Annotated in this window: 52 protein-coding genes and 1 tRNA gene; 37 read left to right on the top strand and 16 right to left on the bottom strand. The window is 61.9% G+C overall.

Annotated features, from left to right (window positions below; all coding sequences use genetic code 11):
• The coding region (locus NKJ26_RS27210) for an alcohol dehydrogenase catalytic domain-containing protein (protein ID WP_352698367.1) at positions 1–607 on the bottom strand (607 nt) is incomplete at its 3' end.
• Positions 608–935: 328 nt separating this feature from the next.
• Here NKJ26_RS27210 and NKJ26_RS27215 point away from each other — a divergent pair.
• From NKJ26_RS27215 to NKJ26_RS27240, 6 genes are read left to right on the top strand one after another with little or no spacing between them, the layout of a single operon-like run.
• Positions 936–2111 carry an ABC transporter substrate-binding protein gene (locus NKJ26_RS27215; protein WP_502903209.1) on the top strand — a complete coding sequence of 392 codons (1176 nt, stop codon included), beginning with the start codon at positions 936–938 and terminating at the stop codon, positions 2109–2111.
• Positions 2112–2128: 17 nt separating this feature from the next.
• Positions 2129–3106 (top strand): YVTN family beta-propeller repeat protein, encoded by a 978-nt coding sequence (locus tag NKJ26_RS27220; RefSeq protein WP_502903210.1) that lies wholly within the window; start codon positions 2129–2131, stop codon positions 3104–3106.
• A gap of 29 nt (positions 3107–3135) precedes the next feature.
• Entirely contained in the window at positions 3136–3354 is a 219-nt protein-coding gene (locus tag NKJ26_RS27225) for a hypothetical protein (RefSeq protein ID WP_352698373.1), read from the top strand.
• A gap of 28 nt (positions 3355–3382) precedes the next feature.
• On the top strand, positions 3383–4171 hold the full coding sequence (locus tag NKJ26_RS27230) for a lanthanide ABC transporter ATP-binding protein PedB/LutE (protein WP_352598268.1): 789 nt from the start codon (positions 3383–3385) through the stop codon (positions 4169–4171).
• On the top strand, positions 4168–5040 hold the full coding sequence (locus NKJ26_RS27235) for a lanthanide ABC transporter permease protein PedC (RefSeq protein ID WP_352598269.1): 873 nt from the start codon (positions 4168–4170) through the stop codon (positions 5038–5040). The genes NKJ26_RS27230 and NKJ26_RS27235 overlap by 4 nt, the downstream gene beginning before the upstream one ends.
• Entirely contained in the window at positions 5040–5669 is a 630-nt protein-coding gene (locus NKJ26_RS27240; RefSeq protein ID WP_352698375.1) for a hypothetical protein, read from the top strand. The genes NKJ26_RS27235 and NKJ26_RS27240 overlap by 1 nt, the downstream gene beginning before the upstream one ends.
• A gap of 27 nt (positions 5670–5696) precedes the next feature.
• Here NKJ26_RS27240 and NKJ26_RS27245 read toward each other — a convergent pair whose 3' ends face one another.
• Both NKJ26_RS27245 and NKJ26_RS27250 read right to left on the bottom strand, forming a co-directional pair.
• Positions 5697–5897: a hypothetical protein gene (locus NKJ26_RS27245; RefSeq protein WP_352598271.1), complete on the bottom strand. Its 201-nt coding sequence runs from the start codon at positions 5895–5897 to the stop codon at positions 5697–5699.
• Positions 5898–6152: 255 nt separating this feature from the next.
• Positions 6153–7094 (bottom strand): LysR family transcriptional regulator, encoded by a 942-nt coding sequence (locus NKJ26_RS27250; RefSeq protein WP_352698377.1) that lies wholly within the window; start codon positions 7092–7094, stop codon positions 6153–6155.
• A gap of 124 nt (positions 7095–7218) precedes the next feature.
• Here NKJ26_RS27250 and NKJ26_RS27255 point away from each other — a divergent pair, with 124 nt between their 5' ends.
• The 10 genes from NKJ26_RS27255 to gph all read left to right on the top strand — a co-directional run bounded on the left by NKJ26_RS27255 (position 7219) and on the right by gph (position 17234).
• Entirely contained in the window at positions 7219–8265 is a 1047-nt protein-coding gene (locus NKJ26_RS27255) for a class 1 fructose-bisphosphatase (protein WP_352698379.1), read from the top strand.
• Between the two features lie 5 nt (positions 8266–8270).
• A complete protein-coding gene (locus tag NKJ26_RS27260; protein WP_352698381.1) occupies positions 8271–9143 on the top strand; it encodes a phosphoribulokinase in 873 nt (290 codons plus the stop codon).
• Positions 9144–9153: 10 nt separating this feature from the next.
• Positions 9154–11187 carry a transketolase gene (gene tkt / locus NKJ26_RS27265; protein ID WP_352698383.1) on the top strand — a complete coding sequence of 678 codons (2034 nt, stop codon included), beginning with the start codon at positions 9154–9156 and terminating at the stop codon, positions 11185–11187.
• Between the two features lie 13 nt (positions 11188–11200).
• Positions 11201–12280: a class II fructose-bisphosphate aldolase gene (fba, locus tag NKJ26_RS27270; RefSeq protein WP_352698385.1), complete on the top strand. Its 1080-nt coding sequence runs from the start codon at positions 11201–11203 to the stop codon at positions 12278–12280.
• Between the two features lie 21 nt (positions 12281–12301).
• A complete protein-coding gene (locus tag NKJ26_RS27275; RefSeq protein WP_352598277.1) occupies positions 12302–13795 on the top strand; it encodes a ribulose-bisphosphate carboxylase large subunit in 1494 nt (497 codons plus the stop codon).
• Between the two features lie 17 nt (positions 13796–13812).
• Positions 13813–14247 carry a ribulose bisphosphate carboxylase small subunit gene (locus NKJ26_RS27280; RefSeq protein ID WP_352598278.1) on the top strand — a complete coding sequence of 145 codons (435 nt, stop codon included), beginning with the start codon at positions 13813–13815 and terminating at the stop codon, positions 14245–14247.
• 6 nt (positions 14248–14253) lie between these two features.
• Positions 14254–15192, top strand: coding sequence for a CbbX protein (gene cbbX, locus NKJ26_RS27285; protein WP_352698388.1), 939 nt, complete (start codon positions 14254–14256; stop codon positions 15190–15192).
• A gap of 62 nt (positions 15193–15254) precedes the next feature.
• Positions 15255–15941 (top strand): ribulose-phosphate 3-epimerase, encoded by a 687-nt coding sequence (gene rpe / locus NKJ26_RS27290; protein ID WP_352698390.1) that lies wholly within the window; start codon positions 15255–15257, stop codon positions 15939–15941.
• Between the two features lie 37 nt (positions 15942–15978).
• A complete protein-coding gene (locus NKJ26_RS27295) occupies positions 15979–16536 on the top strand; it encodes a thioredoxin family protein (protein WP_352698392.1) in 558 nt (185 codons plus the stop codon).
• The gene (gene gph / locus NKJ26_RS27300; protein ID WP_352698394.1) at positions 16533–17234 is read left to right on the top strand and encodes a phosphoglycolate phosphatase; all 702 of its coding nucleotides are present in this window, start codon (positions 16533–16535) and stop codon (positions 17232–17234) included. The genes NKJ26_RS27295 and gph overlap by 4 nt, the downstream gene beginning before the upstream one ends.
• Positions 17235–17359: 125 nt before the next feature.
• Here the strand turns inward: gph and NKJ26_RS27305 are convergent, their stop codons facing one another.
• On the bottom strand, positions 17360–17737 hold the full coding sequence (locus tag NKJ26_RS27305; protein WP_352698435.1) for a c-type cytochrome: 378 nt from the start codon (positions 17735–17737) through the stop codon (positions 17360–17362).
• A gap of 259 nt (positions 17738–17996) precedes the next feature.
• On the bottom strand, positions 17997–18194 hold the full coding sequence (locus NKJ26_RS27310; RefSeq protein WP_352698396.1) for a hypothetical protein: 198 nt from the start codon (positions 18192–18194) through the stop codon (positions 17997–17999).
• 154 nt (positions 18195–18348) lie between these two features.
• Here NKJ26_RS27310 and NKJ26_RS27315 point away from each other — a divergent pair, with 154 nt between their 5' ends.
• The 5 genes from NKJ26_RS27315 to NKJ26_RS27335 all read left to right on the top strand — a co-directional run bounded on the left by NKJ26_RS27315 (position 18349) and on the right by NKJ26_RS27335 (position 22856).
• Positions 18349–19338 carry an ABC transporter substrate-binding protein gene (locus tag NKJ26_RS27315; protein WP_352698398.1) on the top strand — a complete coding sequence of 330 codons (990 nt, stop codon included), beginning with the start codon at positions 18349–18351 and terminating at the stop codon, positions 19336–19338.
• 77 nt (positions 19339–19415) lie between these two features.
• Positions 19416–20162 carry an ABC transporter permease gene (locus NKJ26_RS27320; protein WP_502903212.1) on the top strand — a complete coding sequence of 249 codons (747 nt, stop codon included), beginning with the start codon at positions 19416–19418 and terminating at the stop codon, positions 20160–20162.
• Positions 20131–20871, top strand: coding sequence for an ABC transporter ATP-binding protein (locus NKJ26_RS27325; protein ID WP_352698437.1), 741 nt, complete (start codon positions 20131–20133; stop codon positions 20869–20871). Before NKJ26_RS27320 ends, NKJ26_RS27325 begins: the two co-directional genes overlap by 32 nt.
• 34 nt (positions 20872–20905) lie before the next feature.
• Positions 20906–21877: a quinoprotein relay system zinc metallohydrolase 2 gene (locus NKJ26_RS27330; RefSeq protein WP_352698402.1), complete on the top strand. Its 972-nt coding sequence runs from the start codon at positions 20906–20908 to the stop codon at positions 21875–21877.
• A 115-nt stretch (positions 21878–21992) separates the two neighbouring features.
• Positions 21993–22856, top strand: coding sequence for a quinoprotein dehydrogenase-associated SoxYZ-like carrier (locus NKJ26_RS27335; RefSeq protein ID WP_352698404.1), 864 nt, complete (start codon positions 21993–21995; stop codon positions 22854–22856).
• A 144-nt stretch (positions 22857–23000) separates the two neighbouring features.
• Here the strand turns inward: NKJ26_RS27335 and NKJ26_RS27340 are convergent, their stop codons facing one another.
• Positions 23001–23354 (bottom strand): hypothetical protein, encoded by a 354-nt coding sequence (locus NKJ26_RS27340; protein WP_352598288.1) that lies wholly within the window; start codon positions 23352–23354, stop codon positions 23001–23003.
• Positions 23355–24159: 805 nt separating this feature from the next.
• Here NKJ26_RS27340 and NKJ26_RS27345 point away from each other — a divergent pair.
• From NKJ26_RS27345 to pqqE, 9 genes are all read left to right on the top strand, one after another.
• Positions 24160–25935: a methanol/ethanol family PQQ-dependent dehydrogenase gene (locus NKJ26_RS27345; RefSeq protein WP_502903213.1), complete on the top strand. Its 1776-nt coding sequence runs from the start codon at positions 24160–24162 to the stop codon at positions 25933–25935.
• Positions 25936–26114: 179 nt separating this feature from the next.
• Positions 26115–26639, top strand: a complete 525-nt coding sequence (locus tag NKJ26_RS27350; protein ID WP_352598290.1) for a c-type cytochrome, methanol metabolism-related — start codon at positions 26115–26117, stop codon at positions 26637–26639.
• 1 nt (position 26640) lies between these two features.
• Entirely contained in the window at positions 26641–27504 is an 864-nt protein-coding gene (locus NKJ26_RS27355; RefSeq protein WP_352698408.1) for a substrate-binding domain-containing protein, read from the top strand.
• A 70-nt stretch (positions 27505–27574) separates the two neighbouring features.
• Positions 27575–28132 carry a PQQ-dependent catabolism-associated CXXCW motif protein gene (locus NKJ26_RS27360; RefSeq protein ID WP_352698410.1) on the top strand — a complete coding sequence of 186 codons (558 nt, stop codon included), beginning with the start codon at positions 27575–27577 and terminating at the stop codon, positions 28130–28132.
• Between the two features lie 159 nt (positions 28133–28291).
• A complete protein-coding gene (locus NKJ26_RS33645; protein ID WP_155915029.1) occupies positions 28292–28387 on the top strand; it encodes a hypothetical protein in 96 nt (31 codons plus the stop codon).
• Positions 28388–28540: 153 nt separating this feature from the next.
• On the top strand, positions 28541–29479 hold the full coding sequence (pqqB, locus tag NKJ26_RS27365) for a pyrroloquinoline quinone biosynthesis protein PqqB (RefSeq protein ID WP_352698439.1): 939 nt from the start codon (positions 28541–28543) through the stop codon (positions 29477–29479).
• Positions 29476–30234, top strand: coding sequence for a pyrroloquinoline-quinone synthase PqqC (gene pqqC, locus NKJ26_RS27370; protein ID WP_352698412.1), 759 nt, complete (start codon positions 29476–29478; stop codon positions 30232–30234). The genes pqqB and pqqC overlap by 4 nt, the downstream gene beginning before the upstream one ends.
• Positions 30231–30527, top strand: coding sequence for a pyrroloquinoline quinone biosynthesis peptide chaperone PqqD (pqqD, locus tag NKJ26_RS27375; protein WP_352598293.1), 297 nt, complete (start codon positions 30231–30233; stop codon positions 30525–30527). Before pqqC ends, pqqD begins: the two co-directional genes overlap by 4 nt.
• On the top strand, positions 30524–31645 hold the full coding sequence (pqqE, locus tag NKJ26_RS27380) for a pyrroloquinoline quinone biosynthesis protein PqqE (protein WP_352698414.1): 1122 nt from the start codon (positions 30524–30526) through the stop codon (positions 31643–31645). The genes pqqD and pqqE overlap by 4 nt, the downstream gene beginning before the upstream one ends.
• Before the next feature lie 20 nt (positions 31646–31665).
• Here pqqE and NKJ26_RS27385 read toward each other — a convergent pair.
• Together NKJ26_RS27385 and NKJ26_RS27390 are read right to left on the bottom strand one after the other, a co-directional pair.
• Positions 31666–31742 (bottom strand) — tRNA-His (locus NKJ26_RS27385).
• Between the two features lie 356 nt (positions 31743–32098).
• Positions 32099–32560: a phasin gene (locus NKJ26_RS27390; RefSeq protein WP_352598295.1), complete on the bottom strand. Its 462-nt coding sequence runs from the start codon at positions 32558–32560 to the stop codon at positions 32099–32101.
• Positions 32561–32798: 238 nt separating this feature from the next.
• Here NKJ26_RS27390 and NKJ26_RS27395 point away from each other — a divergent pair, with 238 nt between their 5' ends.
• Positions 32799–36704: a PAS domain S-box protein gene (locus tag NKJ26_RS27395; protein WP_352698416.1), complete on the top strand. Its 3906-nt coding sequence runs from the start codon at positions 32799–32801 to the stop codon at positions 36702–36704.
• 311 nt (positions 36705–37015) lie between these two features.
• On the opposite strand, the gene NKJ26_RS27400 is transcribed toward NKJ26_RS27395, so the two are convergent.
• Entirely contained in the window at positions 37016–38974 is a 1959-nt protein-coding gene (locus NKJ26_RS27400; protein ID WP_352698418.1) for an acetoacetate--CoA ligase, read from the bottom strand.
• A 199-nt stretch (positions 38975–39173) separates the two neighbouring features.
• On the opposite strand from NKJ26_RS27400, the gene NKJ26_RS27405 reads away from it, so the two are divergent.
• Positions 39174–41027: an AsmA family protein gene (locus NKJ26_RS27405; RefSeq protein WP_352598298.1), complete on the top strand. Its 1854-nt coding sequence runs from the start codon at positions 39174–39176 to the stop codon at positions 41025–41027.
• Between the two features lie 19 nt (positions 41028–41046).
• On the opposite strand, the gene NKJ26_RS27410 is transcribed toward NKJ26_RS27405, so the two are convergent.
• The 6 genes from NKJ26_RS27410 to NKJ26_RS27435 form a co-directional block, all read right to left on the bottom strand.
• The gene (locus tag NKJ26_RS27410; protein WP_352698420.1) at positions 41047–41865 is read right to left on the bottom strand and encodes an ABC transporter permease; all 819 of its coding nucleotides are present in this window, start codon (positions 41863–41865) and stop codon (positions 41047–41049) included.
• Positions 41862–42830, bottom strand: a complete 969-nt coding sequence (locus NKJ26_RS27415; protein WP_352698422.1) for an ABC transporter permease subunit — start codon at positions 42828–42830, stop codon at positions 41862–41864. The genes NKJ26_RS27410 and NKJ26_RS27415 overlap by 4 nt, the downstream gene beginning before the upstream one ends.
• Before the next feature lie 9 nt (positions 42831–42839).
• Positions 42840–43979, bottom strand: a complete 1140-nt coding sequence (locus NKJ26_RS27420; RefSeq protein ID WP_352698424.1) for an ABC transporter ATP-binding protein — start codon at positions 43977–43979, stop codon at positions 42840–42842.
• A gap of 81 nt (positions 43980–44060) precedes the next feature.
• Positions 44061–45158 carry a polyamine ABC transporter substrate-binding protein gene (locus NKJ26_RS27425; RefSeq protein ID WP_352598303.1) on the bottom strand — a complete coding sequence of 366 codons (1098 nt, stop codon included), beginning with the start codon at positions 45156–45158 and terminating at the stop codon, positions 44061–44063.
• A gap of 344 nt (positions 45159–45502) precedes the next feature.
• Complete coding sequence (locus NKJ26_RS27430) at positions 45503–46438, bottom strand: DMT family transporter (protein WP_352698426.1); 936 nt, start codon at positions 46436–46438, stop codon at positions 45503–45505.
• 172 nt (positions 46439–46610) lie between these two features.
• Positions 46611–48053 (bottom strand): helix-turn-helix domain-containing protein, encoded by a 1443-nt coding sequence (locus NKJ26_RS27435; protein WP_352698428.1) that lies wholly within the window; start codon positions 48051–48053, stop codon positions 46611–46613.
• A gap of 250 nt (positions 48054–48303) precedes the next feature.
• Between NKJ26_RS27435 and aceA the strand changes: the two genes are divergently transcribed.
• The 3 genes from aceA to NKJ26_RS27450 all read left to right on the top strand — a co-directional run bounded on the left by aceA (position 48304) and on the right by NKJ26_RS27450 (position 50572).
• On the top strand, positions 48304–49593 hold the full coding sequence (aceA, locus tag NKJ26_RS27440; protein WP_352598305.1) for an isocitrate lyase: 1290 nt from the start codon (positions 48304–48306) through the stop codon (positions 49591–49593).
• Between the two features lie 57 nt (positions 49594–49650).
• The gene (locus tag NKJ26_RS27445) at positions 49651–49893 is read left to right on the top strand and encodes an SMc00767 family acetate metabolism repressor (protein WP_006202762.1); all 243 of its coding nucleotides are present in this window, start codon (positions 49651–49653) and stop codon (positions 49891–49893) included.
• Between the two features lie 235 nt (positions 49894–50128).
• Positions 50129–50572: a response regulator gene (locus tag NKJ26_RS27450; protein ID WP_352698430.1), complete on the top strand. Its 444-nt coding sequence runs from the start codon at positions 50129–50131 to the stop codon at positions 50570–50572.
• Positions 50573–50614: 42 nt separating this feature from the next.
• Here NKJ26_RS27450 and NKJ26_RS27455 read toward each other — a convergent pair whose 3' ends face one another.
• On the bottom strand, positions 50615–51331 hold the full coding sequence (locus NKJ26_RS27455) for an HAD family hydrolase (protein ID WP_352698432.1): 717 nt from the start codon (positions 51329–51331) through the stop codon (positions 50615–50617).
• A gap of 158 nt (positions 51332–51489) precedes the next feature.
• Between NKJ26_RS27455 and NKJ26_RS27460 the strand changes: the two genes are divergently transcribed.
• Both NKJ26_RS27460 and NKJ26_RS27465 read left to right on the top strand, forming a co-directional pair.
• Positions 51490–52926 carry a glutamine synthetase family protein gene (locus NKJ26_RS27460; RefSeq protein WP_352698433.1) on the top strand — a complete coding sequence of 479 codons (1437 nt, stop codon included), beginning with the start codon at positions 51490–51492 and terminating at the stop codon, positions 52924–52926.
• 56 nt (positions 52927–52982) lie between these two features.
• Positions 52983–53345 carry a four helix bundle protein gene (locus tag NKJ26_RS27465; RefSeq protein ID WP_352698440.1) on the top strand — a complete coding sequence of 121 codons (363 nt, stop codon included), beginning with the start codon at positions 52983–52985 and terminating at the stop codon, positions 53343–53345.
• Positions 53346–53420: the final 75 nt, after the last annotated feature.

Consider the following 53420-nt stretch of genomic DNA (forward strand, 5'->3'; position numbering starts at 1 on the left):
TGACGTTGAGGCCGATGCCGCCGAGGCCGAAGACGACAGCCGTGGCGCCTTGCTCGACCTTGGCGGTGTTGATCACCGCGCCGATGCCGGTGGTCACCCCGCAGCCGATGTAGCAGATCTTGTCGAAGGGGGCGTCCGGATTGACCTTGGCCACCGCGATCTCCGGCAGCACGGTGAAGTTCGAAAAGGTCGAGCAGCCCATATAGTGAAACAACTTGTCCTTGCCGATCGAGAAGCGCGAGGTGCCGTCCGGCATCAACCCTTGGCCCTGCGTGGCGCGGATCGCCGTGCACAGATTGGTCTTTCTCGACAGGCAGGACGGGCATTGCCGGCATTCGGGCGTATAGAGCGGGATGACGTGGTCGCCCTTCTTGACGCTAGTGACGCCCTTGCCGACATCGACCACGACGCCGGCGCCTTCATGGCCGAGGATGGCCGGAAACAGGCCTTCGGGATCGGCGCCCGACAGCGTGAACTCGTCGGTGTGGCAGATGCCGGTCGCCTTGATCTCGACCAGCACCTCGCCCTCGCGCGGGCCGTCGAGGTCGACCTCCACGATCTCCAGCGGCTTTCCGGCGGCGAAGGCGACTGCGGCGCGGGTTTTCATCAGGATGTTCCTCCCAGGGCGATCGATAGAGTTTCACGTTCCGACATTGTTGCCGATGACCTCGAAGTCGACGATCGCGATCCGCTCAGTCGCCGCCGTATCCCAGAAATGGCATAGGACTAAAGCAGGCATGTAAGTCCACTTGCAGGGGTTTGATAAATTTTGTCGGTCCGCTAAGCTCATTGTGGGCACCTTGAATTCGCGCAGGTCCGGCAACAATCGGACTTTAGTGCAAGAACGGATAGTTTTATCGATGATGAGAGCGGTGCCAGGCACTCTCGCAGCTTTTTTGCCTATTTTTTTCCTGACTCTCAACGTTCCGGGCGCGATGGCCCAGGACGTGAAGGGCAAGCAACCGGCTGCAACGGACAGACCGGGAAAAAAGATAGCCGAAATCAAGATAGGCTATTTGCGAGCCTACGCGCCACAATTGACGCTTTCCATGCTCGACCTGTCGCCACGTGATGAAGGTGTCGCCGGCGCTGACGTAGCAATCGGCGATAACAATACGACCGGAAAGTTCACCGACCAGAAATTCAGCCTCGACGTGTCCGAGATAAAGCCCGAAGCCGACGCGGTTCAGGCATTCGAGGACCTGATCGCCAAAGGTGACCGCTATGTGGTCGCAGACCTTTCGGCCAGACAATTGCTGTCGATCGCCGACATCGCCCGTGACAAAGGCGTGCTGATCTTCAACATCGGCGCCCCCGACGATAGCCTGCGGGAAGAAGACTGCCGCATCAACGTTTTCCATATCGCGCCGACGCGCAGCATGCTTGCCGACGCGCTGGCGCAGTATCTCATGGTGAAGAAGTGGCCGAATTGGGTGCTGCTCTATGGCTCGCACGAGCAGGACCATCTCTACGCCGACGCGTTGCGCCGCGCGGCAGCCCGTTTCGGCGCCCAGATCGTCGCCGAGAAGGAATTCAAGGACACCGGCACAGCCAGGCGTACGGATACCGGCGCCACGCAGATACAGCAGCAGATTTCCGTATTCACGCAGGACTTGCCGGAGCACGACATTGTGCTTGTCGCCGACGAAAGCGAGGTGTTCGGGACCTACGTGTCCTACCGCACCTGGGCGCCGCGGCCGGTCGCCGGCACCGCCGGGCTTGTTGCATCGTCGTGGCATCCCGCCAGCGAACAATGGGGCGGCATCCAAATGCAGAGCCGCTTCCTGAAAACGACGGGCCGGCGGATGCTTTCCAAGGACATGTCAGCCTGGACGGCGGTGCGGGCCGTCGGCGAAGCCACCACGCGCATCAATGGCGACGATGAGAAAAAGATCAGCGACTACATCCGCTCGGATGATTTCTCGGTCGCTGCTTTCAAGGGGCAGAAGCTGACCTTCCGCAAATGGAACCTTCAGCTGCGCCAGCCGATCCTGCTTGGCGACGCCAAGTCGGTCGTCTCTACATCGCCGCAGGAAGGTTATCTTCATCAGGTCTCCGAGCTCGATACGCTCGGTGTCGACCAGCCGGAGACGAGATGCGTCCTTAAGTAGAAAGCAATCGGGGAGGAATTTCCGTGCAGAGACGAGCTTGCGCATTCGCCATTCTCGCGACCGGCGTCATGGCCGGTCCGGCGTCGGCCTACACGGCCTATGTTTCCAACGAGAAGGACAATACGATGACCGTCGTCGACACCGCCACCATGCAGGTGGTGAAGACCGTCGAAGTGGGCCAGAGACCACGCGGCATCACCCTCTCGCATGACGGGAAATTCGTCTATCTGTGCGCCAGTGACGACGATACGATCGAAATCATCGACACCGCGACACTTGAGATCGTCGGCACGCTGCCGTCCGGCCCCGATCCCGAATTGTTCGTGCTCTCGCCCGACGGCAAGACGCTCTATGTCGCCAACGAGGACGACAATCTCGTCACCGCTATCGACGTCGAAAGCAGGCAGATCCTTGCCGAGATTCCAGTCGGCGTGGAACCGGAAGGCATGAGTATCAGCCCCGACGGCAAGACCATGGTCAACACCTCCGAAACCACCAGCATGGCGCATTTCATCGACACCGGCACGCATGAGGTAACCGACAATGTGCTGGTCGACACACGCCCGCGCTTTGCCGAATTCAAGCCCGACAGCTCGCAGGTCTGGGTCAGCGCCGAGGTCGGAGGCACCGTCAGCGTCATCGATAACGCCAAACGCGAAGTGGTGAAGAAGGTCCAGTTCGAGATTCAGGGATTGCGGGCCGAAACCATCCAGCCGGTAGGCATCGCGATCAGCGCCGATGGCAAGAAGGCCTATGTGGCCCTCGGCCCGGCAAATCATGTGGCGGTGATCAACGCGGAGACCTACGAAGTGGAAAAATACATCCTCGTCGGCCAGCGCGTCTGGCATCTGGCCTTCACGCCCGACCAGAAGACGCTGATCACCACGAACGGCAATTCGAACGACATCACGTTTATCGATACTGCGACCGACGAGCCGGTCCAATCGCTCACCGTGGGCCAGCAGCCCTGGGGTGTGGTCATTTCGCCCAAATAGTAGAGATTGATCATCGGGAGGCTGACGCCATGAAATTTTGCCGCAGGTTGGTCTTCGCCGCGCTCGCCGGACTTGCTCTTGCTCCGGCTGGAGCAAGGGTGCACATGGACGGCGGGCCGGCCTGGCTGGAATTCGATGACGCTAGAATGATCCAGGTGCAGTTCCACACCGTCCGGCCGGGCGAATACACCTGGTCGGTTCCCGACCTTGCCGACAAGGGCCTGAAGGGTAAGATCACGATCAAATAGCCAGCGGAGATCGGAGGAGCGACCGGGCGTGCAGCATGTGAAGACAAGCGGACCAGGAGACGGGGTGGCGGCGCTCGATGTCGGAGCTGTCAGCCATTCCTATGGACCGAAGCCGGCGCTCAACGACGTCTCCTTCTCGATCGCGCCGGCGACTTTCACCGTTCTGCTCGGCCTCAACGGAGCCGGCAAGACAACTTTGTTCTCGCTGATCAGCCACCTCTACGACACGCGCCGCGGATCGATCCGCATCTTCGGCCACGACGTCAGCCGCGCTTCCGGCGAGGCGCTCAGGCGTGTCGGCATCGTGTTCCAGGCACGCACGCTCGATCTCGACCTGAGCGTCCACCAGAACCTCTCCTACCACGCTTCGCTGCACGGCATTGGCGGACGCGAGGCTCGCCAGCGCATCGCCGCATTGCTCGATATTGTCGACATGCCGGGCCGCCAGCATGACAAGGCACGCAGCCTTTCCGGCGGCCAAATGCGGCGCGTCGAGATCGCACGGGCGCTGCTCCACCGCCCATCCCTGCTCCTGCTCGACGAGGCGACGGTCGGTCTCGATATCCAGTCGCGTGCGGGCATTCTGGCCACCATCCGCAAGCTCGTCGAAACCGAGGGCATTGGCGTGCTGTGGGCCACGCATCTGATCGACGAAGTTGACGATGGCGACGATGTCGTCGTTCTGCGGCAGGGCGAGCTGGTGGCCAGCGGCAAGGTGTCCGATGTCGTCCAGGCGAGCGGCGCAAATTCGATCCGCGACGCCTTCTCGAAGCTCAGCCGCATTGACACGGCAGGCAAGGCGGAGATGCCCCCATGAGCGCTCCCGCGGTCCCCGGTCAAGCCGTCATCGTGCCGGTGCGGTCAGAAAGTTTTGGCCTCCGCCATTATCTCATTTGCCTCAAGGGCGTCGTCCTGCGCGAGTGCCTGCGCTTCCTGCACCAGCGCGAGCGTTTCATTTCCTCGCTGGTCCGGCCGCTCGTCTGGCTGTTCATCTTCGCTGCCGGCTTCCGGCAGGTGCTCGGCGTCTCGATCATCCCTCCCTACAAGACTTATGTGCTCTACGAGGTCTATATCACGCCCGGACTATGCGGCATGATCCTGCTGTTCAGTGGAATGCAGTCCTCGCTGTCGATGGTTTATGACCGCGAGATGGGCAACATGCGCACCCTGCTGGTCAGCCCCTTCCCGCGCTGGTTCCTGCTGGTGTCGAAGATGCTTGCCGGCGTCGCCGTATCGATCGCGCAGGTCTATGCATTTTTGATCGTTGCCTGGTTCTGGGGCGTCAAGGCTCCGCTGCTCGGCTATCTCATGGTGCTGCCGGCGCTGTTCCTGTCGGGCATGATGCTTTGCGCCCTCGGCATGCTCTTGTCCTCGATGATCAAACAGCTCGAAAACTTTGCCGGCATCATGAACTTCGTCATCTTTCCCGGCTATTTTGCGTCTCCGGCACTCTATCCCTTGTGGCGCATCCAGGAGGCCAGTCCCCTGCTCTACAAGATCTGCCTCGCCAATCCGTTCACCTATGCCGTCGAACTGATCCGCTTCGCTTTCTATGGACAGGTCGACTGGGTGTCGCTGGGCGTCGTCACCGGCTGCACGCTGCTGTTTCTGGCCGCCGCCATCATCGCCTACAATCCCTCGCGCGGCCTGATCACTCGCAAACAGGACATGGGAGGAAATGCCTGATGGCAAGCATGGGTCTTGTTCGCTGCCTGGTTCTGGTCGCCAGTTTTGCCCCGCTCGCGAACGCCAATGCGGCGACCGCCGATCCCGACTGGCCTTGCATGCAGCGCAAGGTGCCGCAACTGTCACTCGGCCAGGTATGGAACGGACCGGACCTGCCGCCGTCGGCCAGGGACTGGTCCAAGGATACTGCCGTCTCCGCCCTGGTCGAGGACGTGGCGGCACGGCGGATGCCGATTGCCGACGCCCAAAAGGAGATCAAGGATTTTGCCGCCTCGTTGCCGGCCGAGCAGCTTGCGCCGAAAATGGCGATGCTGGTGCAGGGGATGTTCGATCACATGGACGCCGAGCGCTCTCACGTGATTTCGGGCATTTCCCGTTATGCCCACAAACAACTCGAAATGGCGGCCGCCTTGCGCAAGGAAGCATCCGACGTCGATGCGTTGCGGGCAAAGCCCGATGCGGATCCGGACGAGATCGAGCGGCGAACCGAACAGCTGAAATTCGCAACGCGAATTTTCAATGAACGCGTCCAATCGCTGACATATGTCTGCGATGTGCCGACGATAATCGAGCAGCGGCTTTATCAATTGTCCAAGGTCGTCTCGGAAACGCTCGCCGCGAAGAAGTAGAACCTCATTCGCTCTTCGCGGCGGATCTCACGATCCCCGGCCCGGCAGCACGCGCCAGCGCCGCACGAAATATCCGGGATGTGTCTCGATCCAGTTGGCCACCAGCGGCTGCGCCTGCATGAAGGCGGTGCCGGGATTCATGGCCAGGCCGTCCACCATCTGTTCGCGCTGCTCACAGTCCTGCGGCACATTCGTCAGGCAGACCATCATAACGAGTGTATAAAGCATTGCCCCTTTTCCCCATCGATTCCCGAACCCCATGCCCGGGCGGTTTCCGAGATACAAGCCAGTCTGCGGGGATCGCACATACAGATCGCTTACGGGTGTGAAAGGACGTGGCCCCCGCTCTTTCGCACTGCAACATAACATACAGCTTATCTAACGCCAACAATCGCCGGGCGTTCTCCACTCCCTTCTCGAAGCTTTCTCGCGATCTCTAGCGTTGGGTAGGTCGGCCGTTCCGGTCGGCGCACCAGTCCAACATCATCCCTGTTTGGTGTGCGGATAGAGCTTGCCGAACAGGGGCAGGTACATCGCGCCCTTGCGCATCAGGAAATCGTGGAACGTCGCCATGGCCGGCGAGATCGCGTGATCGGTGCGCATCACCGAAAACCATTGCCGGCGGATCGGCATGCCGACGACGTCGAGGATGACCAGCCGGCCGGCTTCGGTTTCTGCGGCAATGGTGTGGGCAGAAATGAAGGCGATGCCGAGACCGGCCATCACCGCCTGCTTGATCGTCTCGTTCGAGCCCATCTCGACGCCGAGATCGTCGATCCGGCCGGGCACGTCACTCAGGAATATTTCCAGCGAGATGCGCGTGCCGGAGCCGGGCTCGCGAATGAGGAAATGCTCTTCGGCGATCCGTTCCTTTGAAATGTCGCGTACCGACGCCAGCGGGTGTTCGGGCGGCGCGATGATGACCAGCGGGTGATCGCCGAAGACCGAAGCACGCACCGGGACCTCCTTGGCCGGGCGCCCCATCAGCGCGATGTCGATATCGTGGTTCTTCAGACTATCGATCGTTTCGGCACGGTTGCCGATGGCAAGCCGCATATCGATGTCGGGATGTTCCTTCATGAAGCCGGCCATGAGCCGCGGCGCGAAATATTTGGCGGTGGAAACGACGCCGAGCCTCAGACTGCCGGTGCGCACGCCCTTGATCGCATCCATCGTGTCTTCGAGCAGACGCAGCCGCTCCTCGATGGCCTGCGCCGCCTCCACGAAGGCCAGACCTGCGGCAGTGGGACGCATGCCGTCCGACGTCCGGTCGAACAAGGCCAGTTGGAACTCCTCTTCCACTTGCCGCAGTTGGATCGTCACCGCAGGAGGAGACAGACCCAACACCTTGGCCGCACTGACAATTTTTCCGTGACTGATGATCGCCTGAACGGTCTTGAATTGCCTGAGCGTGAGGTTTTTCATATGGCATACTAAAATTTTTTTACCGTTGAAGTAAAGTTATTAAATTTTACTTATCCTATTTCGTTTGCTTTCATTCCCCAATCCGGCCGACCCCGAGGAGATGCGGCTGGATCGGGAGGTTACGATGCCAGCGGCAACGCTCGACGCTTTTCTGAATTCCTATCTCGGCCCGCCGGACGAGTTGCGCTCCGCGGTCGTAGCCACTGTCCGTCAGCTGACGCAGGCCGCCACCAAGATCCGCAATACCATCAATCAAGGGGTGCTCGGCGCGGCCTTTGCCGGGACCCGCGGCGCCAATGCCGATGGCGATGTCCAGAAGGATCTCGACATCTTCGCCGACGACATCTTCCTCGACGCCATGCGCCACGCTCCGGTCGCGCTCTACGCCTCCGAGGAACTGGAGCAGCCGGTCCTGCTCGACAGGCAAGCGCCTCTCGCCATCGCCATCGACCCGCTCGACGGTTCGTCCAACATCGACACCAACGTGTCGATTGGAACGATTTTCTCGCTCCTCCCTGCAACTGGCGCGCCGGACGGGAATCCGGCCGCCTCTTTTTTGCAGGCAGGCGTGAACCAGCTCGCCGCCGGCTTTTTCATCTACGGGCCGCAACTGGCGCTGGTTCTGTCGCTCGGCAGCGGCACGCATGTCTTCGTCCTCTCGACCAGGCTCGGCACCTTCGTCCAGGCCTATGAGAGCCGGATCATTCCGCAACGCACCCAGGAGTTCGCCATCAACGCCGCCAACTACCGGCACTGGGATGAGGCGGTGCGGCTCTATATCGACGACTGCCTGGAAGGCACCGAAGGCCCACGCGAGAAGGATTTCAACATGCGCTGGATCGCTTCCCTGGTCGCCGACTGCTACCGCATATTGATGCGCGGCGGCGTATTCCTGTATCCAGGCGACACGCGCAAGGGTTACCGCCAAGGGCGGCTGCGCCTCGTCTATGAGGCCAACCCGATCGCCTATCTCATCGAACAGGCGGCCGGTGCCGCCACCGATACGATCACCCGCATTCTCGAAATCGAACCCGAGAGCCTGCACCAGCGCGTCCCCGTGGTGTTTGGATCGGCGCGGGAAGTCGCGCGCATCACCCGCTACCACACCGAACCCAGCGCGATCGGCGAGCGTGCGCCGCTGTTCAGCCGCCGCGGCCTTTTCAGGGCCTGAGTACCATGTCGGCAAAGCACCCCATCATCACCATCACCGGATCGTCGGGCGCAGGCACCACCTCGGTCAAGCGCATCTTCGATCTGATCTTCCGGCGCGAGAACATCGAGGCCGCCTTCATCGAGGGCGATGCCTTTCACCGCTACGACCGCGCCACGATGAAGATAAAGGTGGCCGAGGAAGAGAAGGCGGGCAATCCGAACTTCACCCACTTCAATGCCGAAGCCAACGAGCTCGCAATCCTCGAAGAAGTGTTTGAGGAATATGGCCGCCGGGGGACCGGAAAGACCCGCACCTACATCCATGACGAGGACGAGGAGAAGCAGTACGGCACGCCGCCGGGACATTTTACCGAATGGCGCGAATTCGCTCCGAGCGACCTGCTCTTCTACGAGGGCCTGCATGGCTGCGTCGTCACCGACAAGATCAACCTGGCCAGGCACGCGGACCTCAAGATCGGCGTGGTCCCGGTCATAAATCTCGAATGGATCCAGAAGATCCATCGCGACCGCGCAACGCGCGGCTATTCCACCGAGGCGGTGATGGACGTGATCCTGCGCCGCATGCCGGACTATGTCCGCTACATCGTCCCGCAATTCTCGCAGACCGCCATCAATTTCCAGCGCGTGCCGATCGTCGACACGTCGAACCCGTTTATCGCGCGCTGGATCCCGACGCCCGACGAATCGATGCTGGTCATCCGCTTTGCCAATCCCCGCGGCATCGATTTCCCTTACCTGCTCTCAATGATCCACGACTCCTTCATGTCGCGGCCGAATTCCATAGTGGTTCCAGGCAACAAGCTCGACCTCGCCATGCAGCTGATCCTGACGCCGCTCATCCTGCAATTGATCGAACGCAAGAACCGTGTGTCGTGAGGAGGACGCCATGAACAGCCAAGCCGCATTGAAGCCCGTCGCCGCCGTCTCGGAGCGCGACATGGCGAACGCCATTCGCGCACTGGCGATGGACAGCGTCCAAAAGGCCAATTCCGGTCATCCGGGCATGCCGATGGGGATGGCCGACGTCACGACGGTGCTGTTCTGCCGCTTCATCAACATCGATCCGTCGGCGCCCAACTGGCCCGATCGCGACCGCTTCGTGCTTTCGGCCGGGCATGGCTCGATGCTGCAATATGCGCTGCATTACCTGCTCGGCTACGAAGACATGCCGATCGAGGAATTGCAGCGGTTTCGCCAGTTGGGCAGCCGCACCGCCGGACATCCGGAACATGGCCATGCGCTTGGCATCGAGACGACGACCGGTCCGCTAGGACAAGGCATTTCGACCGCCGTCGGCATGGCGCTGGCGGAGCGCATGCTTGCTGCCCGTCACGGCGCCGATCTCGTCGATCATTTCACTTACGTGATCGCCGGCGACGGTTGCCTGCAGGAAGGCATCAGCCACGAGGCGATCGATCTTGCCGGTCACCTGAAGCTGTCCAGGCTGATCGTGTTCTGGGACGACAATGCGATCTCGATCGACGGACCGACTTCGCTGTCGACATCGATGGACCAGCCGGCACGATTCAAAGCCGCTGGATGGCATGTCCAATCGGTGGACGGCCACGATATGGACGCCGTCGCTGCGGCAATCGAAGCTGCGCAGCAGTCGGATCGGCCGTCCCTGATCGCCTGCCGCACGGTGATCGGCAAGGGCGCGCCCAATCTCGGCGGTTCCGAGAAGACGCATGGCGCGCCGCTCGGCGATGCAGAGATCGCCGCGACGCGCGAAAACATCGGCTGGGCCTACGCGCCGTTCGAGGTGCCGGACGACATCGTTTTCGCCTGGCGTGAAATTGCCGAGCGCGGGCAAGCGGCGCGGCTCGCCTGGGAGCAGCGGCTTGCCGCCTCGCCGCAGCGCGAGGCCTTTGCGAGCGCGATCGCCGGCAACTTGCCCGATGCGGTCTTCGAGGCCCTGGGCGCCTTCCGCAAGGAGCATGTCGAGAAGGCGACCAAGGTCGCAACGCGTAAAGCCTCCGAAATGGCGCTCGGTGTGATCAACGCTGCTACCGAGCTGACGGTCGGCGGCTCCGCCGATCTGACGCATTCGAACCTGACGATCACCAAGGGCATGGATCGCATAGCGCCTGATGACTATGCCGGCCGTTATATCCACTACGGCATCCGCGAGCACGGCATGGCCGCGGCCATGAACGGAATCGCGCTGCATGGCGGGTTCGTGCCTTATGGCGGTACGTTCCTGTGTTTCGCCGACTATGCGCGCGGCGCGATGCGGCTCTCGGCGCTTATGGACCAGCGTGTCATCTACGTGATGACGCATGATTCCATCGGCCTCGGCGAGGATGGTCCGACGCACCAGCCGGTCGAGCACCTGGCGATGCTGCGGGCGACGCCCAACCTCAACGTCTTCCGTCCGGCCGACATCATCGAAACAGCCGAGTGCTGGGAACTGGCGCTGAAGAGCGAGAGCCGGCCGAGCGTGCTGGTGCTCTCGCGCCAGAACCTGCCGATGCTGCGCCAAGCACACAGCAACGAGTCACACAGCGACGAGCCACACAGCGAGGAGAACCGGTCGAGCCAGGGCGCTTACATCCTGCGCGAGCCAGCCGAGCACCGCGCCGTGACGCTGATCGCCACCGGCTCGGAGGTCGAGATTGCCGTTGCCGCCGCGGGACGGCTGGAAGCCGAGCACGGCATCGCCGCCGCGGTCGTCTCGATGCCGTGCTGGGAGCTTTTCGAGGAACAGGATGCGGACTACCGGAAGTCCGTCCTCGGTTCAGCGCCGCGCGTTGCCGTGGAGGCAGCCGCCCGTCTCGGCTGGGACCGCTGGATCGGCGACACCGGCGCTTTCGTCGGCATGGCTGGTTTCGGCGCCAGCGCCCCTGCCCCGGATCTCTACCGGCATTTCGACATCACGCCCGAAGCCATCGCGGCAGCGGCGCTGAAGCTCATCATCTAGGAGGACCCGACAAATGGCCCGCATCACCCTTCGCCAGCTTCTCGACCATGCCGCCGAGCACGGCTACGGCGTTCCGGCATTCAACATCAACAACATGGAACAAGGCCTCGCCATCATGGAGGCGGCCAAGGCCTGCGACGCGCCGGTCATCATCCAGGCCTCGCGCGGTGCGCGCTCCTATGCCAACGACATCATGCTGGCCAAGATGATGGAGGCGTTGACCGAAATCCATCCGGCCATTCCGCTATGCGTCCATCAGGATCACGGCAACAACGAAGCCACCTGTCTTTCGGCGATCCGCCACGGCTTCACCTCGGTGATGATGGACGGGTCATTGATGGCGGACGCCAAGACGCCGGCGAGCTACGATTACAACGTCGCCATCACCGAACGTGTCGCACGCATGGCGCATTGGGTCGGCGCTTCGGTCGAAGGCGAGCTTGGCGTGCTGGGGTCGCTGGAAACCGGCCAGGGCGAAGCCGAGGACGGGCACGGCGCCGAAGGCGCGCTTTCCCACGACCAGCTTTTGACCGATCCCGATCAGGCGGTCGACTTCGTGACCGCCACCCAGGTGGACGCGCTGGCGATCGCCTGCGGCACCTCGCACGGCGCCTACAAGTTCAGCCGCAAGCCCGACGGCGGCATCCTCGCCATGCAAGTGATCGAGGCGATCCACGAAAAGCTGCCCAACACACATCTGGTCATGCATGGCTCTTCCTCCGTGCCGCAGGAACTGCAGGACATCATCAACAAATATGGCGGCGAGATGCCCCAGACTTTTGGCGTTCCGGTCGGGGAGATCGAGCGCGGCATCCGCTATGGCGTGCGCAAGGTCAACATCGATACCGATTGCCGCATGGCCATGGCCGGGCAGTTTCGTCGCGTCGCGACGGAGGACCCGCACGAGTTCGATCCGCGCAAATTCCTTAAACCCGCCATGGATGCCTTGCGCGACCTTTGCCGCGATCGCTTCGAACGCTTCGGCACCGCGGGCAACGCCTCGAAAATCAGGGTTATCGCCATGGACGAGATGGCCAAACGTTACGCCGCGGGAAAACTCGACCCGCAAATCGCAACCGCGAAAGCCGCCTGAGCGGCAGACAGGAGACCTGTCATGAACAAGATCGACATGCCGTCACCGGGTACGCTCAAAGAAGGCAAGGAGCGCTACAAGTCAGGGGTCATCCCTTACAAGAAGATGGGCTACTGGGAGCCGGACTACCGGCCCAAGGAAACCGATCTGATCGCCATGTTTCGGATCACACCGCAACCCGGTGTCGACCACGAGGAAGCAGCGGCCGCCATTGCCGGTGAATCCTCCACCGCGACATGGACCGTGGTGTGGACCGACAGGCTGACCGCCTGCGAGTTGTACCGCGCCAAGGCGTTCAGATCCGAGCCGGTGCCGAACACAGGTCCCGGCACCAGGACCGAGCAACAGTACTTCGCCTACATCGCCTACGACCTCGACCTGTTCGAGCCGGGTTCGATCGCCAACCTGACCGCATCGATCATCGGCAACGTGTTCGGCTTCAAGGCAGTCAAGGCCTTGCGCCTCGAGGACATGCGCATCCCGGTGGCTTACCTCAAGACCTTCCAGGGACCGGCGACCGGCATCGTTGTCGAACGTGAGCGGCTCGACAAATTTGGCCGGCCGCTGCTCGGCGCGACGACGAAGCCGAAGCTTGGCCTGTCAGGCCGCAACTACGGTCGTGTCGTCTACGAAGCGCTGAAGGGTGGCCTCGACTTCGTCAAGGACGACGAGAACATCAACTCGCAGCCCTTCATGCACTGGCGCGACCGCTTTCTCTACTGCATGGAGGCTGTGAACAAGGCGTCGGCCGCCACCGGCGAGGTCAAGGGCCATTATCTCAACGTCACCGCCGGCACGATGGAGGAGATGTACGAGCGCGCCGAATTCGCCAAACAGCTTGGCTCCTGCATCGTCATGATCGACCTCGTCATCGGCTACACGGCGATCCAATCGATGGCCAAGTGGGCACGCCGCAATGACATGATCCTGCACCTGCACCGCGCCGGCAACTCGACTTATTCGCGCCAGAAGAACCACGGCATGAATTTTCGCGTCATCTGCAAATGGATGCGAATGGCCGGCGTCGATCACATCCATGCAGGCACGGTGGTCGGCAAGCTGGAAGGCGACCCGCTGATGATCAGGGGGTTTTATGACACGCTGCGCGAGGAACGCACGCCGCAGAACCTCGAAACCGGGCTGTTCTTCGATCAGGAGTGGGCCTCGCTCAACAAGGTGATGCCCGTCGCCTCGGGCGGCATCCATGCCGGCCAGATGCACCAGTTGATCCATTATCTCGGCGAGGACGTCATCCTGCAGTTCGGCGGCGGCACGATCGGACATCCGGACGGCATCCAGGCCGGCGCGACGGCCAATCGCGTCGCGTTGGAGGCTATGATCCTCGCCCGCAACGAGGGCCGCGACTATCTGCGCGAAGGGACCAAAATACTCGAACAGGCGGCCAGATGGTGCACGCCGCTGAAGGCGGCCCTGGAGACCTGGAAGGACGTCACCTTCAATTACGAATCGACCGACACGGCCGACTTCGTGCCAACCGCAACGCCCAGCTTCTAGAAGAAGGAACCGTCGCCATGATGACCAATCCGGGAAACAAGGTCACGCAAGGACAGTTTTCGTTCTTGCCCGACCTGACCGATGAGCAGATTTCGGCGCAGATCAAATACGCGCTGAAAAACCATTGGGCGGTCAGCGTCGAGTACACGGACGATCCGCATCCGCGAAATACCTATTGGGAAATGTACGGCAACCCGATGTTCGACCTGAGGGACCCGGCGGGCATCCTGCTTGAAGTCAACAATTGCCGGAAAACCATGCCCAACATGTATGTCCGGGTCACCGCCTTCGATTCGACCAAGGGTTGGGAAGCGCCGCGCATGTCGTTCATCGTCAACCGGCCGCCCAACGAACCCGGGTTCCGGCTACTGCGCCAGGAGCGCGACGGCCGCAGCCAGGGTTATTCGATCGTGCCTTATGCGACCGACAGGCCCGAAGGCGAGCGGAGCTAACCGACCATGCTGGACGCGATAGCAAAGGGCGCTGCCGCGCAGGACGAATCGGTTGATCTGCAGGCCGAGTTCGAGGCCTCTAACATCGACGAGGTGATGGACAAGCTCGACCGCGAACTCGTTGGCCTGAAGCCCATCAAGAACCGCATCCGCGAGATCGCTGCGCTGCTCCTGGTCGACCGGCTTCGCCGCAAGTTCGGGCTGACCTCGGGCGCGCCGACGCTGCACATGAACTTTACGGGAAATCCCGGTACCGGAAAGACCACCGTGGCGCTGAGGATGGCCGAAATCCTGCATCGCCTCGGCTATGTCCGCGAAGGCCACATGGTCGCGGTGACTCGAGATGATCTCGTCGGTCAGTATGTGGGCCACACCGCGCCCAAGACCCGCGAAGTAATCAAGCGCGCCATGGGCGGCGTGCTTTTCATCGACGAAGCCTACTACCTCTACAAGCCCGAAAACGAACGCGACTACGGCCAGGAATCGATCGAAATCCTGCTGCAATGCATGGAAAACAACCGAGACGATCTGGTTGTGATTCTTGCAGGCTACAAGAACAAGATGGACCGCTTCTTCGACAGCAATCCCGGCATGCGCTCGCGCATCGCCCATCACCTCGATTTTCCCGACTACGGCGTCGGCGAACTCAAGTCGATCGCCGAGATCATGCTGGCGGAACAGAATTACCGTCTCAGCGAGGCGGCGGCCAAGGCGCTCGAAGAGTATCTCCCGATCCGTATGCGGCTGCCGCATTTCTCCAACGCGCGCTCGGTCCGCAATGGGCTCGACCGGGCGCGGCTTCGCCAGGCCAACCGGCTTTTCGCGTCGCGCGACCGGGCGTTGACGAAGACCGACCTTATCACCATTGAGGAATCCGATATTCGCGGCAGCCGCGTGTTCGCGGAAGGTAAGCTCGAAGGCGAACCGGAGACGAAGACGCGCTGACAAGTGACGCCGGTTGGTGTGAAGCGACCGGAAAATGGAAGACAGAGTGGGAGCCGACGACCATGGGTACCAAGACAATCATCGCGCCCTCGGTGCTTTCCGCGGACTTCTCTCGGCTCGGCGACGAGGTCGAAGCCGTCGTCCGGGCGGGTGCCGACTGGATCCATCTCGACGTGATGGACGGTCATTTCGTGCCCAACATCACCTTCGGTCCGCCGGTGATCAAGACGATCCGCGATCGAACGGACAAGGTCTTCGATTGCCATCTGATGATCGCGCCGGCCGATCCCTATCTCGCCGCCTTCGCCGATGCCGGTTGCGACATCATTACGGTGCATGCCGAGGCCGGGCCGCATCTCGACCGTTCGCTGCAGGCGATCAGGAATCTCGGCAAGAAAGCCGGCGTGTCGCTGAATCCGTCGACGCCGGAAAGCGTCATCGAATATGTGCTCGACCGGCTCGATCTGGTGCTCCTGATGACAGTCAACCCAGGTTTCGGCGGCCAGGCTTTCATTTCGGCTGTCGTCGACAAGGTCAGGCGAATCAAGGCGCTGATCGGCAACCGCCCGATCGATATCGAGATCGACGGCGGCGTCACGCCCGAGACCGCTCCGCTGGTCACCGCGGCCGGCGCCAATGTGCTGGTTGCAGGCTCGGCCATCTTCAAGGGCGGCACCGAAGCTGCCTATCGCGCCAATATCGGCGCCATCAGACAGGCGGCCGACGGGGCGATCCGGAAAGCCGCATAAACCGCTTCATCGGCAAGCATTTTCATCGGAGGAAATCTTGGCGGCAATCCCACCTGTCTGCGACTTCGGCTGGCAAGCCGTCGATGCCGTTTTGCCCGGCGTCGATGGCAAATCGCATTCGATCTTCAGCCACGCCGGCCCGAACGGGCTGGTCGTGGCTTTCATCTGCAATCACTGCCCCTATGTGAAGGCAGTGATTTCACGCATCGTCCGCGACGCCGACGACCTCAAGGCCGAAGGCATCGGCTTTGTCACGATCAACTCCAACGATGCCGACGCCTATCCGGATGATTCCTTCGACAACATGAGGCTCTTCGCCAGGACGAGCGGCTTCACCTTCCCCTACCTCCACGACGAGCGCCAGACGGTGGCGCGTGCCTATGGAGCCGTTTGCACCCCCGATTTCTTCGGGCTCAACAGCGAGTTGACGCTGCAATATCGCGGCCGGCTGGACGCGTCGCGACGCGACGCCGGACCGCCCGGACTGAGACGCGACCTGTTCGAGGCGATGAAGCAGGTTGCCCGAACCGGCGATGGACCGCTGCAACAGATCGCTTCGATCGGCTGCTCGATCAAGTGGAAGGAGGCTGCATGAACGTCGGCGCAGGCAGGCCGTTTCGATCGCCGAAGGGGATCCTGTTTGATCTCGACGGCACGCTGATCGATTCAGCGCCTGACATAACGGCCGCCGTCAACGAGTTGCTGGCTGGCCGCGATCTGCCGCCGCTGCGCCTGGAACAGGTCAAGGCGATGATCGGCGGCGGCGTCAGGAAACTGGTCGAGCGAGCCTTCGCGGCTTCCGGGGCACCGCTTCTCGGCAGCGCGCTCGATGAGGCCAACCGCGTCATGGCGCCGATCTATCGCCGACATCTGACCGGCCTGACAAAGCTGACGCCTGGCGTCAGGGAGGTTCTCACCCATTTCCACCTGAGTGGGATAGCCATGGGCGTGGCCACCAACAAGCCGCAGTTGGCGACCCGCGAAATCCTGCTGCATTTCGGCCTGACGGAATATTTCGGCGCGATCGTCGGCGGAGACGCGGTGACAAATCCCAAGCCGGCGCCCGATGCCTTGCTGCTGGCGCTCGACCAGCTTCAGATCGAACCTCGCGACACGCTGATGGTCGGAGACAGCAGCGCCGACGTGGTCGCCGCGCGCGCCGCCGGTATCCCCGTCATTCTGCTGCGTGGCGGCTACACCCAAATTCCCGTTGAAGAGCTTGGCGCCGACCTCGTTTGCGACAGCCTGCTCGACCTGCCTTCCACGATGCAGAGGCTGCAAGACGCCGCTTGACCGGCGGCGCCAGGGTGGGCGCCGAACGGAGTTTCGAACGGCCGGAAGAACTGGGCCACTTCCTGCGGAAGAACCGGGGTTACTTCCTGCGGAAGAACCGGGTTACTTCCAGTGGAAGAACCGGGTTATTTGGAGAATTGCTTCAGATAGGCGATGACATTGGCGACGTCTTCGTCCTGCTTGAGACCGGCAAACGCCATTTTCGTCCCTTTGACCATGGCCTTGGGATCGTGAAGGTAGGTCGCCAGCGTGGCTTCGTCCCATTTGACGCCGGATTTGCCGGCTGCGACCATCGCTTGAGAATAGCTGAAACCCGGATGCGTGCCTGCCGTCCGGCCGATGACGCCGTTCAGCGACGGGCCGATCTTGTTCTTATCTTGGTCGGCGATGTGGCAGACCTTGCATTTGGTAAAGACTTTCTCGCCCGCCGCAGCATCCTGTGCCTGGGATTGGTTCGTGAAGGCCACAACGGATATGACGGCGAAAAATGCAATTGCGCGCATGGTGTTTCCTCGTTGATCTTCTGCGGGCCCTGGATGATTTGTGCGCGTCGATGCCTTGACCGCCGGCATCCGGTTTTACGCGGGACTATCCGCCCTCCTCTGGAATGGCAGCACCTGCACGCCTCGAAAAGCTAGACTGCCGCTGAGGGAAGTCAATCGTACAAAGGTCCTGTTTCGTTTCCCGACTGCGCAAGTGAAAGTGCTTGGCGGCATACGGTTCACATTGTTGACGCGTATTGGCCGAACGCGTAGCCTGACTTCAACCGGTTTCCTGTTCGGCACCTTCAGGAAATACGATGCGACTCCAAAGCACGATCTCTGGAGAGATCGCCGCGCAGGCGACGATAGGTGCCAAATGGATACGGTCGATCTCATATTGACGGTGTGCCTGAGTGCCAATCCGGGCAATTGCCGAGATGAGCATCTCTATTTCGAGAACCGTGGCTCTCTGTTCCAATGCATGGTCCTGGCGCCCAGCGAGATTGCAAAATGGTCTCAGGAACATCCGGGGCTCAAGATCGTGCGCTGGAAATGTGCCTTTCCGAGTAAGGAACGAGCGATTTGATCGACATCCCTAGTTCATCGGCGGCTGAGAAAAAGGAGACTGCAAGATGATTTCGCGGCGCGAAACGCTGCGTCTGGCATCTCTTGGGACAGCCGCCATCCTCGCCTTAAGGCCGGTTGCAGTCTTTGCAGCAGCCAAGATCCGAATTGGTGTCCTGAAGTTCGGCACCGTGAGCTGGGAACTCGATACGCTGAAACAACACAAGCTCGACGAGGCCAACAGGATCGATCTGGAAATCGTCTACTTCGCCGGCGAGGATGCGACCAACGTCGCGATGCTGGCCGGCGCCATCGACATGATCGTGACCGACTGGCTGTGGGTCTCGCGCCAGCGCTCCGAGGGCAGCGACCTTACAATGGTTCCCTATTCGACCGCCGTGGGCGCAATCATGGTGAAGGAAGAATCGCCGATCCGGACGATCGCCGACCTAAAGGACAAGAAGATCGGTGTCGCCGGCGGACCGCTCGACAAGAGCTGGCTACTGATCCAGGCGCTGGCCAGGCGCGATCACGGCATAGACCTGCCGTCAACCAGTGACGTCGTCTTTGGCGCACCGCCGCTGATTTCGGAAAAGGCGATGCAGGGCGAACTCGATGCGGTACTCAATTTCTGGCATTTCTGCGCCCGGCTCGAGGCCAACGGCTTTCGTCGGTTGATCGGAGCGGATGATGCGGCCAAAGCGCTCGGAGCCTCGGGCGCCGTGTCGGCGCTCGGCTACGTCTTCCACGAACAATGGGCGAACGAGAATCCGGATTCCGCCCGGGGCTTCGTCAGGGCCTCCAAGCAGGCAAAGGACTTGCTGGCCAGATCCGACGATGAATGGCTGCGTCTGGCGCCACTCATTCGCGCGGAAGGCAAGGAGCTGGAAAAACTGCGCGACCGCTATCGCCAGGGCATTCCCAGACGGCCAGTCTCCGAGGAAGCGGCCGACGCGGGCAGGCTCTATCACGTGCTGGCTGCAATAGGCGGCGAGAAGCTGGTTGGCAGGGCGCCGGAGATGGCGCCCGGCACGTTCTGGCCGGAACTGGCGAAATGACCGCACCCGAAACCGGCGACGGCACAAGCGGCGCGGCGACGGATATGTCCGGTCGATCCAGCCTGGCGACGGCACTGATGCCGGCGCTGACGGTGGCGGTTTCGCTGCTCGGACTTTGCCTGCTGTGGAGCCTCGCGGCCCATCTATGGCAAAGCCGTGCCTTCCCCTCGCCAGGGCAGGTTTGGCAGGAACTGCTCAGGGAGGCGGCGAGCGGCGATCTTTTTTATCATCTTGGCGTGTCGCTCGGCCGGGTTGCCGCGGCATACGTCGTCGCAATGATCATCGGATCGGTCATCGGCGTCGTTCTCGGCAGCTATCGCGGTGCGGACCGGTTCTTCAATCCCTGGCTGATCCTGTTTCTCAACATTCCCGCGCTGGTGATCATCGTGCTCGCCTATATCTGGTTCGGCCTCAACGAGGCGGCGGCGATAGGCGCCGTCGCCGTGAACAAGATCCCGAATGTCGTGGTGACCATGCGCGAGGGCGCCAGGGCGCTTGACCCAATTTATGCCGAAATGGCCGCAGTCTACCGCTTCGGCCCCCTCGACCGCATCCGCCATGTCCTGCTGCCGCAACTGCAGCCCTATTTTGCCGCGGCTTCGCGATCCGGCATCGCTCTCATCTGGAAGATCGTCCTGGTGGTTGAACTGCTCGGACGTTCCAATGGCGTCGGCTTCCAGATCTATCTTTATTTCCAACTCTTCGACGTCGCCGCCATTCTTGCCTACACGCTGGCTTTCGTGGCGGTGATGCTTGTCATCGAACTTCTCCTGGTGCAGCCCGTTGAACGACATGCAACCCGTTGGCGCCGTCGTCCCGCTTAAGGTCGATATCGCCGAAAAGACCTTCAGATCCGCGCGAGGTGTCTCGGTGCCGGCGCTTCGGGGTCTGTCCTTCGAGGTCCGGCAGGGCGAATTCGCCTGTCTGCTCGGGCCGTCGGGCTGCGGCAAGACCACGACGTTGCGTATCTTGCTTGGATTGGACAAAGACTTTTCCGGCTCCTTCCAATTGCCGCAAGGCGGCTCGAACCGCATCGCCGCTGTGTTCCAAGAGCCTACTTTGCTGCCATGGCGGACGGTCGAGCAGAATGTCAGACTGGCGCTGCCGAAAGGCCTGAGCGCGAAAAATCTCGACGAACTGTTCGACAGTCTCGGCCTCACCGGCATGCGCTCGCTCTATCCAACGGAACTCTCGCTCGGCCTTGCGCGCAGGGCAGCACTTGCCAGGGCCTTCGCCAACGAGCCTGCGGTGCTTTTCCTGGACGAACCCTTCGCCTCACTCGATGAGCGGACTGCCCTGCGGCTTCGTCACCTGCTTCTGTCGGTGTGGTCGGCGCGGCCAACGACCGCCTTGATGGTAACGCACAATCTGCGTGAAGCGCTGATGCTCTCGGACCGCATCATCGTGCTCGCACCGCAACCGAGCCATGTGCTGGGCGTGTTCGATGTGCGGCTGCCGCGGCAACATCGCAATCCACGGGTGATGAGCGACCTCTTGCGCTCGTTCCATCGAAAATTTCCGGGCGTGACCTGATCGTCGCGACGGCCAGATGCTTAGCGGAGATTCCATGCCTATCGACGAGGTCCGGCGCAGATTTGTGGGTGGTTTCGCCTGCGTCGGGGCCAGCGCCGCGATGCTGCCATGCTGCTTTGGACGGGCCGTTCTGGCCGCTGCCGGCGGCCTGCAGTTCTCGGTCAGGCAAATCGCCGACGGCGTTTTCGCCTTCCAGGGCGCAGATGAATTGATGACGGCCGCCAATGAGGGCGCGATCTGCAATCTGAGCGTCGTCGTCGGCACCGATGCCGTTGCCGTCATCGACAGTGGCGGCAGCCTGATAGAAGCGCATGCCTTTATCGCCGCGATCGGAAAGATAACCGCCAAGCCGATCCGCTTCCTGGTCAACACCCACATGCACCCCGACCACATTTTCGGCAACGCCGCATTCCGAGAGATCGGTGCGACCATCGTCGGCCATCACAATCTGCCCCGCGCCCTCGAGGCGCGCGGCGCGTTCTATCTGCACAACTATCGCGGACAGGTCGGCGACGCGCTTATGAAGGGGGTCGAGATCGTGCCGCCGACAATGCTGGTCGACGATCGCATGCAACTCGACCTCGGCGGCCGCACGCTCGAATTGCAGGCCTGGAAGCCGGCGCACACCGACAACGACCTGACTGTTTTCGACACCGCGACCAGCACTTTTTTTGCCGGCGACCTCGTGTTCATGGGTTCTTTGCCGACGCTCGACGGATCGCTGCTCGGCTGGCTCCGCCAGATGGACGCACTCGCCGCGATCGGCGCTGCGCGCGTCGTGCCAGGTCATGGTCCGGCACCGACCGACTGGCCGGAAGCGCTGACGGGAGAGCGGCGCTATTTCGAGGTTCTGGCCCACGATATTCGCAAGGCGATCGCCGACGGGACGCCGCTCGGCGCGGCAGTCAAAACCGCCGGCCGAAGCGAACGGGGCAATTGGCACCTGTTCGACGACTACAATGAACGCAATGCAACAGCAGCCTTCGCCGAGCTGGAATGGGAATAGACCATACCGACAGCGCCGCAGCGGTGAAATGGATCGATTTGCCAACGCATCGTCAAAGGCCTACCCTTGGCGCCAGCCTGGGCACCACCTCTCTGACATCGGTGGAGGCATCGACATGCAAGAACACACTTACCACAACCGGCAGCTCGCCTTGCCGCTCGCAACCATCTTGGCCCTGAGCATCTTGACCATCGGCACGCTCTTCGGTTCCTCCGGAACCGCCACAGCACAGCAGACAAGCGTTTCTTCAGACCGGATCTGGCAGGATTTGAAGGGCGACGTGTTCGGCGATCGGGCGATGCTGGTCGATACCGGCGTCGTCAGGATCGAGGCGCCGAAGCGGGCACAAGATGCCGCCATCGTACCCGTCGACATCTATATCGATCCCGCCAAGGCGCCCGACGGCATCAAATCCATCACCTTGATCATCGACGTCAATCCGGCACCGGTGGCGGCGACGTTCCAGATCGGCAAGGACGCCGGCGTGACACATCTGTCGACACGCGTACGCGTCAACGATTATTCCTATCTGCGCGCCATCGCCGAGACGCAAGGCGGGGAACTCCACATGGCCAAGACCTTCGTCAAGGCGTCAGGCGGCTGTTCGGCTCCCGCGGTCAAGAACATGGACGAGGCGATGGCAACGATGGGACAGATGAAACTGCGCCAGTTCCCGCCTCAAGAGACGATGACGAAGGTGCAGGAGCTGCAGTTGATGATCCGGCACCCGAACAATTCGGGCCTGCAGCGGGACCCGCTGACCCAGTATTTCATCCCCGCGCACTTCATCCACGAATTGTCGATCTCTCAGGCCGACAAGCCGATTCTCTCGATGGAGGGCGGAATATCGATTTCGGAGGATCCCAATTTCCGGTTCGATTTCACGGCGCACGGCAATGGCGAAATCCGTGTCGAGGCGACAGACACGGATGGCGAGGTGTTTCGCGGCCATTGGCCGATGGAAGCGGCCGGACTGTAAGGCACCGTCCCGCGCGCCTGCTCCGCCTGACTAGAGCCGGATGATTTCAGGTCAAGTCGACCTGAAATCTGAATCCGCCGCTAGATCAAAGAGATGAAGCATGATGTCGCCCGAAAACCGCTTCACACTTTTCGGCATCATGCTCTAAAAGCAACGTATGTCGGCTTCCGCTTGCGCGCGTTTCAGTTCTGTGCGCGCCGCTTTCGCCGGCGCGCTTTCGCGAAACAACCCTGCGGCCTCCCCCGTCGTCAGCGACATGCTTTTGAAGGTCTCCGCCCTCTCATAGTGATCGTAGGGAAGGATAGAGGCGATAACGTCGATCGAGCAGGAACAGCTTTCAAGCGCCTGACGTGTCTGGCCATTTGTTTGCATGCAGCCGAGCACGTAGTCGGCAACCGCTACCGTCGGGTAATCTCCCGCGGCGCCGGCTGGATTTGCGAAGGCCAGCGTCGCCGTAAAGACCAGCGGCAAAGTAGAAAATCCAACATATCCGATCATGAAGGAACCTCCGGTTGGCCTGGATACGACGCATCCAGACGGGACATCGTGCCAATTGGCGACGCACCGCAAATCCAGTCAAGCTCCCGTGGCCTCCGTATAGGACCAAAGGAGGAATGTCCCATCCGCCGACAAGAGCCCTCCATGACAGCTTCATGATCCGCTCCGTGCCCCGGTTCCAGCGTTCATTTCCCGCCTTGCTCACTATCGGCATCCAACAAGACGCACACATACTTAACCCAGCGTAGTTGGAGAACTATATCTAAATAAGCTCGAATAGGCACCGCATGGAGAATACCGTCATGATAGGGGCCCTATATAAAATCGCGGCAGGCACCAATCCGTTCAATAGTTTACTGGCGGATTATCATCTTACTTGTTTCTTTATATTGCGACGCATCATAATTTATGTTGCACTGCAAGAGAGCAGCATGGGTTTTTGCTTGCCTGGCGTTTTGCAATGACATAGCTTTTTCCCTGTTTCCGGCTTCAAAAGCGCCATCGTCATTAGGGAGCGGCGGCAGTCTTGCGAAGGCCAAGTGGGGCGGGCAGTAACGGTGCCCTCTGCTTGTCGGGGTAGGTCGTGACAGCTGCCGGAAATACTTCCCACATGGATCGCTTGGGCAAGCCCTTGGGGCTTGACGATCGATTCTCCACTGTGAACCCGGGAGGATTTCGGATGCGTGCACTTGCGAAAACTACTTACATACTGACGACCGCCGCGTTTCTGTCGCTCGGCGCGGCCTATGCGGCTTCGGCCAACGAAGACCTTGCAAAGCTCGCATCGGATGCGAAGAACTGGGCGATGCAGACGGGTGACTACGCCAACACCCGCTATTCCAAGCTCGACCAGATCACCGCGGACAATGTGAAAAACCTGCAGGTCAAATGGAGCTTTTCCACCGGCGTGCTGCGCGGTCACGAAGGTGGGCCGCTGATCATCGGCGATGTGATGTATGTCCACACGCCTTTCCCGAACAACGTCTTTGCCCTTGACCTCAAGAACGACGGGAAGATCCTCTGGAAATACGAACCCAAGCAGGATCCGAACGTCATACCGATCATGTGCTGCGACACGGTCAATCGCGGTGTCGCGTATGGTGACGGCAAGATCATTCTCAACCAGGCCGACACCACCGTTGTCGCGCTCGACGCCAAGACCGGCAAGGTCGTCTGGTCGGTCAAGAACGGCGACCAAACCAACGGCGGCAAGGGCGAATCAGGCACGTCGGCACCCGTGGTCATCAAGGACAAGGTGCTCGTCGGTGTCTCCGGCGCCGAATTCGGCGTTCGCGGCTGGATAGCCGCCTACAATCTGAGTGACGGCAAGCTCGCCTGGAAGGCCTATTCGGAAGGTCCGGACGCAGACACCCTGCTCGATCCCGAGAAGACCACCCATCTCGGCAAGCCTGTCGGAAAGGATTCCGGTACGAACACCTGGGAGGGCGAACAGTGGAAGACAGGCGGCGGCACGACATGGGGATGGTATTCCTATGATCCCAAGCTGAACCTCGTCTACTACGGTACCGGCAATCCCTCGACGTGGAACCCGGTCCAGCGCCCCGGCGACAATCGCTGGTCCATGACAATCATGGCTCGCGATGTCGATACTGGCGTTGCCAAATGGCTCTACCAGATGACCCCGCACGACGAATGGGACTTCGACGGCATCAACGAGATGATTCTCGTGGATGGCATGGAAGTCAACGGCGCCAAGCGCGACGTGCTGGTGCATTTCGACCGCAACGGCTTTGCCTACACCATGGATCGCGCCACCGGCGAACTTCTCGTCGCCAAAAAATACGATCCGGCGGTGAACTGGGCGACGGAAGTCAACATGGATCCCAAGAGCGACCAGTATGGCCGCCCGCAGGTCGTGGCCAAATATTCGACCCAGCAGAACGGCGAAGACACCAACTCGACCGGCATCTGTCCGGCCGCGCTTGGAACGAAGGACCAGCAGCCGGCGGCCTACTCGCCGAAGACCGGGCTGTTCTACGTGCCGACCAACCATGTCTGCATGGACTATGAGCCTTACAAAGTGAGCTACACCGCCGGTCAGCCCTATGTGGGCGCCACCGTGTCGATGTATCCGGCGCCTGGCGGTGACGGCAACATGGGCAACTTCATTGCCTGGGATGCAGCCAAGGGTGAGATCGTCTGGTCGAAGCCCGAGCAATTCTCGGTATGGTCGGGCGCATTGGCGACTGATGGCGACGTCGTCTTCTACGGTACGCTCGAAGGCTACATCAAGGCGGTCGATAAGGACGGCAAGGAACTTTACAAATTCAAGACCCCGTCCGGTATCATCGGCAACATCACGACCTACGAGCATGACGGCAAGCAGTACATCGCCGTTCTGTCCGGCGTCGGTGGATGGGCTGGTATCGGCCTGGCAGGTGGCCTGCTTTCGCCCGATAACGCCGCTGCCTGGCATGGCGCCGTCGACCAGGGCCGTGCGCAAGGCGACCAGGCCGCGGTCGTTGGAACCGCTGGTCTGGGTGCAGTCGGCGGCTACGCGGCACTTGCCGACTACACGACACTGGGCGGTCAGCTCACCGTCTTCGGCCTCCCGGACTGACACGCGGGAACCATAAAGCATGCCCGAGGTCCTTGAAGGGATTGAAGGGTTGAGAAAGAGAGCCCCGGCTCATTGGAACCGAGGACGGGGCTCTCTCTTTCGTTGCGCACCAAAACATCGATCAATGCCGCTTGACGACAGCAAAACCGCGTCCATGGCGAACCAAAGGAAGAGTTTGAATGTTTGTTCGCATTGCAATTTCGGCCCTCGCTCTGGTTCTTCTGCCTCTGGCAGGCCCAGGTCCCGCGCAGGCCGACGACAGCATGGAAAAAGCCAAGGCGGTGAAGGAAGAAGGTGGCAAGTATTTGGACGCGGACGGAAATCCTACCTACAAGATCGAGAACGGAACCGTCGATTGGTACACGTTCAGCGGATACCGCCGGTATCACTCCGATTGCCATGTCTGTCACGGACAGGACGCGACAGGTTCGAGCTATGCGCCGGCCTTGGTCAACAGTCTGAAAACCATGGATTACGGGACGTTCCTCTCGATCGTCGCCGAGGGCCGCAAGAATGTGGGCGGCGGCAAGGAAAACGTCATGCCTGCGTTTGGCGACAACAAGAACGTCTATTGCTACCTGGACGATCTCTACGTCTATCTGCGCGCGCGCGCCGATGGCGCGGCGCCCCGCGGCAGGCCGCCCAAGCACGAAGACAAAGCCCAGGCAGCCAAGGATGCCGAAGCATCCTGCATGGGGGGATGATATGACCGGCCGCGTTGAATCGAAGCTGCGCGTCGTCCTGCCGATCCTCGGCGCGATCGCCTTGCTGCCGTCGAACGCGCTGGCGCAAAACGCCGGCCTTGGCGCCGCGGGAGAACTGGTCGATCCCGAGATCCTGCGCGTCTGCGCCGATCCCTCGAACATGCCCTTCACCGACAAGAACGGCCAAGGCTTCGAAAACAAGCTGGCCGAACTGGTTGCCAAGAAGACGGGGCGGAAATCAGTCGCTTACACATGGTTTCCCACTGTCACCGGCTTCGTGCGCAACACGCTTGGAGCCAACCGATGCGACATCATCATGGGCTATGCCCAGGGCGATGAACTGGTGCAGAACACCAACGCCTACTATCGCTCCTCCTATGTGCTGGTGCACCCGAGAGGCAACGGCATGGAAGGCGTCGAAACGATCGAAGATCCGAAACTCTCCGGCAAGAGAATCGGCGTCGTCGAAAGCACGCCGCCAACCGCCAACATGGCCGCCAACAAGCTCTTGCGAACGGCGAAAATTTATCCGCTGGCCGTCGATACGCGGGTCACTCCGTCGATGGGGGAGGTCATGATCAAGGACATGCTCGCCGGCGAGATCGACGCAGCGGTCCTGTGGGGTCCGATGGCAGGCTACTATGCCAAGGAACTCGGCACCGATGTTGCGATCATTCCGCTGGTGAAGGAAAAGACCGGGTCGCGCATGTCCTACCGCATCACCATGGGCGTACGTCCGTCCGACCAGGAATGGAAGCGGACGCTCAACCGGGTGATCAAGGAAAACCAGGCGGAGATCACCAAGATCCTGCTGAGTTACAACGTGCCGCTGATCGACGAACACGATAATCCGATCACGCAATAGGCGGCCGATCACGCAGCAGGTGGCCGATCACGCAATAGCCAGGATGAGCCCGGCAAGAATGTGGCAGGCAATGAAAGGAAAGGAAGCGGTTTTTCTGATGGCGGCGGGTGTGCTGGGCCTTATGGAGCCGGCGTGGGCGGGCGGGGTCGATGAACCCGCAGGCTACCGGCTGGACGAATACCGGGCGCCGGTGCCGGGCACGCTGCGAGGCGCCACGGTGGCGACAACGGAGGAGGCGGAAGCGCTGTGGCGAGCGAAGAAGGCAGTCTTCTTCGACGTGATGCCGAACACGCCGAAGCCGACCAATTTGCCGGCAGGAACGATATGGAGAGACAAGGTCAGAAAGGACATTCCTGGCAGCATCTGGCTGGCCAACGTGGGATACGGCGCTATTTCGAAGGAGACAGCCAGCTATTTTCGCCAAGGCCTCGCGGCTGCGGCTGGCACCGACAAATCACGCGCGATTCTGTTCTATTGCATGACAAATTGCTGGATGTCCTGGAATGCCGCGAAGCGGGCGGTCGAGTGGGGCTACAGCTCAGTGATCTGGTATCCGCTCGGCGCTGATGGATGGGAAAGTGCAAATCTCCCGCTGGAGGAGAAAAAGCCCTACGCGACGAACAATTGAAGGAGGATCACGTTCGACGTTTTGTTTTTCGGTTTTCAAAACCTACCGTTTCATTTGTCCATTTTGAGATTTGATGGACGAGCCATTGCTTCGGTGCCCTGCAATGGCTGGCTAACGACAGGATCGGCCCCTTCGGGCTGGTATAAGAGGAGAAATGTCATGAAGAAGAGCTGGAAGAAACCGACCATGTGTCAGGTTGCTGCGGGCTTTGAAATTTCGCGGTATCTGCCTGCTGAAATTACTCCCAAGAAGTAGGCCGCAGAGGTGCGTGTCCCTGGCAACAGGGGCACGCATCCCCTTGCCGCACGCGGTCTTCGCGGGAGGCTTTGACGCACGCGATCTGGTGATGAAGTCGTTTACGACCGCAAGTTTCCTGCTGATTGAACAAGCCGCAGAGTGGGCTTGGCCATGCGCTTGAAGATCATCGGAGCGGCGGCGGGCGGCGGTTTTCCGCAATGGAACTGCAACTATCGCCTGAGCCGTGCCGCTCGCGCCGGGATGGCTGGCGTGCATTCGCGAACCCAATCAAGTGTCGCCGCATCGGCGGATGGAGCCGGCTGGGTTCTTTTCAACGCCTCGCCCGACATTCGCCAGCAGATCGCGGCAACGCCTGAGTTGCAGCCCGCGCACGATGCGCCGCTGCGTTCGACGCCTATCCGCGCGGTGGTGCTGACCAATGCGGATGTCGATCATGTCGCCGGCCTGCTCAGCCTGCGCGAGCGGCAGCCTTTCGCTATCTATGCAACGACGCAGGTTCTGGCGACGCTGGAGGCGAATTCGATTTTCAATGTTCTCGATCCGGCACTCGTGCCGCGACGCCCCTTGCCGCCGGCGGAAGAACTTGCGATCTGCGATGCAGACGGCCACTACACCGGCGTGACCGTCGAGAGCTTTCCCGTGCCCGGCAAGATAGCCCTCTACCTCGAGCAAAGAAGCCAGCCAGACGCCAATTTCAGCTCCGACACCGGCGACACGATCGGCGTCCGTATCGCCGGTGCCGGCAGTGGCGGCTCGGTCTTCTATATCCCGGGCTGTGCGCGCATCGATGCGACCCTGCGCGCGCGCCTGGCCGATGCCGCCTGCCTTCTGTTCGACGGCACGGTCTACGCCGACGACGAGATGATTGCCGCCGGCGTCGGCCAAAAAACCGGTGCGCGCATGGGGCATCTGGCAATGTCGGGAGAAACGGGTTCCATCGCCGGGCTGGCCGATGTGAGGATCGGCCGCCGTGTCTTCGTCCACATCAACAACACCAACCCTGTTCTGGACGAGGATTCCGCCGAACACGCAGCAGTCAAAGCGGCCGGCTGGGAAGTCGCCCGCGACGGGATGGAGATGGAACTTTGAGTGATTTCCACGACGCGGCCAGAGACGGCCTGTCCTCCAGCGAACTCGAAGCCGTGCTGCGGCAGGTCGGTGCCGAGCGCTATCACAACCGCCATCCTTTCCATCACAGGATGACCAGCGGTGCGCTGTCGAGGACCGAGATGCAGGCCTGGGCGCTGAACCGCTATTGCTACCAGGCTGTCATTCCGCGCAAGGATGCCATGATCCTCGCCCATGCCGAGGACCCGGCGTTTCGCGCCGCCTGGCGCAAACGCATCGAGGACCATGACGGCGAGGACGGCTGGAGCGGCGGTATTGCGCGCTGGCTGCATCTGGCGACCTCGCTCGGTCTCGGTGCCGATGCGGTGAAGAGCGAAAGGCTGGCGTTGCCGGCGACACGCTTCGCGGTCGGCGCTTACCTCTCCTTCTGCACGAACCGGACGCTGTTCGAGGCGGTCGCGTCGTCGCTGACCGAGATGTTCTCGCCGCTCATCATTGGCGAGCGGGTGCCGGCGATGCTGGCCAAATACGATTACATCACGGAGGATACGCTGGCCTATTTCAGCCGACGCCCCGAACAGGCATCGCGCGACGCCGACTTCGCCCTCGCCTATGTGCTCGGCCATGCCGACACGGCGGAACGCCAGCAGCAGGCGATCGACGCGCTGGTGTTCAAATGCGATATACTCTGGGCCATGCTCGACGCGCTTCAGCACGCCTATGGCGAGCCGGGAAACATACCGCCCGGCGCCTTCCGTCCGGAGGCAGCGCGATGATGGCGCTGCGCGAAAGAGCCCTGGTGTCGCCGCGATCGGCGCCATCGCTGCCGAAGCACGTGCGCATACAGTACGATCCCGTGCGTCAGGCGTTCGCCGTGCTTTCGCCGGAAAAGATATTCTGGCCGAACGACATCAGCCTCGACATATTGCGCCGCTGCGATGGACGGTCCACGGTCGCCCACATCATTGCCGGCCTTGCCGCGGATTATGACGCCGAACGGGAGGCCGTGGCGGCCGACGTCATCGCCTTTCTTCAGGAATGGTCGGACAAGCTGTTGGTGAAACTATGAGCGAACCCCTTCTCTCTCCGATCGGCATGCTGGCGGAATTGACGCATCGCTGTCCGCTGCAGTGCCCTTATTGCTCCAATCCGCTCGAATTGCTGAAGGCCAATCGCGAACTCGATACCCGGACCTGGCTCGACCTGTTCTCGCAGGCCGCCGATCTCGGTGTTCTCCAGGTGCATCTGTCCGGCGGTGAACCGACGCTACGCCGCGACCTCGAGCAATTGATCGCAGGGCTTTCGGCGCGGGGTGTCTACACGAACCTGATCACCGCCGGCGTCGGCATTGCCGAAGGCCGCATCGAGGCGTTTGCCGAAGCCGGGCTCGACCATCTGCAGCTGAGCTTTCAAGGCGCACAGCCGGCGACCACCGACCGCATCGGCAACCACAAAGGCGGCCACGAGAAGAAACTGGAGACGGCACGCCGCGCCCGCGCGGCCGGCCTGCCGCTCACCATCAATGCGCCGATCCATCGCCACAACATCGAGGAAGTGCCGGAGTTCATCGAGCTCGCCCTCTCGCTGGACGCGGAGCGGCTCGAGATCGCCAACGTACAGTACGCCGGCTGGGCGCTGACCAATCGCGATCAACTGATGCCCGAGCGTGCCGCGGTCGACCGGCAGGCGGAGATCGTCGCGGCGGCGCGCGAACGGCTCGCCGGCATCATGAACATCGATTACGTCCCGCCGGATTATTTCGCCATCTATCCCAAGCCGTGCATGGGCGGCTGGGCGCGCGACGCCTTCATGGTGACGCCGGACGGCACCGTGCTGCCGTGCCACGCCGCACAGACAATCCCGTCGCTGAGATTTGAGCGTTTCGGACAGCGCAACCTGGCCGAGATCTGGACCGATTCACCGGCATTCAATGCCTTTCGCGGCACCGACTGGATGCAGCAGCCCTGCCGCAGCTGCGAGCGGCGTGAGATCGACTGGGGCGGTTGCCGCTGCCAGGCGATGGCGATTGCCGGCGATGCCGCTGCAACGGACCCGGCCTGCGCGAAATCGCCGATCCATGCCCGCATGGCGACGCTGATCGACCAAGCCCAGCGTACCGCGGCGGTTCCTTCGAAGGATGAACCTTTCGTCTACCGGCGGATCGGCGTCATGACCGAGCCCGCCTGACAATAGCTTGGAAGAAATTATGGTACCGTTGGCTGGGATTGAACCAGCGACCTCCGGATCCACAATCCGGCGCTCTAACCAGCTGAGCTACAACGGCACACTGCCTGGGCGAGGTCGAGGCAGAAACCTGTTCCCCGCTCTGTCGTTCGGCGATGCGTCCTTACGGGCTTATGGATTTTAATTCAAGGCTTTTGGAAAGCAAAGATCGGTCGCCGACATCGGTGCGAGATTCATCGGCAACGAAAAGAACACCAGACATAAGAAAAAGGCCGGCGGGAGGAGGTGCCGGCCTTTTCCTGTTACGAGCCAGCGGGAGGAGGTGCTGGCTGGTCACCCCGGGAGCAGAGGGAGGAGGTTCCACCCGCCGGGTATTCGTTGATGGCTGCCATCATACGCGTGATCGGTTTTAAGAAAATGCGACCTTTTGCTGCATCTTCCGATCATGCGTAAATATTAGGCAACCTTAATGTCCTTCATCGCCTTCTCGAAGGCGGCCTTGATCGGCTTGGAAACGTCCTCGGCCGCCTTGGAGGCGACGGTCTGGAAGTCCTTGGCCTGCTCAACGCTCATCTCGACGCGCTTGCGCAGGAAGGCGGTCTGCAATTCGACGACTTCCGACAGCGACTTGGCGCCGATCAGGGCTTCGAGATGCGAGAAGCCGGCTTCGGCGTTGGCGCGCAGTGCCGCGATGCTCTTCAGCGACAGATCGCTGGAAACGGTCTTGGCGGTCTCGTAGGTGGACTCCAGAGCCTTCTGGGTCTCCTCGGCGCCGGTCTTGAGCTTGGCATAGGCTTCCTTCGACTGCTCAACGCCCTTCTCGGCGAAAGCGCGGATCTGGTCGGTGGCCTTGGAAGCGTCGAAGCTCGGAAATTCGACGTTTTCGATCGTCTCGGCAGCGGTCTTGGTCCTGGACATTTTCCATCCTTTCAGCGGCTTTGACAGAAAGCCGTCTCATTCATGTATGATGGCAATATAAAGGCAAATTTTGTGCAATGCAATATCCTTGTTGCACTGCACCATAAATTTCCTCGCGCCGTTAACCAAACGGCTAGATTCCATCCTTTGCACGTTCTGGCTTGTGGACCTTCGCGCCGTCGGCTTTTATTAACAAAGCGTTAACCGCAAATTCGCCGCCCCGAGGTCCGCCAAGCGCATGCCGTCCGATTATTCCTTTCTCGATGTCGCCGTGCTCGACGCGGTCCGCCAGCGGTTTGCCGCCGGCGACGCGATCGCGATCCTGTCGGCGGACCTGGAACAGGTGATCTGGGCCAATGGGCCAGGAGCCGCGGTATTCGGCTATCCCTACATCGAGGCAATCATCGGCGCCTCGGCGCGGCTGCCTTTGATCGCCCGCCGCCAGATCATGGCGACCAGCGGCTTTCCGGAGATCGGCAGCGACCGCGCCGTCACGCTCAGGTTGGCGACCGGCATGACCAGTCGCGCCGTCGGCTTCCTTGCCAGCGCGGTGACGCTGCCCGATGGCGAGAATGCGATCATGCTGACGGTGCCTGCGGCGCAGACAGGCTCGCGAAGTGCCGCTGAGATCGCCAGCCGCGCGATCGGCGGCTTTACCGAAGACGGTCATTTCATCGCCTTCATCGATGCCAAGGGCAATGTCGAGGCCGCTTCCGACGGGTTTTCGGCACTGGGCATCCAGCCCGCGACGCTGGCGGCACTGGTGGCCGATGTGGCTGCCGAGGGCGACCGCATCGTCAAGCGCCTCGTTCCGGGCGGAAACACCTCCTACCCGGCCGGCCTCGCCCGGCTGACGCCGGAGCGGCATCTCCTGGTCGTGATCGACGAGGACAAGATAGGGGACGCGGACGGAACTCCGGCGCGCGACCCTTCCGCGGCGACGGAGCGTCCCGCCTATGAAACCGGTACCGGTGCGGCAATAGCGGCCGACAGCGGCACCGCGCGGTTCCAGCCCGAACCGGACAACGAGCCGGCAGTTGATGTTTCGCGGACGGAGACGGTTGCCGGGCAGACATCGGTTGCGGCAGACAATGACCAGCCACCGATGGGTGGCGCACCGTCGCAGCACGACCATTGGTACTTCAATGCCGGCGAGAATGACAGACGACCAGCGCCGCCCGAGCCGGACGCTGAAACCAGAGCTGGCCAAACCCTCGGCGAAAGGCCCGCGGAAAGTGCCGGGCAGGACGACATCGAGCCCACCTCGCCGGCTCCGGCCGAAACGCCAGCCGCCCGGATGATAGACCGCACAGCCGCACCGATGCGGTTTGTCTGGCGCACCGATGCCGAAGGCAAGTTCAGCATGCTGTCGCCGGAATTCGCCGATGTTGTCGGCAAGCCGGCGGCCGACGTGATCGGCCGGCGGTTCAGGGATGTCGCGGCGGCCTTCAGCCTCGATGCGTCCGGCGAGATCGCCGGCCTGCTGGAACGGCGCGACACCTGGTCCGGCCGCTCCGTGCTGTGGCCGGTCGTCGGCACCGACCTGAAGATCCCAGTCGACCTGGCGGCGCTGCCTGTCTATGGCCGCAGCCGTGCCTTCGAAGGTTTCCGCGGCTTCGGCGTCGCCCGAACCGGCGATGCGGTCATCGACCCGGAAGCAATCGGCATGGCACTAATGCCCAATGGCCGGGCTCCGGCGACACCGGAACGGCAGGCCGTCGAGCCCATAGTCGAACAGGCGAAGGGCGAAGAGCCCAAGGCCGAGGAGCCAGAGGGCCAGGAGTCCGGGGCATCCGATCCGTTCAAGGGCGAAGTGCCGGCGCTGACCATCGTGCCGAAACCGGAGCGCCGCTTTGCCGACAAGGTGATCCGGCTGGCCGAACACCGGCAGCCGGCCAACGACAAGGGCCTGTCGACGCTGGAACGCAGTGCATTCCGCGAGATCGGCGAACGGCTGAAGAAGGACAGTTCGCCGGCCGAGCCGCCAGAGACTGAAAGACCCGGCATCGACACCGCCGCGGAGCAGGTGATCGAAAAGACGCCTGTGGCGGGAACAACAGAGACACCGACGGCCAAGACCGAAGCTCCGGACGAAGCTGCCGGAATGGGTTCATCGCCCTCCGATACGGCGCCGCCCGAGGCAGCGACAGGTGCCGACGAGATTCCGGCGGCGCCGGATGGCGAAGCTGTGCCGGCCGAGCCATCCGAGAGCGATATCGATGCCGAGGCCGCAGAGGACCTTGCCCGGCTTGATGGCGGTCACCCGGACGAAGCGGATCGAGAAGAACCCGCCGAAACCACCTCAAGTGTCACCGGCTCGCTGCTCGACTATGCCGACCGGAATGACCAGCCCGGTTCAATCGCTGAAAAGAGTGACGAGCCACCGGCCTCGGAGCCGGTCGCGGCGGAGCATGACGGCATAGGCGACGATGACAGCATGACGTCGGCCGATTTCCGCGATGCCGAGGACAGCGAGGACTGGGCCGACGGCGACGAAGCCGCCGCGGCCGATGAGCGGACATCCGCCGAAGAAACCGCCGGCGCGGGCAGCCCGGCGGAGACGCCCGTCGAGCGGCCACGCCTGCAGGTGCCGCCGCTCAAGGCGGAAGGGTTCGTGCCGTCGGCCTTTTCGGCCGGAGACGAGCACAGGGCTCCGGATACCACGTTGCTGGGAAAACTGCCGGTGCCGCTGCTCATTCATTCGGGCGATCAGTTGCACTACGCGAACCAGGAGTTCCTGGACCTGACCGGATACGCGACGCTCGACGATCTGGCCGGCGCCGGCGGTCTGGGCGCGCTGTTTGCCGATCCGTACGCCGATGACGGAGCCTCCGATGGCGGCGACCGGCCGCTGCGGCTGAAGACGCAGGGCGGACAGGAATTCCCGATCGAGGCCATTCTGCGGTCGGTGCCCTGGCGCGACGGTAAGGCGCTGATGCTGGTCGTGCGCCGCTCCGGCGAGGAAGACGTGCCGGCGGCCCTGCACGCGATCGGCGAGGAGCAGACACAGCCGGATATTCCAGAGCTCAAGGCACGCATCGCCGAGATGCGCACCATCATCGACACGGCAACCGACGGCGTCGTGCTGATCGGCAATGACGGCACCATCCGCTCGATCAGCCGCCCGGCCGAAGCGCTGTTCGGTTTCGACAGCGACGACGTGACCGGCAAGCCATTCGCCTCGCTGTTTGCCATTGAAAGCCAGCGCGCGGCGCGCGACTATCTCACAGGCCTGTCCGAGCCAGGCGTGGCGAGCGTGATGAACGATGGCCGCGAGGTGATCGGGCGCGAGGCGCAGGGGCGCTTCATCCCGCTGTTCATGACCATTGGCCGGCTCCCCAACGACAGCGGCTTCTGTGCCGTCGTGCGCGACATCACGCAGTGGAAGCGGGCTGAAGAGGACCTGACGCAAGCGCGCGCGGTAGCCGAACGCGCCTCCTCGCAAAAGACCGATTTCCTCGCCCGCATCAGCCATGAGATCCGCACGCCGCTCAACGCCATCATCGGCTTTTCCGAACTGATGGTCGACGAGAAGTTCGGGCCGGTCGCCAACGACCGCTACCGCGACTACCTGCGCGACATCAACCGTTCCGGCAACCACGTGCTCGATCTTGTCAACGACCTGCTCGACATCTCGAAGATCGAGGCCGGCCAGCAGGAGATGGCGTATGAGGCGGTGTCGCTCAATGACACGCTGGCCGAGACCGTGGCGATGATGCAGCCGCAGGCCAACCGCGAGCGCGTCATCATCCGCTCCAGCTTTGCGTCGCGGCTGCCCGAAGTGGTGGCCGACCTGCGCAGCGTGCGCCAGATCGCGCTCAACATCCTGTCCAACGCCATCCGTTACACGCAAGCCGGCGGCCAGGTGATCGTTTCGACCGCCTACGAGACTTCAGGCGACGTGGTCATGCGCGTTCGCGATACCGGCATCGGCATGAGCCCGGCCGAGATCGAGCAAGCGCTGAAACCATTCAAGCAGATCAATGCGCTGAAGCGCGGGCGCGGTGACGGAACAGGCCTTGGTCTGCCGTTGACCAAGGCGATGGTGGAGGCCAACCGCGCGCGGTTCACCATCAATTCGACGCCTGGCGAGGGAACCTTGGTGGAAGTCGCCTTCCCGTCCACCAGGGTGCTGGCGGAATAGATCTCGCCCCGGCGATCTCCTTGTTTTGGCGCAATTGCGGACGGTTCCACACTCTGGAATTGCGCCCACACAAGAAAAAAGGCGCCCGGGAGGACGCCTTAGAAATGAGATTGCTGTCACAACGGGGGCTTGAGCGAATTCAGATCCTCCGGGGGCTGAGGAACGGGATTTCTCCCTCAAGTTACGCACGACTATCGACGCCGGGACTTAACAAGTCCTTACCGGCGCCGCGAAAAATTTACGAATGTGTACCACTCGTGAAATCTAGGTAAATTCGAGCGAGATATTTCGTTAACCATGGCGGACGGGCCCTATTCGGCAAGCTGCGGCAGGTTGCGAAACAGCTCCAGCGCTTCCGGGTTGGCGAGCGCCTCCTTGTTCTTGATGGCGCGGCCATGCACCACGTCGCGTACCGCAAGCTCGGTGATCTTGCCGGACTTGGTGCGCGGGATGTCGGTGACGGCGACGATCCTTGCCGGCACGTGTCGGGGGCTTGCTCCGCTGCGGATCTTGGCGCGAATGCGTTTTTCGAGGTCCTCGTCCAGCTCAACGCCAGCAGCCAGCCGTACGAACAGAACGACGCGCACGTCATTGTCGAAATCCTGGCCGATGCACAGCGCCTCGAGGATCTCGGGCATCTGTTCGACCTGGTTGTAGATCTCCGCCGTGCCGATCCTCACGCCACCTGGGTTGAGCGTTGCATCGGAACGACCGTGAATGATCATGCCGCCATGGGCGGTCCATTCGGCGAAGTCGCCATGGCACCAGACATTGTCGAAACGCTCGAAATAGGCCGCGTGGTATTTCTTGCCGTCGGGGTCGTTCCAGAAGCCGATCGGCATTGACGGAAACGCCTTGGCGCAGACCAGTTCGCCTTTCTCCTGCTGGACCGGCTTGCCTTCGTCATCCCAGACATCGACGGCAAGGCCGAGGCCAGGTCCCTGGATCTCGCCGGTCCAGACCGGTTCGATCGGCACGCCGAGCACGAAGCAGGAGACGATATCGGTGCCGCCGGAAACCGAGGCCAGATGGACGTCCTTCTTGACGCCGTCATAGACGAAGCGGAAATCCTCGGGCGATAGCGGCGAACCGGTGGAGGAGATCGCGCGCACGGTCGACAGATCATGGCTACGGATCGGCTTGAGACCGGCCTTGCGCACGGAATCGATGAATTTGGCCGACGTGCCAAAAAAGGTCATTTTCTCGGCATCGGCGAAATCGAACAGCACATTACCGTCGGGGTAGAAGGGCGACCCATCGTAAAGCAGCAGGCTCGCACCGGAAGCGAGGCCGGACACCAGCCAGTTCCACATCATCCAGCCGCAGGTGGTGAAGTAGAAGAAGCGGTCGCCGTCGACCAGACCGGCATGCAGACGGTGCTCCTTGACATGCTGGATCAGGGTCCCTCCGGCCGAATGGACGATGCATTTGGGAATGCCGGTGGTTCCCGACGAAAACAGGATGTAGAGCGGATGCGCGAACGGCAACCGCTCGAAGGTCAGCTGCTTCGGGCCAAAGGGCGACAGCGCCTCCTCCATCGCCACGGCCTTGTCGATCGTATCGGCAATGTCGGCCGAAGTGCCGAGATAATCGACGACCAGGACCTTGCGAACGGTGCCGAGCTTGGCCGCGACAGCGGCGATCTTGTCGGCGATCTCGATCGCCTTGCCGTTGTACCAATAGCCATCGGGCGCGATGAAGACGACGGGCTCGATCTGGCCGAACCGGTCGAGCACGCCCTGTTCGCCGAAATCGGGGGAACAGGAAGACCACACCGCGCCAATCGAGGCGGCGGCCAGCATGGCGGCGACGGTCTCGGGCATGTTGGGCATCATCGCGGCAATGCGGTCGCCCTTCTTCACCTTGAGTGACAGGAAAAGCTGCTGCAGGCGCGAGACCAGGCCCTCGAGCTCGTTCCAGGATAGCCGCCGCTCGACCTTGTCCTCGCCGCGAAAGACGATGGCCTCGCCCGCGCCGGTCTTCTTCAAGAGGTTCTCGGCGAAGTTCAGGGTGGCGTCAGGAAAGAACGATGCGCCGGGCATCCTGTCGCCATCAACCAGCACGGTCTCGCCCTTGTCGCCAACGATCCCGCAGAAGTCCCAGACGAGGCTCCAGAACGCCTCGCGATCCGCGACCGACCAGCGGTGCAGGTCGGCATAGGAGGAGAGCGCAACGCCGGTTTTCGCGGCCGTGGCCTTCATGAAAGCAGTCAACGGCGAGGCGTCAATCTGGTCCTGCGTCGGGGTCCAGAGCGGTACTTCGGCAGCCATGATCGATCCTCCCACGGTCGCCATCGCTTATGCATATCGCCGCGCAGCAGAGCAAGATTTTGTTCGGTCGAAGCCGCCAGGTGTGCGCAAATGCCATCGCCGGGCCATAAAGACTTGAAATGCCTCAGCCCTAAGTCGTAGTGACGACTGGGGTTACACCCGTCGGACGATTCTTGTCGGAATGGAAGACACGGGGCATATGCCATCATCCTTGATCCGCCGCGGAATATGGGCGATCGGCGCTGCCGTGATCGTCATCGCGCTGGTGGTCGCCGCCCTGCCGCTGATCGCCTCGACCCGTATCGTGCGCGACCGCATCGCCTGGGAGATGAGCGCATGGAGCGGCTTCCGGGTCGCCATAGAGGGCTCTCCTCGCATCGAGGTCTGGCCGAAATTCCGCGCAATTCTGACCGACGTGACACTGTCGAAGTGGACTGACGTCGACGCGCCGCCCGTCGTCGAGGCCGAACGGGTCGAAGTCGATCTGTCGGCCATGGCTGCATTGCGGGGCGACGTGGTGTTTTCCACGGCGAGGCTGGTGCGGCCGACGATCCGGGTCCAGCGCACGGCAAACGGCTTGTTCCTGCCCACCGTACCGACCGGCGGCCGTATCGCCCGCTCCATCGATGCGGCGCGCGGCGTGGTCAGCGCCGATCCCGCCAAGCCCGATCTCGACAAGCTGCCCGCCGACACTTTCGGCACGGTGGAGTTCAGGGACGGCCGCATGGTGGCCTCCGTCAACGGCAAGGACGTCGAGGTCCTGAGCAGTCTCAGCGGCCAGGCGACCTGGGCGGCGATGAACAGCAATGCCACCTTGTCGGCAACCGGGATCTGGCGTGGCGAGAGCGTCGCCCTCGATATCGCTTCGGCGAAGCCGCTGGTGCTGTTTGCCGGGGGCATGGCTCCGCTTATCCTGTCTTTCAAGGCAGCACCCGCAACCTTCTCTTTCGACGGCATGGCCAGCATGTCCGAAAACGCCTATTTCGACGGTCAGGCGAAGTTTTCGGCGCCCTCGCTGCGCCGCGTGCTGGAATGGTCGCAGGCCGGCATCGCGCCGGGCGCCGCGATCGGCTCGGTCAGTATCTCGAGCAAGGTCACGGCAACGACCGGACGGATCAAGTTCGAGAACACCGCGCTGGCGCTGGACAACAATCCGGGAATGGGCGCGCTGGACCTGTCGCTTGGCGATGCACGGCCGGTGATCTCGGGCACGCTCGCCTTCGATACGCTCGACCTCAGATCGTTTCTGTCGGCCTTCACGCCGCTCGGGCCGGGAAGTGGGGCGGAACCGAGCGAAGTCGACCCAAGTTTCGCCGACCGGATCAATCTCGATCTCAGATTGTCGGCGGCACACGCGACTGCGGGCAGCATCCAGCTTGCCGATGTCGCCGCCACCGCCCAGGTCAAGGACGGTCTTTCGGTTTTCGATATCTCGGACGCCTCGGCCTTCGGCGGCAATATCCAGACCAGCCTTCGTTTCGACCGCAAGCCCGAGGGCACCCAAGTCGAGATCCGGCTGCTGGCCTCCGATATCGACGGAGGCGCTTTCGGCACCGCCGCCGGGATGACCCGGCTGGTGCCGGTCGGCACGGGGACCGTTTCGGTGATCCTCAAGGGGCCGGGCAGGACCTGGGATTCGATCTTTGAAAACGCCGACGGTTCGGCGTCGGCTACTTTCGGGCCCGGCGCGCTCAGCAAACTCAACCTGCCAGCCTTTCTCAAGCATACGCAGCAAGGCGGCTTCTTCGCGCTCGACGATGTCTCGGACGGGACATTGCCGATCGACGGCGCCGAGTTGAAGGCAACCATCTCGAAAGGCGTGGCGAGGCTGGACAAGGCCGAGGCCAATTCGGCGCAATACAAGATCTGGCTGTCTGGTATCGCGTCCTATGCCGGGCGCGGACTGGCGCTGTCCGGCGGCGTCATCCAGCCGGACCAGGCAGCGACGCAGGCAAACGCCCAGCAAGGCCCCAGCCAGTCGGCCTTCTTCGTCGGCGGGACGTGGAGCACGCCGTTCATTTCGCCGATAAGCCGCGGCGTCTCGGGCGAATAGGCCGCCGCTGCGCCTGACCCTACCCGCGCTGCGCGACCTGTTCATCGAGCTGGCGCTGCACCTCACGCCGCTTGTTGGCGATCGAAGCGAGGATGACGCCGACCGCGACGACGGCGATCAGAATGGTGCAGGCGGCGTTGATCTCCGGCGTCACGCCGAGGCGGACCTGACTGTAGATTTTCATCGGCAGCGTGGTTGCTCCCGGCCCCGAGGTGAAGCTGGCGATGACCAGGTCGTCGAGCGACAGCGTGAAGGCTAGCATCCAGCCGGACACGATCGCCGGCAGAATGACCGGCAGCGTGATCTGGAAGAAGGTCTTCACCGGCGTTGCGCCTAGGTCCATCGCCGCCTCCTCCAGCGAACGATCGAAGGAGACCAGGCGCGACTGCACGACGACCGCCACGAAGCACATTGTGAGCGTGATGTGGGCGAGCGTCACTGTTAGGAAGCCGCGGTCGAGGCCGACGGCAACGAAGAGCAGAAGCAGCGACAGGCCGGTGATGACTTCCGGCATGACCAGCGGCGCGAACACCATGCCGGAAAACAGCATCCTGCCCCGGAAGCGCGTGTAACGCGTCAAGGTGAGCGCCGCCAGCGTGCCGAGCACGGTCGCCACCGTGGCCGAAATGACGCCGACTCGCGCCGTGACCCAGGTGGCGTCCATCAGGCCCTGATTGTGGAATAGCGACACGTACCATTTGGTCGAGAAGCCGCCCCAGACGGTGACGAGCTTGGATTCGTTGAAAGAGAAGACGATGAGCAGGACGATAGGCAGATACAGGAAGGCAAAACCCAGCACGATCGAGGTGACGTTGAAGCGGCTCCAGGTGGTGTTCATTTGTCCTGCTCCTGGGCGCGCGCCTGTGCCTGCTGGAAGAGCATGATCGGCACGGTCAACAGGAGCAGCAGGATGACGGCAACCGCGGACGAGACCGGCCAGTCCCGGTTGGCGAAAAACTCGTTCCACAAGGTTTTGCCGATCATCAGAGTCTGCGAGCCGCCGAGCAGATCGGGGATCACGAACTCGCCGACGGCGGGAATGAAAACCAGCAGGCAGCCGGCAATAACGCCTGGCAGCGACAGCGGAAACGTGATCTTCCAGAAGGCGGCGGTCGGCGGGCAGCCGAGATCCTTGGCCGCCTCGATCAGCGAATAGTCCATCTTTTCCAGCGACGAATAGAGCGGCAGCACCATGAAGGGCAGATAGGAGTAGACGATGCCTATGAAGATCGCCGTATAGGTGTTGAGGATCACCAGCGGCTGGTTGATCAGATGCAACGACAGCAGCAGCTGGTTGAGCAAGCCTTCCGGCTTCAGGATGCCTATCCAGGCATAGACCCGGATCAGAAACGACGTCCAGAACGGCAGGATGACCAGCATCAGCAATGTCGGGCGGATCGTCGCCGGCGCGCGCGCCATGCCGTAGGCTATGGGATAGCCGACGATCAGCGTCAGCACGGTCGAGATCGCCGCAATGATCAGGCTGGTGATATAGGCGTTGAAATAGAGCGCGTCCTGCGTCAGCCAGGCGTAGTTGTCGAAATTGAGGTCGCGGAACCCGGCGAAGAAATCGGCTACGCCGTCCTTGAAATCGAGCACCGGCGTGTAGGGCGGCATGGCGATCGCCGTCTGCGACAGCGAAATCTTGAAGACGATGATGAAGGGGACGAGGAAAAAGAACAGCAGCCAGAGATAGGGGACGAGGATGACGAGACGGCTGGTGAAACCGGCGCCCAGCCGCGCCAGGAACGGCTTGGCGACGGCCGGCAGAGTGGCGGCATCGGTGGCGGCGATGTTGGACATATCGGCCCCTTATCGTGCCAGCACGACGCCGGCGTCCGGCCGGAAGGACACCCAGGCGCGGTCGTTCCAGGTCAGCGGATCCTCGCTCACGCGTGCCGCGTTCAAGGCGCTAGCCCGAACGATCTGCCCATCGTCCAGCCTGACGTGATAGACGGTCATGTCGCCGAGATAGGCGATATCATAGACTTCGCCCTCCAGCGCATTGACGGCATCGGCCGGCTTTTTCGACGTCACCTTGATCTTCTCCGGCCTGATGGCGAAGACGATGTCGGCATTGGCGGCGGCGCCGCCGCCATTTTCGACAAGGATCTGGGCTCCGCTGGCTCCGGTGATGCGCGTCGTGTTCGCCGAGCGCTCGGCAATTTTGCCCTCGAACATGTTCACGTTGCCGACGAAATGCGCCACGAAGCGCGACGCCGGGGCTTCATAGACTTCCGCCGGCGTCGCAACCTGCATGACCTCGCCCTTTTCCATGATGGCGATGCGATCGGCCATGGTCATCGCCTCTTCCTGGTCGTGAGTGACGACGACGAAGGTGAGGCCAAGCTCCTGCTGCAAGTCCATCAGTTCGAACTGCGTTTCCTCGCGCAGCTTCTTGTCGAGCGCGCCAAGCGGCTCGTCGAGCAGCAGCACCTTCGGCCGCTTGGCAACCGAGCGCGCCAGCGCGACGCGCTGGCGCTGGCCGCCGGAGAGCTGGTGCGGCTTGCGCTTGGCGAACTGCTCGAGCTTGACCAGCTTCAGCATGTCTGCAACGCGTTTTTCGATATCGGGTTTGGGCATGCCTTCCTGCTTGAGGCCGAAGGCGATATTCTTCTCCACCGTCATATGCGGGAACAGCGCATAGGACTGGAACATCATGTTGACCGGCCGGCGGTGGGGCGGAATGCCGCGCAGGTCCTGGCCGTCGAGCAGGATACGGCCAGCCGTCGGTTCCTCGAAGCCGGCGAGCATCCTGAGCAGCGTCGACTTTCCACAGCCGGAGGCGCCGAGCAGGGCGAAGAATTCGCGCTCGAATATGGTCAGCGACAGATTGTTGACGGCGATGAAGTCACCGAACTTCTTGGTGACGTTTTCGAACTGGATATATGGCTTGGCTTTCGGGTCGTTCCATGGCGCAAAATCCCTGCGGATGCTGCCAAGCGATTTCATATCCCCACTCCGTCCTGTTTCTTGCTTCTTGCCCCGAGAGAAATCGACCCCGGCAGACGCTGCCGGGGTCGTATCCATTGCTTACTGGCCGGTGACGATCTTGGTCCAGGTGCGGGTGATGACGCGCTGGGTCTTCGGATCGTATGGCGAGACCGTATAGAGCTTCTTGATCGTCTCGGCATCGGGATAGACGGAAGGATCATCCAACAATGCCTTGTCGACGAATTGCTGCGACGCCTTGTTGCCGTTGGCGTAGAGCACATAGTTCGACGATTTGGCGATCACCTCAGGCTTCATCATGTAGTTGATGAATTCGAGTGCCTCTGCGACGTGCGGCGCATCGGCGGGGATCGCCATCTGATCGAACCACATCTGGGCGCCTTCCTTCGGCACGGAATAGCCGATTTCCACGCCTTGCTTGGCCTCGACCGCACGGTTGCGAGCCTGGAACACGTCACCCGACCAACCGACCGCCAGGCAGATGTCGCCATTGGCGAGGGCGTTGATGTACTCGGAGGAGTGGAATTTCCTGATAAAGGGCCGAACCTTCATCAGCGCCTCCTCGGCCTTTGCGATGTCGTCGGGCGAGGTGCTGTTCGGATCGAGGCCGACATATTTCAATGCCGCCGGGATGATGTCGGAGGGCGAATCCAGCACGTAGACGCCGCAATCCTTCAACTTAGCGAGGCTCTCGGGATTAAAGAACACATCCCAGCTGTCGATCTTGTCGGTGCCGAGCGCTGCCTGCACCTTCTTGATGTTATAGCCGATGCCGACCGTACCCCACATGTAGTTGACCGAATACTCGTTGCCGGGATCGTACTTCGCGGTTGTTTCCGAAACCGTGTCCCACATGTTGGAAATGTTCGGCAGCTTCGACTTGTCGAGCTTCTGGAACACGCCGGCCTGGATCTGGCGCGCGAGGAAGTGGCCGCTGGGCACGACGACATCGTAGCCGCTGCCGCCTGCAAGCAGCTTGGTTTCAAGGATTTCGTTGGAATCGAATGTGTCGTAGACGACCTTGATGCCGGTTGCCTTGGTGAAATCGTCGATGATCGAACTGTCGATGTAATCCGACCAGTTGAAGACGTTGACGACGCGATCCTCGGCGTGACCGCCGAGCGTGAAAAGCGCCAGAAATGCCGAAGTCGCCGAAAGCCAGAGCGCTTTGCGGATCATGCTATTCTCCTTTGGTGAGTGTTCCATCGCCGGCTCGTCGCGGCATTCTCGCGCGGCCGGGCATTTGCTTTGAGACTATTGAGCTTTCTAAGGGGCGACAAGCGCCAATTGCCGCGCAAAACGCGGCCGCAAGCGATACTCGCCCCCGATTGTCCCGGGCTGGAAGAGATGACGGCGCCGTCAGAAGCTTTCGCCGCCGCGCGGACAGAAATACAGGAATGTGATCCGGTCTCGATCGAGCCGCCGGGGGGACTTGGCAAGATGGGCCTGTCTTGTTGTTGCCGTGTTCCCAGCCTGCCCGGGTGGCAGCAACATTGTCAATGGCAAAGCTTCAGCGCCCTGCATCAATTGGGCGAAGGCACGCCGGTGACCCCTGCACGCTGCGGCCGCGCCTGGCGCTTGAACTCGAGCCCGATATGGACCAGCAGCGCCGCCACCACCACCGCGCCTCCGATAATGGTGCGCCCGGACGGCACCTCTGAATGGATGAGCCAGACCCATACGGGTCCGAGGATCGGTTCGAACGTGCCGAGCAGTGCCGCGACAGCCGCCGGGATCAGGCGCGCGCCGGTGGCGAAGAAGGCCAGGCCAATGCCGAGATTGACCACGCCGAAAGCGAAGAGAAAGCCCATGTCGCTGGTCGATACGGCGAAGGTTGAGGTCTGCGAAGCGGCAAAGCCGGCCGCCAGGATCGTGCCGAGACAGGTCGCCGGCGTCATGCGCACGCTGGAGAACCGCCGGGTGATGACGGTGGCGATCGAGAACATGACCGCGATCAGCAGCGCCAGCCCGTCGCCTATCGGCGAGACGGCGCCATCGAGCGATTCCGAGACCATGATGGCAACGCCGGTGATGACGGCGGCGATCGCCACCCAGGTCGCGACAGCCACTCTTTCGCGAAACAGCGCCCAGGCAAACAGCGCCGCCAGAAGCGGCACGCCGGCCTGCATCAGCAGGATATTGGCGACGGTTGTATAGGCAAGCGCCACGACGAACGCGGTGGATGCGGTGGCGAAGCAGAAGCCGACGGCAAGGCCCGGCAGGCCCATGCCGCGGAACATTTTCGACATGCCGCGCCAGCCGTCGCGCCAGATCATGAAGCAGATCAGGAAAGCCGCTGCCCAAACGGAACGCCAGAAAACAATCGTCCAGCTGTCGCCGGCGGTGATGAAGCGGGCGATGGTGCCGCCGAAACTCCACATCAGCGCCGACAGGAAGACCAAAAGCATGCCGACGCGCTCCTCGCGGGGCGAAATGGCTGGCGATGCGATGTTGTTCATGGCTGCCACTGTCGGCGTTTCCGGCGCTGCACGATGCGCAATGGGCGACAGAAACGTGCTATTTTCGCCTAACGCATCGGCGGCGATCGGGCGTGATCCAGCAGCACGTTCTCTTTGGCGCACTGTCCAAAAGAACCTGCACAATCTGGATTGCCGGCAAGTTGCGGCAGCGTCACTGGAAGTCGAACGCGCTCAGGCCCGTCACCATCTCGTCGAGGCCGAGCGGACGTGTCACCGGCGGCTCGGCGCGCGCCAGACAGCCGACGCGCTCGCAAAGCCGGCAGGCGGGCCCGACCGGGGTCGCCGTGACCGGCCCCGTCTTTGCGCCGACTGCCGCGCCGGGAAGTGCCGCGCCATAGACGATGTCGTCGCGAAAGCCGATATCGCAGCCGAGCAGCAGGGCGGTGCGGCGCGGACGCTCCGAGAACGCGCCTTGCGGCCCTTCCAGCGTGCGGGCGATGCACAGGAATTCGGCGCCGTCGGGCATTTCCACCGCCTCGATGAAGATCTGACCGGGCTGAGAGAAGGCGACATGCACGGGGAGCTTGGGACAGCCGCCGCCGAAGCGGCTCTGCGGAAAGCCCTGGCTGCCGGCCTTGCGAAAGCGGTTGCCGGCATTGTCGACCTCCAGCATGAAGAACGGCACGCCGAGGGCACCCTGTCGCTGCAGCATGGTCAGGCGGTTCGCAGCCTGTTCGAAGGAGACGCCGAAGCGCGAACGCAGCACGTCGATGTCATAGCGTGCGCGAACGGCTGCCGCATGAAAGATCTGATAGGGCATCATCAGCGCATGCGCGGCATAGCGGCCAAGCTCGAAGCGGGCGAGACGGCGGGCCTCGTCTGTGGTCAGCCTGAGCGCCTGGATCTCTGCGGCGACCGCAACCGTCATGCGGATCAGGCAGGCCTCCATCGCGACCTCGCGCAACTGATCGAACGGCGACAGGCGTTCCGACAGGAACAGGCGCTGCGAATGGCGATCGTAGCGGCGGCGCCAGTTCGGCATGGTCGCGACCGGCAGCACCTTGACGACGATGCCGTATTCGCGCTTCAGCCAGGCCTTCAGTGCGCCGAACAGGTCGTCGCCAGGATCAAGCACTGACGTGAAAGCCTCGGCCTCTTCCTCGAGTGCGGCAAAATAATTAGGCCGCCGCTCGAAAGTCTCGTGCATTTCGTCGATCGGCAGGCGAGCGCCGGAAAGCGCCGTCGCCCGCCCTTCACGGGCCAGAAGCTCGTTGAGGTCGGACAGGCGCTCGGCCTGCTCGCGGTAGGCGCGGAACAGCTTTATCACCGCCGCCGACGCATTGGGCGCCGCCTCGGCAAGCTCGATCAGTTCCTGATCTCCCGGCAATTCGCCGACCAGCAGCGGATCGGTGAACACTTCCTTCAAGGCGGCGACGGACCCCCTTGCCTCTCCGTGCAGCTCGTGCGGATCGACCTTGTAGACGGCCGCCAGCTTAAGGATCAGCTGCACCGTCAGCGGCCGCTGGTTGCGCTCGATCAGGTTGAGGTAGGACGGCGAGATGCCAAGCCCCTCGGCCATAGCCGTCTGGGTCAAGCCCTTGGCATTGCGGATGCGGCGGATGCGTGGCCCGGCAAAAATCTTCTGGTCAGCCATGGGTGATCCTTGATGCCGGTCCTTGACAGAAATTTACATTGCCACTCCGACAGTGCAGACGATCCCGCCTTTGACAATCATGACAAATTTACCGCACCTCTCTGTCAAACACAACACAGGTTTTCCCTTATCCCCATGCAGGTTTGTTGATTTCCCTGGCTCGTTTTGCGCCGAAATGTAAATTCAGTCACGTTCCAGCGCCGAAGCAGATGGCGACTGGATATCAAACAGAAATCCTTCGGAGTGACCAATGACCGATTTTTACAACCTTGTTCCCTCGGCGCCTGAAGGTCGCTTCGACGGCATCGAACGTCCCTATTCGCCACAGGATGTGAAGCGGCTGCGCGGCTCGGTGCAGATCCGCCAGAGCCTGGCCGAAATGGGCGCCAACCGGCTGTGGAAGCTCATCCACGAAGAGGACTTCGTCAACGCGCTCGGCGCCATGTCCGGCAACCAGGCCATGCAGCAGGTGCGCGCCGGGCTGAAAGCGATCTACCTGTCGGGCTGGCAGGTCGCCGCCGATGCCAACACCGCCTCGGCGATGTATCCCGACCAGTCGCTTTATCCGGCCAACGCCGCGCCCGAACTGGTCAAGCGCATCAACCGCACCTTGCAGCGCGCCGACCAGATCGAGACCTCCGAAGGCAACGGGCTGTCGGTCGAGACCTGGTTCGCGCCTGTTGTCGCCGATGCCGAAGCCGGCTTCGGCGGACCGCTCAACGCCTTCGAGATCATGAAGGCGTTCATCGAGGCAGGTGCGGCTGGCGTCCATTACGAAGACCAGCTGGCATCGGAGAAGAAATGCGGCCATCTCGGCGGCAAGGTGCTGATCCCGACCGCTGCCCACATCCGCAACCTCGATGCCGCGCGACTGGCTGCTGATGTGATGGGCACGCCGACCCTGGTCGTCGCGCGCACCGATGCCGAGGCGGCAAAGCTTCTGACGTCCGATATCGACGAACGCGACCAGCCCTTCGTCGACTACGATGCAGGGCGCACGGTTGAAGGTTTCTACCATGTCAGGAACGGCATCGAACCCTGTATCGCCCGCGCCGTTGCCTACGCGCCTCACGCCGACCTGATCTGGTGCGAGACGTCGAAACCGGACCTGGCGCAGGCCAGAAAATTCGCCGAGGCGGTGCGCAGGCATCACCCGGACAAGCTGCTTGCCTACAATTGCTCGCCGTCCTTCAACTGGAAGAAGAACCTCGACGACGCGACGATCGCCAAGTTCCAGAGGGAGCTTGGCGCCATGGGCTACAAGTTCCAGTTCATCACGCTCGCCGGCTTTCACCAGCTCAACTACGGCATGTTCGAACTGGCCCGCGGCTACAAGGCGCGCCAGATGGCGGCTTATTCGGAATTGCAGGAAGCGGAGTTCGCGGCGGAAGCCAACGGCTATACCGCGACCAAGCACCAGCGCGAGGTCGGCACTGGATATTTCGACGCCGTGTCGATGGCGATTACCGGCGGCCAGTCATCGACCACCGCTATGCATGAATCGACCGAGCATGCGCAGTTCAAGCCGGCCGCGGAATAGCAGACCACAGAACACCGAGGAAACGCCCGCGAGGGCTCAATATACAGGAGAAGTCCAATGGCATCGATAAGCCGCGTCAAGGAACGGGCAGAAGAGCAATCGACCACGATGAGCGTCGACCAGCAGGCGACGATCCGGATGCTGGCCAACGATCTGCACAGACTCAACCAGTCCGTGATGAAGGCGGTCGAGGCCGGTGTTTCGGTGGAGTTGGTGCGCTCGGCACGGCATCACGGCGGCGACGGCAATTGGGGCGATCTGCTGATCCCGGTGATCGTCACGCAGCAGAGCCACGGCTGATCGATTTCGCAACCGAACCTTCACCTGCGCAATTTATGCGCAGGTGAATTTTATTTTCATGTGACTAAACCGTGGACAGGGCAGTACAGTACCGTTGCTTGAATCCACTGCTGCCGGAGGTGTTTCACGACCCTTTTATTTCAACTTGACATGGGCGGCGATCTCACGCCAATTGTCCCGAAATTTCAACTCTGCATTGAAACGGGGCGAGCTGCTTGGCCGATTTGGGTTCCCAATGAATCGCGAGGGCGAGAATGCGAGATATCGGAATCCGGCACCCCGGGATCCAGATACCGAGACGATCCGCGACGCCTCGCAGGTGCTTGTCGTCGGAAAATCGCCGATCAATCGCGTAGTGGTGTCGAAGATCGTCGAACGGTCCGGGCTCAAGCCAATCTCGGAATCGCCGGACACGGCGGCGAGGATATTGCGCTCACTCATTCCTGGCGTGGTTGTCCTCGATGGCGGCCCCGACAACAGGGACTGCGACAATCTGATGTCCAGTATCGAGACGCTGCGGCGGGCCTCGGGCAAATCGTTGCCTTCCGTGATCCTGCTCTCCACCAAGAACAGCACGCCGGAGAGCCTGGGCCTGTCTGATATCATCGACGCGATTGTGGCCAAGCCGATCACACCCGAACGGCTGCAACCGGTAATCGATCGCCTGATCAACCGCTAGCGCTATTCCAGGCGACGTGTAACGATTTCCCGCCCGCTTCGATCAACCTGGTTTCGTGATGCTTTCGATCAGTTCGGGCAATTGTCCGAGATCGGATATCTGGCGGAAGCGCGGTTCGGCAACGGGCGCTTCGACATGCTCCAGCACCCAGGTCAGTTCGTGCGGCACATGGACACCCCAACCGCCGGCCTCGATGGCCGGCACCACGTCTGATTTCAATGAATTGCCGACCATCATGCTTTTTGCTGGACCATCGCCGTGGCGGTCGAACAGGCGGGCATAGGTGGCGGCGTTCTTATCGCTGACGATCTCGACCGCGTCGAACAGATCTCCAAGCCCAGACCCGGCCAGTTTGCGCTCCTGGTCGAAGAGATCGCCCTTGGTGATGAGCACAAGGCGGAACGCGCCGGCAAGCTTCTCGACAGTTTCGCGCACATGCGGCAAGACCTCGATCGGATGGCTCAGCATCTCACGGCCGGCACCGAGAATCTCCGATATGACCGGGGCCGGCACGCGGCCTTCCGTGACCTCGATCGCCGTTTCGATCATCGACAGCGTGAACCCCTTGATGCCGAAGCCGTAGACGGCAAGGTTGCGCCTTTCGGCCTCGAGCAAGCGAGCCGAGATCTGCTTCTCCTCACTATGATCGGCAAGCATGGCGGCGAAGCGTTTCTCCGTCATGCGGAAGAACTGCTCGTTCTGCCAGAGCGTGTCGTCGGCATCGAAGCCGATGGTGGTCAGTTCGCTGTTGTTTGGCATCGACGGCCTTTTTTGGGTCACCCTTCTGGGTTGGAAGCGCCCGAACCTAAGCCGAACGGCGCGATTTTCAACCGCAACGGCGAATGCCGGTCTCGGCTCCCCTTTCCTTCCACAGTGGGGCACGGCTATACTCGGAAATCCGCAATCCAATCTGGTGAATGATGCCGCCTGCAAAAAAGGAAGTCCGTCCGTCGAGCCGCGGAGGACGAGCCCGTACCCCTGCCTTCGTGAAGAACCAACGCGGCGTCAAGAACTGGAAGGAAGTCAGCGCCTGGCTGGAATGGCGCGGCATCGAGGATATCGAATGCATCACCCCTGACCAGGCCGGCGTTGCGCGCGGCAAGATGATGCCGTCGAAGAAATTCACCTCCAACACTTCGCTCGCGCTGCCTTCGGCGGTGTTCATGACCACTATTTCCGGCGGCTATCCCGAGGACGGCAACGGTTTCCACTACCCCGAAGACGACGGCGACCTCAAGCTGATGCCGGACCTGTCGACGCTGACGGTGGTGCCCTGGGAGGAAGACCCGACGGCCGCGGTCATCTGCGACCTCGTCCACCAGGATGGCCGCTCGGTGGAATTCACGCCGCGCAACGTCTTGAAGCGCGTTCTAGCCGCCTATGACAGGCGCGGGCTGAAACCGGTGGTGGCACCCGAGATCGAATTCTATCTGGTGCGCAAGAACCCGGATCCGGATTATCCGCTGACACCGCCCGTCGGCCGTTCGGGGCGAGCGATCGGCGGCGGCGCCGGCTATTCGATCGCCGGCGTCAACGAATTCGACGAGCTGATCGACGACATCTATCATTTCTCCGAAAGCCAGGGCCTGGAGATCGACACGCTCATTCATGAGGAAGGCGCCGGCCAGCTCGAGATCAACCTGCGCCATGGCGACCCGATCGAGCTGGCCGACCAGGTGTTCATGTTCAAGCGCACCATTCGCGAGGCGGCGCTCAAGCACGAGATCTATGCCACCTTCATGGCCAAGCCGATCCAGGGCCAGCCGGGCTCGGCCATGCATATCCATCAGTCGATCATCGACAAGAAGACCGGACGCAACATTTTTTCGGCCGAGGACGGCTCGGAAACGGAGGATTTCTTCCATTTCATCGGCGGCATGCAGAAGCATGTGCCGAACGCGCTCGTGATGTTCGCGCCTTATGTCAATTCCTACCGCCGGCTGACACAGGCGGCCTCGGCTCCGGTCAACAACAAATGGGGTTATGACAACCGCACCACGGCGTTCCGCGTGCCGCGCTCGGACCCAGCGGCGCGGCGCGTCGAAAATCGCATCCCTTCCTCCGACGCCAATCCCTATCTGGCACTCGCCGCTTCGCTCGCCTGCGGGCTGATCGGCATCACCAACAAGATCAAGGCCGAGCCTCCGGTGCTGACGACCGCCAATGCCGACGAGATCGACCTGCCGCGCGGCCTGCTGGAGGCCGTCGACCTGTTCGAGGGCGACGAGGAACTCTGTGCGCTGCTGGGCAAGTCCTTCGCCGCCACCTATGCGGCGATCAAGCGGGCAGAATTCGAGACCTTCATGGAAGTGATCAGCCCGTGGGAGAGGGAGTATTTGTTGCTGAATGTCTAGGGGAGTAAGGCAGTAGGGGAGTAAGGCAGTAGGGCAGTAGGGGGCCACAGACGATGGTGAAGATAGATTCGTACAGGGATCTGATCGTCTGGCAGCAGGCAATGGACTTGGCGGTATCAATCTACAAGACGACAAGAGCCTGGCCGAAAGAAGAGCTTTATGGACTGACAAGTCAGCTACGGCGCGCAGCAACTTCCGTGCCCGCCAACATCGCTGAGGGCTATGGACGAGAAAGCCGAGCTTCCTATCAGCAATTTCTGAGGATCGCGCAGGGATCCCTCAAGGAGTCGGAGACGCATCTGCTAATTGCGCAGCGCGTCGGAATCGCCTCGAATGAGACAATCGAGCCGTTAATGACCTCCAGCGAGAGCGTGGGAACGTTGTTGCGGCTTCTGATCCGCAAATTGTCACCTGAGTAGTTTACCTACTGCCCTACTGCCCTACTGCCCTACTGCCCTACTGCCCTACTGCCCTACTGCCCTACTCCCCTCCCT

It is taken from the genome of Mesorhizobium sp. M0152 (assembly GCF_040322415.1).
Classification (GTDB): Bacteria; Pseudomonadota; Alphaproteobacteria; order Rhizobiales; family Rhizobiaceae; genus Mesorhizobium.

What these genes read in the sequence shown, in the direction of transcription:
- NKJ26_RS27215 (WP_502903209.1), top strand. Translation starts at nt 936, where the DNA reads ATGGCCCAGGACGTGAAGGGCAAGCAACCGGCTGCAACGGACAGACCG.
- NKJ26_RS27225 (WP_352698373.1), top strand. Translation starts at nt 3,136, where the DNA reads ATGAAATTTTGCCGCAGGTTGGTCTTCGCCGCGCTCGCCGGACTTGCT.
- NKJ26_RS27235 (WP_352598269.1), top strand. Translation starts at nt 4,168, where the DNA reads ATGAGCGCTCCCGCGGTCCCCGGTCAAGCCGTCATCGTGCCGGTGCGG.
- NKJ26_RS27240 (WP_352698375.1), top strand. Translation starts at nt 5,040, where the DNA reads ATGGCAAGCATGGGTCTTGTTCGCTGCCTGGTTCTGGTCGCCAGTTTT.
- NKJ26_RS27245 (WP_352598271.1), bottom strand. Translation starts at nt 5,897, where the DNA reads ATGCTTTATACACTCGTTATGATGGTCTGCCTGACGAATGTGCCGCAG.
- NKJ26_RS27250 (WP_352698377.1), bottom strand. Translation starts at nt 7,094, where the DNA reads ATGAAAAACCTCACGCTCAGGCAATTCAAGACCGTTCAGGCGATCATC.
- NKJ26_RS27255 (WP_352698379.1), top strand. Translation starts at nt 7,219, where the DNA reads ATGCCAGCGGCAACGCTCGACGCTTTTCTGAATTCCTATCTCGGCCCG.
- NKJ26_RS27260 (WP_352698381.1), top strand. Translation starts at nt 8,271, where the DNA reads ATGTCGGCAAAGCACCCCATCATCACCATCACCGGATCGTCGGGCGCA.
- tkt (WP_352698383.1), top strand. Translation starts at nt 9,154, where the DNA reads ATGAACAGCCAAGCCGCATTGAAGCCCGTCGCCGCCGTCTCGGAGCGC.
- fba (WP_352698385.1), top strand. Translation starts at nt 11,201, where the DNA reads ATGGCCCGCATCACCCTTCGCCAGCTTCTCGACCATGCCGCCGAGCAC.
- NKJ26_RS27275 (WP_352598277.1), top strand. Translation starts at nt 12,302, where the DNA reads ATGAACAAGATCGACATGCCGTCACCGGGTACGCTCAAAGAAGGCAAG.
- NKJ26_RS27280 (WP_352598278.1), top strand. Translation starts at nt 13,813, where the DNA reads ATGATGACCAATCCGGGAAACAAGGTCACGCAAGGACAGTTTTCGTTC.
- cbbX (WP_352698388.1), top strand. Translation starts at nt 14,254, where the DNA reads ATGCTGGACGCGATAGCAAAGGGCGCTGCCGCGCAGGACGAATCGGTT.
- rpe (WP_352698390.1), top strand. Translation starts at nt 15,255, where the DNA reads ATGGGTACCAAGACAATCATCGCGCCCTCGGTGCTTTCCGCGGACTTC.
- gph (WP_352698394.1), top strand. Translation starts at nt 16,533, where the DNA reads ATGAACGTCGGCGCAGGCAGGCCGTTTCGATCGCCGAAGGGGATCCTG.
- NKJ26_RS27305 (WP_352698435.1), bottom strand. Translation starts at nt 17,737, where the DNA reads ATGCGCGCAATTGCATTTTTCGCCGTCATATCCGTTGTGGCCTTCACG.
- NKJ26_RS27315 (WP_352698398.1), top strand. Translation starts at nt 18,349, where the DNA reads ATGATTTCGCGGCGCGAAACGCTGCGTCTGGCATCTCTTGGGACAGCC.
- NKJ26_RS27320 (WP_502903212.1), top strand. Translation starts at nt 19,416, where the DNA reads ATGCCGGCGCTGACGGTGGCGGTTTCGCTGCTCGGACTTTGCCTGCTG.
- NKJ26_RS27325 (WP_352698437.1), top strand. Translation starts at nt 20,131, where the DNA reads ATGCAACCCGTTGGCGCCGTCGTCCCGCTTAAGGTCGATATCGCCGAA.
- NKJ26_RS27330 (WP_352698402.1), top strand. Translation starts at nt 20,906, where the DNA reads ATGCCTATCGACGAGGTCCGGCGCAGATTTGTGGGTGGTTTCGCCTGC.
- NKJ26_RS27335 (WP_352698404.1), top strand. Translation starts at nt 21,993, where the DNA reads ATGCAAGAACACACTTACCACAACCGGCAGCTCGCCTTGCCGCTCGCA.
- NKJ26_RS27340 (WP_352598288.1), bottom strand. Translation starts at nt 23,354, where the DNA reads ATGATCGGATATGTTGGATTTTCTACTTTGCCGCTGGTCTTTACGGCG.
- NKJ26_RS27345 (WP_502903213.1), top strand. Translation starts at nt 24,160, where the DNA reads ATGCAGACGGGTGACTACGCCAACACCCGCTATTCCAAGCTCGACCAG.
- NKJ26_RS27350 (WP_352598290.1), top strand. Translation starts at nt 26,115, where the DNA reads ATGTTTGTTCGCATTGCAATTTCGGCCCTCGCTCTGGTTCTTCTGCCT.
- NKJ26_RS27355 (WP_352698408.1), top strand. Translation starts at nt 26,641, where the DNA reads ATGACCGGCCGCGTTGAATCGAAGCTGCGCGTCGTCCTGCCGATCCTC.
- NKJ26_RS27360 (WP_352698410.1), top strand. Translation starts at nt 27,575, where the DNA reads ATGAAAGGAAAGGAAGCGGTTTTTCTGATGGCGGCGGGTGTGCTGGGC.
- NKJ26_RS33645 (WP_155915029.1), top strand. Translation starts at nt 28,292, where the DNA reads ATGAAGAAGAGCTGGAAGAAACCGACCATGTGTCAGGTTGCTGCGGGC.
- pqqB (WP_352698439.1), top strand. Translation starts at nt 28,541, where the DNA reads ATGCGCTTGAAGATCATCGGAGCGGCGGCGGGCGGCGGTTTTCCGCAA.
- pqqD (WP_352598293.1), top strand. Translation starts at nt 30,231, where the DNA reads ATGATGGCGCTGCGCGAAAGAGCCCTGGTGTCGCCGCGATCGGCGCCA.
- pqqE (WP_352698414.1), top strand. Translation starts at nt 30,524, where the DNA reads ATGAGCGAACCCCTTCTCTCTCCGATCGGCATGCTGGCGGAATTGACG.
- NKJ26_RS27390 (WP_352598295.1), bottom strand. Translation starts at nt 32,560, where the DNA reads ATGTCCAGGACCAAGACCGCTGCCGAGACGATCGAAAACGTCGAATTT.
- NKJ26_RS27395 (WP_352698416.1), top strand. Translation starts at nt 32,799, where the DNA reads ATGCCGTCCGATTATTCCTTTCTCGATGTCGCCGTGCTCGACGCGGTC.
- NKJ26_RS27400 (WP_352698418.1), bottom strand. Translation starts at nt 38,974, where the DNA reads ATGGCTGCCGAAGTACCGCTCTGGACCCCGACGCAGGACCAGATTGAC.
- NKJ26_RS27405 (WP_352598298.1), top strand. Translation starts at nt 39,174, where the DNA reads ATGCCATCATCCTTGATCCGCCGCGGAATATGGGCGATCGGCGCTGCC.
- NKJ26_RS27410 (WP_352698420.1), bottom strand. Translation starts at nt 41,865, where the DNA reads ATGAACACCACCTGGAGCCGCTTCAACGTCACCTCGATCGTGCTGGGT.
- NKJ26_RS27415 (WP_352698422.1), bottom strand. Translation starts at nt 42,830, where the DNA reads ATGTCCAACATCGCCGCCACCGATGCCGCCACTCTGCCGGCCGTCGCC.
- NKJ26_RS27420 (WP_352698424.1), bottom strand. Translation starts at nt 43,979, where the DNA reads ATGAAATCGCTTGGCAGCATCCGCAGGGATTTTGCGCCATGGAACGAC.
- NKJ26_RS27425 (WP_352598303.1), bottom strand. Translation starts at nt 45,158, where the DNA reads ATGATCCGCAAAGCGCTCTGGCTTTCGGCGACTTCGGCATTTCTGGCG.
- NKJ26_RS27430 (WP_352698426.1), bottom strand. Translation starts at nt 46,438, where the DNA reads ATGAACAACATCGCATCGCCAGCCATTTCGCCCCGCGAGGAGCGCGTC.
- NKJ26_RS27435 (WP_352698428.1), bottom strand. Translation starts at nt 48,053, where the DNA reads ATGGCTGACCAGAAGATTTTTGCCGGGCCACGCATCCGCCGCATCCGC.
- aceA (WP_352598305.1), top strand. Translation starts at nt 48,304, where the DNA reads ATGACCGATTTTTACAACCTTGTTCCCTCGGCGCCTGAAGGTCGCTTC.
- NKJ26_RS27445 (WP_006202762.1), top strand. Translation starts at nt 49,651, where the DNA reads ATGGCATCGATAAGCCGCGTCAAGGAACGGGCAGAAGAGCAATCGACC.
- NKJ26_RS27450 (WP_352698430.1), top strand. Translation starts at nt 50,129, where the DNA reads ATGAATCGCGAGGGCGAGAATGCGAGATATCGGAATCCGGCACCCCGG.
- NKJ26_RS27455 (WP_352698432.1), bottom strand. Translation starts at nt 51,331, where the DNA reads ATGCCAAACAACAGCGAACTGACCACCATCGGCTTCGATGCCGACGAC.
- NKJ26_RS27460 (WP_352698433.1), top strand. Translation starts at nt 51,490, where the DNA reads ATGATGCCGCCTGCAAAAAAGGAAGTCCGTCCGTCGAGCCGCGGAGGA.